The sequence below is a fragment of the Burkholderia sp. WP9 genome (assembly GCF_900104795.1).
Taxonomy (GTDB): Bacteria; Pseudomonadota; Gammaproteobacteria; order Burkholderiales; family Burkholderiaceae; genus Paraburkholderia.
This window is the reverse complement of the sequence record NZ_FNTG01000002.1, coordinates 57,672-113,149: the sequence shown is the minus strand read 5'-3', so window position 1 is coordinate 113,149 and position 55,478 is coordinate 57,672. Positions and strand designations below refer to the sequence as shown.

General features: G+C 61.3%; 58 protein-coding genes (2 of these 58 cut by a window edge). 42 read left to right on the top strand and 16 right to left on the bottom strand.

Going from position 1 to position 55,478, the window contains the following annotated elements; translation table 11 throughout:
- The 4 genes in view from BLW71_RS21850 to BLW71_RS21835 are tightly spaced (at most 56 nt apart) and all read left to right on the top strand, a layout consistent with a single transcriptional unit that may run on beyond the window.
- Window positions 1–78: the final stretch of an ABC transporter substrate-binding protein gene (locus tag BLW71_RS21850; protein WP_091801375.1), read on the top strand. 1,101 nt of this gene lie to the left of the window's left edge; only the last 78 of its 1,179 coding nucleotides appear in the window; its start codon lies off the left edge, out of view; the stop codon is at window positions 76–78.
- A gap of 40 nt (window positions 79–118) precedes the next feature.
- Window positions 119–1,942 (top strand): ABC transporter permease, encoded by a 1,824-nt coding sequence (locus BLW71_RS21845; RefSeq protein ID WP_091801372.1) that lies wholly within the window; start codon window positions 119–121, stop codon window positions 1,940–1,942.
- 11 nt (window positions 1,943–1,953) lie between these two features.
- Window positions 1,954–2,823, top strand: a complete 870-nt coding sequence (locus tag BLW71_RS21840) for an ABC transporter ATP-binding protein (protein ID WP_091801368.1) — start codon at window positions 1,954–1,956, stop codon at window positions 2,821–2,823.
- 56 nt (window positions 2,824–2,879) lie between these two features.
- On the top strand, window positions 2,880–3,620 hold the full coding sequence (locus tag BLW71_RS21835) for an ABC transporter ATP-binding protein (RefSeq protein WP_286162072.1): 741 nt from the start codon (window positions 2,880–2,882) through the stop codon (window positions 3,618–3,620).
- Between the two features lie 172 nt (window positions 3,621–3,792).
- Here the strand turns inward: BLW71_RS21835 and BLW71_RS21830 are convergent, their stop codons facing one another.
- Window positions 3,793–4,605, bottom strand: coding sequence for a VOC family protein (locus BLW71_RS21830; RefSeq protein ID WP_091801362.1), 813 nt, complete (start codon window positions 4,603–4,605; stop codon window positions 3,793–3,795).
- Window positions 4,606–4,910: 305 nt separating this feature from the next.
- Between BLW71_RS21830 and BLW71_RS21825 the strand changes: the two genes are divergently transcribed.
- From BLW71_RS21825 to BLW71_RS21800, 6 genes are all read left to right on the top strand, one after another.
- The gene (locus BLW71_RS21825) at window positions 4,911–5,159 is read left to right on the top strand and encodes a hypothetical protein (protein ID WP_091801359.1); all 249 of its coding nucleotides are present in this window, start codon (window positions 4,911–4,913) and stop codon (window positions 5,157–5,159) included.
- Between the two features lie 205 nt (window positions 5,160–5,364).
- Window positions 5,365–5,832, top strand: coding sequence for a rhodanese-like domain-containing protein (locus tag BLW71_RS21820; RefSeq protein ID WP_091801356.1), 468 nt, complete (start codon window positions 5,365–5,367; stop codon window positions 5,830–5,832).
- A gap of 42 nt (window positions 5,833–5,874) precedes the next feature.
- Window positions 5,875–6,852, top strand: coding sequence for a serine O-acetyltransferase EpsC (epsC, locus tag BLW71_RS21815; RefSeq protein ID WP_091801353.1), 978 nt, complete (start codon window positions 5,875–5,877; stop codon window positions 6,850–6,852).
- On the top strand, window positions 6,849–7,124 hold the full coding sequence (locus BLW71_RS21810) for a helix-turn-helix domain-containing protein (RefSeq protein ID WP_091801351.1): 276 nt from the start codon (window positions 6,849–6,851) through the stop codon (window positions 7,122–7,124). Before epsC ends, BLW71_RS21810 begins: the two co-directional genes overlap by 4 nt.
- A 107-nt stretch (window positions 7,125–7,231) precedes the next feature.
- A complete protein-coding gene (locus BLW71_RS21805) occupies window positions 7,232–8,164 on the top strand; it encodes a family 2A encapsulin nanocompartment shell protein (protein WP_091801348.1) in 933 nt (310 codons plus the stop codon).
- Window positions 8,139–10,229 (top strand): family 2A encapsulin nanocompartment cargo protein cysteine desulfurase, encoded by a 2,091-nt coding sequence (locus BLW71_RS21800; RefSeq protein ID WP_502686833.1) that lies wholly within the window; start codon window positions 8,139–8,141, stop codon window positions 10,227–10,229. Before BLW71_RS21805 ends, BLW71_RS21800 begins: the two co-directional genes overlap by 26 nt.
- Before the next feature lie 158 nt (window positions 10,230–10,387).
- On the opposite strand, the gene BLW71_RS21795 is transcribed toward BLW71_RS21800, so the two are convergent.
- Window positions 10,388–11,743, bottom strand: coding sequence for an LLM class flavin-dependent oxidoreductase (locus BLW71_RS21795; protein WP_091801342.1), 1,356 nt, complete (start codon window positions 11,741–11,743; stop codon window positions 10,388–10,390).
- A gap of 358 nt (window positions 11,744–12,101) precedes the next feature.
- Between BLW71_RS21795 and BLW71_RS21790 the strand changes: the two genes are divergently transcribed.
- The 8 genes from BLW71_RS21790 (at window position 12,102) to ssuD (ending at window position 20,294) form a co-directional block, all read left to right on the top strand.
- Window positions 12,102–12,413, top strand: coding sequence for a hypothetical protein (locus BLW71_RS21790; protein WP_286162071.1), 312 nt, complete (start codon window positions 12,102–12,104; stop codon window positions 12,411–12,413).
- Between the two features lie 199 nt (window positions 12,414–12,612).
- Window positions 12,613–13,431, top strand: a complete 819-nt coding sequence (locus BLW71_RS21785) for an ABC transporter substrate-binding protein (protein ID WP_091801336.1) — start codon at window positions 12,613–12,615, stop codon at window positions 13,429–13,431.
- A 95-nt stretch (window positions 13,432–13,526) separates the two neighbouring features.
- Window positions 13,527–14,267, top strand: a complete 741-nt coding sequence (locus tag BLW71_RS21780; RefSeq protein WP_091801333.1) for an amino acid ABC transporter permease — start codon at window positions 13,527–13,529, stop codon at window positions 14,265–14,267.
- Window positions 14,264–15,007 (top strand): amino acid ABC transporter permease, encoded by a 744-nt coding sequence (locus tag BLW71_RS21775; protein ID WP_091801330.1) that lies wholly within the window; start codon window positions 14,264–14,266, stop codon window positions 15,005–15,007. Before BLW71_RS21780 ends, BLW71_RS21775 begins: the two co-directional genes overlap by 4 nt.
- Window positions 15,008–15,212: 205 nt before the next feature.
- Window positions 15,213–16,463 (top strand): SfnB family sulfur acquisition oxidoreductase, encoded by a 1,251-nt coding sequence (locus BLW71_RS21770; protein ID WP_091801327.1) that lies wholly within the window; start codon window positions 15,213–15,215, stop codon window positions 16,461–16,463.
- Window positions 16,464–16,466: 3 nt separating this feature from the next.
- Window positions 16,467–17,729: an SfnB family sulfur acquisition oxidoreductase gene (locus tag BLW71_RS21765; RefSeq protein ID WP_091801324.1), complete on the top strand. Its 1,263-nt coding sequence runs from the start codon at window positions 16,467–16,469 to the stop codon at window positions 17,727–17,729.
- The gene (locus tag BLW71_RS21760; protein WP_091801321.1) at window positions 17,729–19,099 is read left to right on the top strand and encodes an LLM class flavin-dependent oxidoreductase; all 1,371 of its coding nucleotides are present in this window, start codon (window positions 17,729–17,731) and stop codon (window positions 19,097–19,099) included. The genes BLW71_RS21765 and BLW71_RS21760 overlap by 1 nt, the downstream gene beginning before the upstream one ends.
- A 46-nt stretch (window positions 19,100–19,145) precedes the next feature.
- Window positions 19,146–20,294, top strand: coding sequence for an FMNH2-dependent alkanesulfonate monooxygenase (gene ssuD / locus BLW71_RS21755; RefSeq protein ID WP_091801318.1), 1,149 nt, complete (start codon window positions 19,146–19,148; stop codon window positions 20,292–20,294).
- A 204-nt stretch (window positions 20,295–20,498) separates the two neighbouring features.
- Here the strand turns inward: ssuD and BLW71_RS21750 are convergent, their stop codons facing one another.
- From BLW71_RS21750 to BLW71_RS21735, 4 genes are all read right to left on the bottom strand, one after another.
- Window positions 20,499–22,094, bottom strand: a complete 1,596-nt coding sequence (locus BLW71_RS21750; RefSeq protein ID WP_502686853.1) for an alkaline phosphatase family protein — start codon at window positions 22,092–22,094, stop codon at window positions 20,499–20,501.
- A 415-nt stretch (window positions 22,095–22,509) separates the two neighbouring features.
- On the bottom strand, window positions 22,510–23,868 hold the full coding sequence (locus BLW71_RS21745; RefSeq protein WP_091801316.1) for an ATP-binding protein: 1,359 nt from the start codon (window positions 23,866–23,868) through the stop codon (window positions 22,510–22,512).
- Entirely contained in the window at window positions 23,865–24,527 is a 663-nt protein-coding gene (locus BLW71_RS21740; protein ID WP_091801313.1) for a response regulator, read from the bottom strand. Before BLW71_RS21740 ends, BLW71_RS21745 begins: the two co-directional genes overlap by 4 nt.
- Window positions 24,528–24,734: 207 nt before the next feature.
- Window positions 24,735–25,043, bottom strand: coding sequence for a DUF4148 domain-containing protein (locus BLW71_RS21735; RefSeq protein ID WP_091801311.1), 309 nt, complete (start codon window positions 25,041–25,043; stop codon window positions 24,735–24,737).
- Between the two features lie 298 nt (window positions 25,044–25,341).
- On the opposite strand from BLW71_RS21735, the gene BLW71_RS21730 reads away from it, so the two are divergent.
- The gene (locus BLW71_RS21730; protein WP_091808697.1) at window positions 25,342–26,130 is read left to right on the top strand and encodes a COG4705 family protein; all 789 of its coding nucleotides are present in this window, start codon (window positions 25,342–25,344) and stop codon (window positions 26,128–26,130) included.
- A gap of 155 nt (window positions 26,131–26,285) precedes the next feature.
- On the opposite strand, the gene BLW71_RS21725 is transcribed toward BLW71_RS21730, so the two are convergent.
- From BLW71_RS21725 to BLW71_RS21715, 3 genes are read right to left on the bottom strand one after another with little or no spacing between them, the layout of a single operon-like run.
- A complete protein-coding gene (locus tag BLW71_RS21725) occupies window positions 26,286–27,077 on the bottom strand; it encodes a MipA/OmpV family protein (protein WP_091801308.1) in 792 nt (263 codons plus the stop codon).
- Window positions 27,074–27,955: an alpha/beta hydrolase gene (locus BLW71_RS21720; protein ID WP_091801306.1), complete on the bottom strand. Its 882-nt coding sequence runs from the start codon at window positions 27,953–27,955 to the stop codon at window positions 27,074–27,076. The genes BLW71_RS21725 and BLW71_RS21720 overlap by 4 nt, the downstream gene beginning before the upstream one ends.
- Before the next feature lie 2 nt (window positions 27,956–27,957).
- On the bottom strand, window positions 27,958–28,755 hold the full coding sequence (locus tag BLW71_RS21715) for a DUF4118 domain-containing protein (RefSeq protein ID WP_091808695.1): 798 nt from the start codon (window positions 28,753–28,755) through the stop codon (window positions 27,958–27,960).
- Between the two features lie 216 nt (window positions 28,756–28,971).
- On the opposite strand from BLW71_RS21715, the gene BLW71_RS21710 reads away from it, so the two are divergent.
- Entirely contained in the window at window positions 28,972–29,778 is an 807-nt protein-coding gene (locus BLW71_RS21710) for an alpha/beta hydrolase (RefSeq protein WP_091801303.1), read from the top strand.
- 165 nt (window positions 29,779–29,943) lie between these two features.
- Here the strand turns inward: BLW71_RS21710 and BLW71_RS21705 are convergent, their stop codons facing one another.
- Window positions 29,944–30,621, bottom strand: coding sequence for a type 1 glutamine amidotransferase domain-containing protein (locus BLW71_RS21705; protein ID WP_091801301.1), 678 nt, complete (start codon window positions 30,619–30,621; stop codon window positions 29,944–29,946).
- 225 nt (window positions 30,622–30,846) lie between these two features.
- Here BLW71_RS21705 and BLW71_RS21700 point away from each other — a divergent pair, with 225 nt between their 5' ends.
- The 4 genes from BLW71_RS21700 to BLW71_RS21685 all read left to right on the top strand — a co-directional run bounded on the left by BLW71_RS21700 (window position 30,847) and on the right by BLW71_RS21685 (window position 33,757).
- Window positions 30,847–31,122: a metal/formaldehyde-sensitive transcriptional repressor gene (locus BLW71_RS21700; RefSeq protein WP_091801298.1), complete on the top strand. Its 276-nt coding sequence runs from the start codon at window positions 30,847–30,849 to the stop codon at window positions 31,120–31,122.
- Between the two features lie 8 nt (window positions 31,123–31,130).
- Window positions 31,131–32,414, top strand: coding sequence for a CDF family Co(II)/Ni(II) efflux transporter DmeF (gene dmeF / locus BLW71_RS21695; protein WP_091801295.1), 1,284 nt, complete (start codon window positions 31,131–31,133; stop codon window positions 32,412–32,414).
- A gap of 185 nt (window positions 32,415–32,599) precedes the next feature.
- Entirely contained in the window at window positions 32,600–33,295 is a 696-nt protein-coding gene (locus tag BLW71_RS21690; protein WP_091801292.1) for a glycine zipper 2TM domain-containing protein, read from the top strand.
- A gap of 150 nt (window positions 33,296–33,445) precedes the next feature.
- Complete coding sequence (locus BLW71_RS21685; RefSeq protein WP_091801288.1) at window positions 33,446–33,757, top strand: hypothetical protein; 312 nt, start codon at window positions 33,446–33,448, stop codon at window positions 33,755–33,757.
- 259 nt (window positions 33,758–34,016) lie between these two features.
- On the opposite strand, the gene BLW71_RS21680 is transcribed toward BLW71_RS21685, so the two are convergent.
- Window positions 34,017–34,805: a metallophosphoesterase gene (locus tag BLW71_RS21680; protein WP_091801285.1), complete on the bottom strand. Its 789-nt coding sequence runs from the start codon at window positions 34,803–34,805 to the stop codon at window positions 34,017–34,019.
- 693 nt (window positions 34,806–35,498) lie between these two features.
- Here BLW71_RS21680 and BLW71_RS21670 point away from each other — a divergent pair.
- The 8 genes from BLW71_RS21670 to BLW71_RS21640 all read left to right on the top strand — a co-directional run bounded on the left by BLW71_RS21670 (window position 35,499) and on the right by BLW71_RS21640 (window position 40,720).
- Window positions 35,499–35,723, top strand: coding sequence for a hypothetical protein (locus BLW71_RS21670; RefSeq protein ID WP_286162070.1), 225 nt, complete (start codon window positions 35,499–35,501; stop codon window positions 35,721–35,723).
- A 340-nt stretch (window positions 35,724–36,063) separates the two neighbouring features.
- Window positions 36,064–36,381: an ArsR/SmtB family transcription factor gene (locus tag BLW71_RS21665; RefSeq protein WP_091801279.1), complete on the top strand. Its 318-nt coding sequence runs from the start codon at window positions 36,064–36,066 to the stop codon at window positions 36,379–36,381.
- Between the two features lie 15 nt (window positions 36,382–36,396).
- Complete coding sequence (locus BLW71_RS21660; protein ID WP_091801276.1) at window positions 36,397–36,831, top strand: YeeE/YedE family protein; 435 nt, start codon at window positions 36,397–36,399, stop codon at window positions 36,829–36,831.
- A gap of 113 nt (window positions 36,832–36,944) precedes the next feature.
- Window positions 36,945–38,291 (top strand): IS4 family transposase, encoded by a 1,347-nt coding sequence (locus BLW71_RS21655; protein ID WP_091797797.1) that lies wholly within the window; start codon window positions 36,945–36,947, stop codon window positions 38,289–38,291.
- A 113-nt stretch (window positions 38,292–38,404) separates the two neighbouring features.
- Entirely contained in the window at window positions 38,405–39,379 is a 975-nt protein-coding gene (locus BLW71_RS21650; protein ID WP_091800817.1) for an IS5 family transposase, read from the top strand.
- A 140-nt stretch (window positions 39,380–39,519) separates the two neighbouring features.
- Window positions 39,520–39,948: a YeeE/YedE family protein gene (locus tag BLW71_RS21645; RefSeq protein ID WP_353615893.1), complete on the top strand. Its 429-nt coding sequence runs from the start codon at window positions 39,520–39,522 to the stop codon at window positions 39,946–39,948.
- Window positions 39,949–40,017: 69 nt separating this feature from the next.
- Window positions 40,018–40,161: a hypothetical protein gene (locus tag BLW71_RS41070; RefSeq protein ID WP_286162069.1), complete on the top strand. Its 144-nt coding sequence runs from the start codon at window positions 40,018–40,020 to the stop codon at window positions 40,159–40,161.
- A 37-nt stretch (window positions 40,162–40,198) separates the two neighbouring features.
- On the top strand, window positions 40,199–40,720 hold the full coding sequence (locus BLW71_RS21640; protein WP_091801270.1) for an aspartate carbamoyltransferase: 522 nt from the start codon (window positions 40,199–40,201) through the stop codon (window positions 40,718–40,720).
- A 75-nt stretch (window positions 40,721–40,795) separates the two neighbouring features.
- On the opposite strand, the gene BLW71_RS21635 is transcribed toward BLW71_RS21640, so the two are convergent.
- A complete protein-coding gene (locus BLW71_RS21635; RefSeq protein WP_091801267.1) occupies window positions 40,796–41,143 on the bottom strand; it encodes a carboxymuconolactone decarboxylase family protein in 348 nt (115 codons plus the stop codon).
- A 67-nt stretch (window positions 41,144–41,210) separates the two neighbouring features.
- Window positions 41,211–41,729, bottom strand: a complete 519-nt coding sequence (locus BLW71_RS21630; protein ID WP_091801263.1) for a hypothetical protein — start codon at window positions 41,727–41,729, stop codon at window positions 41,211–41,213.
- An 87-nt stretch (window positions 41,730–41,816) separates the two neighbouring features.
- On the opposite strand from BLW71_RS21630, the gene arsD reads away from it, so the two are divergent.
- From arsD to BLW71_RS21615, 3 genes are all read left to right on the top strand, one after another.
- Complete coding sequence (arsD, locus tag BLW71_RS21625; RefSeq protein ID WP_286162068.1) at window positions 41,817–42,365, top strand: arsenite efflux transporter metallochaperone ArsD; 549 nt, start codon at window positions 41,817–41,819, stop codon at window positions 42,363–42,365.
- A gap of 13 nt (window positions 42,366–42,378) precedes the next feature.
- A complete protein-coding gene (arsA, locus tag BLW71_RS21620; RefSeq protein WP_091801260.1) occupies window positions 42,379–44,154 on the top strand; it encodes an arsenical pump-driving ATPase in 1,776 nt (591 codons plus the stop codon).
- A gap of 211 nt (window positions 44,155–44,365) precedes the next feature.
- The gene (locus BLW71_RS21615; RefSeq protein ID WP_091801257.1) at window positions 44,366–45,331 is read left to right on the top strand and encodes a cation diffusion facilitator family transporter; all 966 of its coding nucleotides are present in this window, start codon (window positions 44,366–44,368) and stop codon (window positions 45,329–45,331) included.
- A gap of 56 nt (window positions 45,332–45,387) precedes the next feature.
- On the opposite strand, the gene BLW71_RS21610 is transcribed toward BLW71_RS21615, so the two are convergent.
- The 3 genes from BLW71_RS21610 to BLW71_RS21600 form a co-directional block, all read right to left on the bottom strand.
- On the bottom strand, window positions 45,388–46,257 hold the full coding sequence (locus BLW71_RS21610) for an ADP-polyphosphate phosphotransferase (protein WP_091801254.1): 870 nt from the start codon (window positions 46,255–46,257) through the stop codon (window positions 45,388–45,390).
- A gap of 108 nt (window positions 46,258–46,365) precedes the next feature.
- Window positions 46,366–46,845, bottom strand: a complete 480-nt coding sequence (locus BLW71_RS21605; RefSeq protein WP_091801251.1) for a CreA family protein — start codon at window positions 46,843–46,845, stop codon at window positions 46,366–46,368.
- A 208-nt stretch (window positions 46,846–47,053) separates the two neighbouring features.
- Complete coding sequence (locus BLW71_RS21600) at window positions 47,054–48,262, bottom strand: MFS transporter (protein WP_091801249.1); 1,209 nt, start codon at window positions 48,260–48,262, stop codon at window positions 47,054–47,056.
- Between the two features lie 724 nt (window positions 48,263–48,986).
- On the opposite strand from BLW71_RS21600, the gene BLW71_RS21595 reads away from it, so the two are divergent.
- The 7 genes from BLW71_RS21595 to BLW71_RS21565 all read left to right on the top strand — a co-directional run.
- Window positions 48,987–50,222: an urea ABC transporter substrate-binding protein gene (locus tag BLW71_RS21595; protein WP_091801246.1), complete on the top strand. Its 1,236-nt coding sequence runs from the start codon at window positions 48,987–48,989 to the stop codon at window positions 50,220–50,222.
- A 66-nt stretch (window positions 50,223–50,288) separates the two neighbouring features.
- A complete protein-coding gene (locus BLW71_RS21590) occupies window positions 50,289–51,158 on the top strand; it encodes an ABC transporter permease subunit (RefSeq protein ID WP_091801243.1) in 870 nt (289 codons plus the stop codon).
- Window positions 51,159–51,176: 18 nt separating this feature from the next.
- The gene (locus tag BLW71_RS21585; RefSeq protein WP_091808688.1) at window positions 51,177–52,238 is read left to right on the top strand and encodes an ABC transporter permease subunit; all 1,062 of its coding nucleotides are present in this window, start codon (window positions 51,177–51,179) and stop codon (window positions 52,236–52,238) included.
- Window positions 52,235–52,945, top strand: coding sequence for an ATP-binding cassette domain-containing protein (locus BLW71_RS21580; RefSeq protein WP_091801240.1), 711 nt, complete (start codon window positions 52,235–52,237; stop codon window positions 52,943–52,945). Before BLW71_RS21585 ends, BLW71_RS21580 begins: the two co-directional genes overlap by 4 nt.
- Complete coding sequence (locus BLW71_RS21575; RefSeq protein ID WP_091801237.1) at window positions 52,942–53,649, top strand: ABC transporter ATP-binding protein; 708 nt, start codon at window positions 52,942–52,944, stop codon at window positions 53,647–53,649. The genes BLW71_RS21580 and BLW71_RS21575 overlap by 4 nt, the downstream gene beginning before the upstream one ends.
- A gap of 13 nt (window positions 53,650–53,662) precedes the next feature.
- Window positions 53,663–54,649 (top strand): acetamidase/formamidase family protein, encoded by a 987-nt coding sequence (locus BLW71_RS21570; RefSeq protein ID WP_091801234.1) that lies wholly within the window; start codon window positions 53,663–53,665, stop codon window positions 54,647–54,649.
- A gap of 80 nt (window positions 54,650–54,729) precedes the next feature.
- Window positions 54,730–55,478, top strand: partial view of a transporter substrate-binding domain-containing protein gene (locus BLW71_RS21565; protein WP_091808686.1) — the 5' portion only. It continues 406 nt past the right edge of the window; 749 of the gene's 1,155 nt are visible here — the first part of the coding sequence; it begins with the start codon at window positions 54,730–54,732; its stop codon lies beyond the right edge, outside the window.

Here is a 55,478-nt window from a genome sequence, read left to right as displayed (position 1 = left end):
GCAAAGAACCTGGATCTGGTCGTCAAGGACGGTAAATTCGCGTTGTGGGACGGCGTGAGCGCCGTGCGCGCGCAATGATCGAAAGCACCATCAATGCGGGCTACGGGACTGACACGCTATGACGGCCTGGTTCGACTACACGATCAACGGATTGATCGTCGGCAATATCTATGCGCTGCTGGCGGTCGGCCTCGCGCTGATCTTCGGCGTCTCGCATCTGATCAATTTCGCGCATGGTTCCGTGTACATGGTCGGCGGCTTCATCGGCTGGCTGTGCCTGACGCGGCTCGGCTTGCCGCTCCCGGTCGCGCTCGTCGCGACCATCGCGGGTTGCGCGCTGCTCGGCATCCTTATCGAACGGATCGGCTTGCGGCCGTTGCAGGGCGCCGCGCGTATCGCGCCGCTGCTGGCCACGATCGGCATCAGTTTCGTGCTCGACCAGCTCGCGCAAATCGTCTTCGGCCCGGATCCGCGTCCGGTGCCGAGCCCGTTGCCGGATTGGACGCTCTCGCTCGGCGGGGCGACGCTCGGTTCGCTCGATCTGCTGATCGCGGCGATCGGCATCGGCGCCGCGGCCGTGCTCTACGTGTTCCTGCGCTTCACGCGGCTCGGCTGGGCTGTGCGCGCCACCGCGCAGGATCGCGACGCCGCGCAGCAGATGGGCGTGAACGTGAATGCCGTGAATCAGGCGGTGTTCGCGATTGCTTGCGGGCTCGGCGGCCTGAGCGGTTTGCTGGTCGGCATGTACTACAACAGCATCGATCCGGCGATGGGCTTTCAGGCTACGCTGAAAGGCGTCGTCGCACTGCTGATCGGCGGGCTGGGCAACGTGCCGGGCGCAATCGCCGGCAGCCTGCTGCTGGGGCTCGTGGAGAGCTATGGCGTCGCGTTGTTTGGCACGAGCTATCGCGACCTGTTCGCGTTCGTGCTGCTGCTGGCCTTTCTAGTATGGCGGCCCAACGGGCTCTTCAGTTCGAGCCGCCGGCTGCCGCCCGAGCCGCTCACGGGCACGTTCCTGTCGAACCGCAAGGCGGTCAGGATTCCGCGCCGCGTGATCGTCGCGGTGGTGGCGCTCGCCTTCGTGCTGCCGTTCGCGACCCCGTCGGCCTATGTGCTTCAGACGCTGACCAACGGCTGGATCTATGGCCTGCTCGCGCTCAGCCTGACACTCGTCGCGGGGACCGTCGGGCAGATTTCGCTGGGCCACGCGGCACTGCTGCTGATCGGCGCTTATGCGTCTGCGCTGCTCTCGGTGAATCTGGGCTGGTCGCCCGCCGTGACGATTCCGCTCGCCGGCCTCATCACCGCGGCTATCGGCACGCTGCTGGTGTATCCGTCTTTCAGGCTGCGCGGACATTACGTGTCGATTGCCACGCTCGGCATCGGCGAGATCATCGGACTGGTGGTGCTGAACTGGGATAGCCTGACGCGCGGGCCGGTCGGCATTACCGGCATTCCGCCGTTGTCGCTGTTCGGCTGGCAGTTGACGGGCGTGCGTGCGGTTTACTGGTTCACGCTTGCGGTACTCGTGCTGCTTGCGCTGCTGCAAGTACGGCTGCTGCGCTCGCATCTGGGCCGCACCTGGCGCGCGATCCGCGAGGACGACGTCGCGGCGCGCGCGTATGGCGTGCGGCCCAACCGCTACAAGGCCATCGCATTCGCGTGCGGTGGATTGGCGGCCGGCATCGGCGGCGGCATTGCGGCGCATCTGTACAGCTACATCAACTATCAGACCTTCGACTCGCAAGTGTCGATCCTTGCGCTGACCATGGTGATCCTCGGCGGCCTGGGCAGCGTGGTTGGCGCGGTGGCGGGGGCGATCGCACTCATCAGCCTGCCCGAACTCTTCCGCTTCGCCGCCGATTACCGGATGCTGATCTACGGCGTGATTCTGCTTCTGCTGGTGCGTTTCAGGCCGCAGGGCCTGTTCGGCGCGGTATGACGGGGACGACCATGACAACTTCTTCCAGTGGTGGTGCGGACATTCTGTTCGACGTGCGGCGCGTGACGCGGCGCTTCGGCGGCCTCGTCGCCGTCGACGAGGTCAACCTGTCGGTTGCGCGCGGCGAATGCGTGAGCGTGATCGGACCGAACGGCGCGGGTAAATCCACGCTGTTCAATCTGCTGACCGGAATCGATACGCCCGACTCCGGCTCGGTGCGCTTCGGCAGCGAAGACGTGACCGGCATGGCGCCGGAACAGCTCGCCGCGCGCGGCGTCGCCCGGACGTTCCAGCATGGGCGGGTGTTCGGCAACCTGAGCGTGCTGGACAATGTGCTGATCGGCGCGCACGCGCGTCTTGCGATGACGCGGCGCGGCTGGCCCGTTGTTGGAGCGTTCGCCGAAGTGCTGCGTGCGCTGGTCGGGCCCGCGGCGCTGCGCCGCGAGGAAGCCGAATTGCGCGACGAAGTGAAGGCGCTGCTTGCGCGCTTCGGCACACGCCTCGCGCCTCGCATCGACGAGCCGGCGCACAGCCTGTCCTACGCGAACCGCCGGCGTGTCGAGATTGCGCGCGCGCTGGCGCTGCGTCCGCGCATTCTCTTGCTCGACGAGCCGACTGCCGGCATGAACGAGTCCGAGACCGCGGAAATGCTCGAACTGATTCTCGAACTGAAACGCGACGGACTCACGATCCTGCTGATCGAACACAAGCTCGACCTGGTGATGCGTCTCTCCGACCGCGTGTTCGTACTCGACGACGGCCGCAAGATCGCGTCCGGTCTGCCGGACGAGGTGCGCAACGATCCCGCGGTGATCGAAGCCTACCTTGGGCATCGTCAAGTTGGCGTGCAGGCCGGCCGCAACGAAACGGCCGCCGCATGACGAGCTCCAGCCTGCATCTCGTGTCATCGAATGATTTACCCACAACTGAACAAGCCATGACAGAGCCGTTGCTGACACTCGACCAGATCGACACGTTCTATGGGCAGATTCAGGTGCACTTCGGCCTGAATCTCAGCATTGGGCGCGGCGAGATCGTGAGCCTGCTGGGGGGCAACGCAAGCGGCAAATCGACGGCGATGAAAGTGATCCTCGGCCTGCACAAACCGCGAAACGGTACGATCAACTTCGACGGCAAGCCGTTGAACGGCCTGCCAACCTCGCAGATCGTGCGGCGCGGGATCGCTTCCGTGCCGGAAGCGCGCCGCCTGTTCGGCGACATGACAGTGCGCGAGAACCTGCTGATGGGCGCCTTCACGCGCAACGACCGCGCCGGTATCGCCGCGGACTATGAACGCATGCTCGACCTGTTCCCCCGCGTGAAAGAGCGCCTGACGCAACGCGCCGGCACGCTCTCGGGCGGTGAGCAGCAGATGCTGGCCATGGCGCGCGCACTGATGAGCCGCCCGGCGCTCGTCTGCATGGACGAGCCGACCATGGGGCTGTCGCCGCTCTATGTCGACAAGGTGCTGGAGCTGATCCAGACCATCAACCGGCAGGGCATTACGTTCTTCATGGTCGAACAGAATGCGAGCCTTGCCTTGCAGATCGCGCATCGCGGCTATGTGTTGCAGACCGGCCGAGTGGTGTTGTCCGGCACCGCAAGCGAACTGCTCGGTGATCAGCGGATTCGCGATGCTTATCTTGGCGGGTCGCTTGCGGCGGAAACGGCATCGTGAACGGGAGGCTATAGCGTTCGCGGCACGGCGCGGGTCGTTGCCGTAGCGTCCGTTGTCCTTTGCGGCGCGACGGTGGCCGGTGGGCGCGATGAACATAGCGGGCGGCCGGAGCGGCAGGCCGTCGGCGATCAGTCGGCGGTCAGTTGACGGCCGACTCTCCGACATTCGGGGATCAGGAACCCGCCACGAGTTCGAGGGTGGCACCGTGTGTGAGTTCGCGCGCGAATTCACGCGGCGAGCCACCTGCATGCGTTTCCAATGCAACGGCGAAGACGCCTTCGCCGCGTGTGGCCAGATAATCCCGAATGTCGGATGCCAGACCTTCAACGGGTTCGTGACGCGGGCGTGACGGGCTGACGAGCGTCAACGTCGTCGTGCCGAGCGGCAGGATCGCGAACCGGATACCGTACCCTGGCAAAGGCGCGCGCTGCACGCTGAATTCACCGAGCAGCGCACGATACCGCGCGAGGCTGGCATCCAGATCGTGCACGGCAAGCGTGATGTTCGCCACGCCGCGCGCGCCGTTGGGGTGATGGCGCACGTCACCTTCGGCGACGCGTAAGCGGCGCGGTGTCAAATCCCCGCACAGAAAGGGCAGGTCGGCGCTGCGCGGCTTGCCGATCTGCCATTCGAGCCGCTCGCCGTCAGGGCGCACGCGTCCGCCGGCAATCGGGCCGTCGTAGAGCAGGCCGCGCCCGTGAGCGGCATCGATCGTTGCCGCGACCGACTGCGGCAGGAGCGCGAAATCGACGAAGCCGTCGCCGACCCGATTACCGGCGTCCCACCAGCGATGTTCCGGTGCGTCCCGCAGAAAGGCGATCAGTTCGAAATAGCTGCCGTCCGCGAAACCGATCAGCGCGTTGTGAGTGGCGCCGTCGGCGTGCGTGCCGCCGCGCTGCACCGTAAAGCCGAGTGCGCTGAAATGAGCGATGGTCTGTTCGAGATCCTGCACGCGGATCACGACGTGGTCGAGTGAAAGGGACATGCCGGCTTGACTCCTCAGGAGGGTGACCGATGAGTATGCGAAGCCGTGGGCAAAAACACTAGCAACGGATTGTCGATTGCATAGTGCGGTGCGTGGATAGTCGCGCCAAGCATTGCCGAGCCACTTTATCCGCGCGCACCGGGCGACTGAACCGATTTTTTCTCGCAACCTTATTCCGTCATCCGCACGCCCGGCGTCATTTGCGTTTGATACGTTCCACGAAAACCAATCCACAAAACCTTGTTTGCGCTTCGTTTTGCTGGCCGTTAGATTCGTTCGTATGGCAACGAATCGACGGAGGCCGTATGGCCACGCTTTCAGCGACATTTTTCCAGGTCGGACTTCGACATCCCATTCGCGCCCTGAAAAAGCAGTTCGCAAGGCGCGCGCCGATTACGTTTGATCAATCGGCCGGCGAAAGGCCTGTTCCCAATGACGGTGCCCAATCGCAGGAGCGGCTCGAACGCATCGCCACCTACGCACGCTCCGGGTACTTCCATATGGAATACACCGCCGGCATGTTCGTCGTGCCGCTGGAAATACCGCCGGATTGAGGCGACTGCGGACAGCAGGCCGGCGCGGAGCATCGGCAATCCCGAGCGGGAGCGACCAAACCGATGCTTCTTTAGAAATCACAATTAATTGGTTCGGCTTCGGCCTTCGATCTTTCATAGTGTCTCCTGATGGCTATAGACGGTTGCTTTCACCGTTGGCCCTGAACCGGCGCGTAAGCATGCGCGCGATATCGAAGGAGACGTCATGACGCTTGAACTCGTAGAACGACCCACCCACGCGCTGCTCGAAGCCGCTCGATCCCGCGCCGCCGAAGCCGGCCTGTCCTACGCCGGTGGCGTGTCGCCGCAGGATGCATGGGCACTCGTGCAGGCCGGCAACGCTGTCTTGGTGGACGTGCGCACCACCGAAGAACGCAAATTTGTCGGGCTCGTGCCCGACAGTTTGCATGTCGCGTGGGCGACCGGTACGAGTCTGACGCGCAATCCGCGTTTTGTGCGTGAGCTGGAAGCGAAGACGGGCAAAGATGCCGTCGTGCTGCTGCTGTGCCGTAGCGGCAACCGTTCCGCGCTGGCCGCGGAAGCCGCCGCGAAGGCCGGCTTCACGCAGGTTTTCAATGTACTGGAAGGTTTTGAGGGAGAGCTGGACGACGCGCAACGGCGCGGCGCCAGCAATGGATGGCGTTTTCACGGGCTGCCGTGGATTCAGGACTGAAAAGCCTGATCGCTCACGCTGCACTTTAGGGGAGTCACCACTGTGGCTGTGTTTGATGTCGATGAGATTGTCGAGGCGCTTCAGACAGTCCGCCAGCAATGGCGCGAAGTGCAGAAACGCTCGCTCGAACCGGGCGGGCGCGAATTGCCGGGGCGCGAAGCGCTCGCGGAGATCATCGATACGCTCAAGGGCGTGCTGTTTCCGATGCGCCTGGGTCCGCTCGATCTGCGTCAGGAAAGCGAAAACTTCTATGTCGGGCACGCGCTCGATGCCGCGCTGCATGCGCTGTTGAGCCAGGCGCGGCTGGAGCTGCATTACCGCAGCCGGCATCATCCGCCGCCAGCCGCAACGATCGAGGCTCAGGCGGGCATTGCGGTGCGCGCGTTTGCCGCGCGCTTGCCGGCGATTCGCAGCCTGCTCGACAGCGACGTGCTGGCGGCGTTTCACGGGGACCCCGCAGCCGGTAGCGTGGATGAAGTGCTGCTGTGTTACCCCGGCGTGCTCGCGATGATCCATCACCGGCTGGCGCACGAGCTATATGGGCTGGGTTTGCCGCTGCTGGCGCGCATTGTCGCCGAACTCGCGCATGCGCAAACCGGCATCGACATCCATCCTGGTGCCAAGATCGGCGCGGGGTTTTTCATCGATCACGGCACGGGCGTGGTGATTGGCGAGACAGCCGTGATCGGCGAGCGCGTGCGGCTCTATCAGGCCGTCACGCTGGGCGCGAAGCGTTTTCCACGCGATGCGCAAGGGCATCTGGAAAAGGGCCATGCGCGCCATCCGATCGTCGAGGACGACGTGGTGATCTACGCGGGCGCGACCATTCTCGGCCGCGTCACACTGGGCCGGGGTTCGGTGATCGGCGGCAATGTCTGGCTCACGCAGGATGTCGCGCCGGGCTCGCACGTGACGCAGGCCGTGTCGCGCAACGAGGGCACCGCCGCCGCCGCGAATGGCGAGCGCACGCCGCGCGGTCTTGCAGACGCGCTTCCTGTCGCGGCGGGAGCCGCACGATGAGCGGACTCGTCAGGGAGTTCGGCGCCGCGGTGCGGCGTCTGCGTGAGACACGCGGCTGGTCTCAGGAGCAACTCGCCGAATACGCCGGACTCAACCGCTCGTATGTCGGCGAGGTTGAACGCGGCTCGGCCATCGCGTCGATCGTCACGGTCGACAAGCTTGCCCGCGCATTCCAGGTGCCGATCGAGCACCTGCTCACCCTGTCTTCCGAAGCCTCGGGCATTGCCGTGCTCGCGCGCTCTGCGTTCGTCGATCCGCCGTCCGTGAGGTAGATCAACGTTTGCCGTCTATAGCATGTTGAAGCGCAGGGGTGGCCTCCCGATAATCGCCTTCGCTCATAAGCTTTCCCGTTTTTCTTCTATCAATCCCGGAGCTTCAGATGACAGCAACAGTGGGCGGCCTGACGGCGCTCGGCGATAACGCAGCACGGCAACTAGCCAATGCCACCAAAACCGTTCCGCAACTGGCCACGATCACGCCGCGTTGGCTCACCCATCTGCTGCAATGGCTGCCGGTCGAGGCAGGCATTTATCGCCTGAATCAGGTGAAGAATCCCGAAGCCGTGGTGGCCGCCTGCACCGCGCGTGAAGATGAAAGCATCCTGCCGCGCACCTTCGTGCCCTACGAAGAGCAACCGCGCGAGTACTTCCTGAATGCCGTCAGCACGGTCCTCGACGTGCACACGCGGATCTCGGATCTCTACAGCAGCCCGCACGATCAGATCAAGGAACAACTGCGCCTCACGATCGAGACGATCAAGGAATTGCAGGAAAGCCAGCTGATCAACAATCCGGACTACGGCCTGCTCGCCAACGTGGCGGAAGAGCAGCGCGTGTTTCCGCTGACCGGCGCGCCGACGCCCGACGACCTCGACGAACTGCTGACCAAGGTCTGGAAAGAACCGGCGTTCTTCCTGACGCATCCGCTCGCGATCGCCGCGTTCGGCCGCGAATGCACGCGCCGTGGCGTGCCGCCGCCGACGGTCAGCCTGTTCGGCTCGCAGTTCCTGACGTGGCGCGGTATTCCGCTGATTCCGTCGGACAAGGTACCGGTGGCCGACGGCAAGACCAAGATTCTGCTGCTGCGCGTGGGCGACAAGCGCCAGGGCGTGGTCGGTCTGTTCCAGCCGGGCGTGGCCGGCGAGCAGGGGCCGGGTCTGTCGGTGCGCTTCATGGGCATCAACAATCACGCGATCGCGTCGTATCTGATCTCGCTCTATTGCTCGCTCGCCGTGCATTCGCCGGACGCGCTGGCAGTTCTCGATGACGTGGAGATCGGCAAGTACCATGACTACCCAGACACCTACAAGTAAGCCCATGGATAGCGTCCTGCCGCACGATGTGCCGAGCGGTCCGCCCGGGGGCTTGCCTGCGGGTTTGCCTGACCCTGCCACGTTGGCGTCGCTGGCGAATGCGTTCTTTTCGGCGTTGCCGGGCAACCCGCCGCAGTCAGGCGCGACGCCAGGGCTCGCCGGCACGCTGCCGTTCACGGCGCCGGTGACCAGCGAGATCAGCAATCCTGCGCCGGCGGGTTCGCCGCTCGCGGGTCCCGGCGGCACGGGCACCGGCGTGCCGGGTGCAGCGTTGCCGCAGGGGCATGTGCCCGGCGCCAACCTGTTGCCCTCGTCGCCGACGCATGTGCTGTCGATGGGTAATCGCGCGCCCGCATTGGCGCCGCATGCGACGGCGCAGAACGGCTTGCCGGACAGCGTGGTGACCATTGCGCCCGCACTCGATCCGCGCTTTGGCGGCTCCGCGCTGGGTGTGCCGGAGGGACACGGCGCGCAGCGTCCGTCCGCGGGTGGCGCTTCGCCGGTGACACCCGCATCGCCGGTTTCGCCGGCGTCCGCCTCGCCGTTTTATTTTCTCGGCGAATCGGGTCAACCTCGCGCCGCGTCAGCTGCGTCGCCGGATATCGTCGTGCCGGTCTGGAACGAGGTGAGTGCGCAATCGTTCGGTCTGCCCGGTGTCGATGAGCCGCTTGCCGAGCAACGTTTCCCGTATGACCGTCCGGCAGCATCGCATGCCGCGCCATCGTCCACGCCCGCGGAACACACGGGCGGGTCGCACTACTTCCTGAATCTGAACGAGCCGTCGCGCGTTCCAGGGCAGGCAGCCGGCGCGTCGCAAGGTGTGCCGCATGCGGGGCCGTCCGCTCATCCGCCGTTCGACGTGAATGCGATTCGCCGCGATTTCCCGATTCTGCAGGAGCGTGTGAACGGCCGTCAGCTGGTGTGGTTCGACAATGCCGCGACCACGCACAAACCGCAGGCGGTGATCGACCGGCTGGCGTATTTTTATGCGCATGAGAACTCGAACATCCATCGGGCGGCTCATGCGTTGGCCGGCCGCGCCACCGACGCATACGAAGCCGCGCGCAGCAAGGTGCAGCGTTTCATCGGTGCGGCGTCGCCGGAGGAAATCATCTTCGTGCGCGGCACTACCGAGGCGATCAACCTGGTCGCGAAGACGTGGGGCGTGAAGCATGTGGGCGAGGGTGACGAGATCATCGTCTCGCACCTCGAGCATCACGCCAATATCGTGCCTTGGCAGCAGCTTGCCGCGCAAACCGGTGCGAAGCTGCGCGTGATTCCGGTCGACGATAGCGGCCAGGTATTGCTCGACGAATACCGGCGGCTGCTCAATGACCGCACTAAAATCGTCTCCGTCACGCAGGTGTCGAATGCGCTCGGGACGGTGGTGCCGGTCAGGGAGATCGTCGAGCTCGCGCATCGGGCCGGCGCGAAGGCGCTGGTCGATGGGGCGCAGTCGGTGTCGCATATGCGGGTGGATGTGCAGGCGATCGACGCGGACTTCTTCGTGTTCTCGGGTCACAAGGTGTTCGGTCCGACCGGCATCGGCGTGGTCTACGGCAAGCGCGCGATTCTGGAGGACATGCCGCCGTGGCAGGGTGGCGGCAACATGATCGCCGACGTCACGTTCGAGCGCACGGTGTTCCAGCCGCCGCCGAATCGTTTCGAAGCCGGCACGGGCAATATCGCCGATGCAGTGGGTCTGGGCGCGGCGATCGACTACGTTCAACGCGTCGGCATCGAGAATATCGCGCGCTACGAGCACGATCTGCTCGCGTATGCGACGAGCGTGCTGCAACCGGTGCCCGGTGTGCGCTTGATCGGCACTGCGCGCGACAAGGCCAGTGTGTTGTCCTTCGTGCTGAAAGGCTACGAGACCGAGGAAGTCGGGCAGGCGCTCAACGAAGAGGGCATTGCCGTGCGCTCGGGGCATCACTGTGCACAGCCGATCTTGCGACGCTTTGGCGTCGAGGCGACCGTGCGGCCATCTCTCGCGTTCTATAACACCTGCGATGAAGTCGATGCGCTGGTGTCTGTAGTGCGACGGTTGTCTTCGCGACGCTGAATACAGGCGGTGGCCGGCTACGGCTGCCGCCTTTTTACCGAATGAATCCGGTCAGTGGTAACGCTTGCGTTTGCCGCTTTCTCAATCTGCCGCGTGAAGTGCCACTGGCACCACTCCCACTTCTGCGCGACACGCCGTATGACGGCTCGGTTGAGCGTTCAAACGGTCGCTGCCGCTTCCCGTGTTTCGAGGTGGCGGCTCACGGGCCGCTGCAAACCGAAGTGCTCACGCAACGTACGGCCTTCATACTCGGTGCGGAAAATGCCGCGCTGTTGCAATAGCGGCACCACGCCGTCCGCGAAATCCTGCAAGCCGCCCGGCAAAACATCCGGCATCAGGTTGAATCCATCGGCGGCGCCGCCTTTGAACCAGTGTTCGATATCGTCGGCGATCTGTTCCGGTGTGCCGACAATGACACGGTGCCCGCCACCGCCGGCCAGCGCGCGGATCAACTGGCGCGCCGTGTAGCCATTCGCACGAGCTTGCGCGAGCGTGGCATGGAAGAACGTGTGATTGCCGTTGCCGCCACCGGGCAGTGAAAGATCGTCCGGCAGACGCTCGTCGAGTTTCAACCGCTCGACGCTCACACCCAATATGCCCGCCAGACGCGTGAGGCTGTAAGTCCACGGAATCAGATCCACCAGTTCATCGCGACGCCGCAAGGCTTGCGCCTCGGTTGCGCCGATGATGGTGGTGAGGCCGGGCAGCACGCGGATCGCGTCGTTGCCGCGCCCCAATGCCGCGGCGCGCGACTTGAGCTCGCGAGCATAAGAAGCCGCTTCGTCGAACGACTGTGACGCGGAGAAGACCGCTTCCGCATGACGGGACGCAAGCTCGCGTCCATCCACCGAGCCGCCGGCCTGGATCAGCACCGGGTGGCCCTGAGCACTGCGCGGCAGATTGAACGGGCCATCCACGCTGAAATATTTGCCGCGATGGTCGATGCGATGCACCTTCGCCGCGTCGACGAAACGGCCATCTACCTTGTCGCCGATAAAGGCGTCGTCTTCCCAGCTATCCCACAGCGCCTTCACGACCTCCGTGAATTCGGCGGCGCGTTCGTAGCGCTCGGCATGATTGGGCACCGCTTCGCGGCCGAAGTTGCGCGCCGAACCGAGATCGGCGGTCGTCACGATGTTCCAGCCCGCGCGCCCCGCGCTGAGATGATCGAGCGTGGCAAAGCGCCGCGCGATGTTATACGGCTCGTTGTAGCTCGTCGACGCCGTGCCGATCACACCGATATGCGTCGTGGCCGCAGCAATGCCGGCGAGCAGCACGGTCGGCTCCAGCGCCGTGATCGGCCGGAAGTCGATCTGATCGGCGATCGATGCATTGTCGGCAAGAAACACAGCGTCGAACTTGGCCGCCTCGGCGATCTGCGCAACGCGAACATAGTGAGCGATATCGATGAACGCGCGAGGGTCCGCGTCTTCGGTACGCCAGGCGGAAGGCACGAAGCCCGAGTGGAGAATGTTGACGTTCAGATGGAGCTGGCGCGGCGGGTCGTTTCTCATGGGGCTGGTCGAATGCGGGAAGGGCCAGCAACGAAGGAGCAAAGGCATCTGGCCGACTCTTCAATTGTCGATTGGCTGTGCATTCGAGACCACTAACGATTTCTGGCATCGATATGTCGGCAACGACTAAGGTTCGCCGCCATGCAAGACCAGCATGATGCCGCGCAGCGTTCGGGCCGCCACCGTGATTTGCGATGTGCCGCTCGCTTCATAACCATATCGGAACTCGGTCTTTCCAAATTCGTGCCAACACTGCCATGCTTTGACTCAGGCCGTGCGCGGTGTCAGCGCGCGGCGTCTATTTCATAACCGCAGTGACCCACCTTTATCGAGTATGGATCCGTTGATCGAGAGTCTGATGCTGAAAATGAGGCACAGCCGCGTCTATACGGCTGTGACTTTCGCCCGTTTGTTCGGCGTATCGGAGAAAGCGGTCGAAGCCGCGCTCGCCACGCTGATCGCCAGCGGCAAGGTGCGCACGTGCATCAACGCGCGGCGCGATGTCGGCTACTGTTTGTCGGGCGCGACGCCGGTCTGCGCGTCGCCGCTTGAGCCCGATGTAACCACTGTCGCCACGCCGCCTTTGACCCGCCGCGTGGACGGCGCGCTGGCGGGCTACGACAGGCAACTCGATGCGCACCGCTCGCTCGCCATGCTCGTGCGCCGCTGAGTCGTCCGACTTATCTGTTCACGACACCTGTTCGCGATCTCGGCCATAGACGCCAGGGGTTATCAGCAACGCTGCTTAGCACCTGAAAATTGCTTGGTTTGTGCCGTCCGCGAGCGTTGTTAGAGTCCACTTCTCACGCTAAGGGCACGCGCCGTTCGACCTCGCGCGCGGCCCATTAAAACAACAGGAAACCACCGTTATGAATCTCAGAGTGCTTGGCGCAGTGATCGCCGGAAGTCTGCTTGTCATGTCCGCTGCCGCGCATGCGGATCGTCTCGACGACATCAAGAAAGCGGGCGTATTGCGCGTGGCCGCTTTCGATAGCAATCCGCCGTTCGGTTTCGTCGATCCAAAGAGCAATCAGATCGTCGGGCTCGACGTCGACTATGCGCGAGCGCTCGCCACGCGCCTCGGCGTCAAGCTCGAGATCCAGCCGACCAATCCGGCCAACCGCATTGCTTTCCTGAAGTCGGGCAAGGTGGATCTGGTGTTTGCGAACTTTACGATTACCGACGATCGCAAGAAGGAGGTGGATTTCAGCACCCCCTATTTTGCGTCCGGCACGCAATTCATTGCGAAGAAGGGCACGCTTACCTCGCCGCAACAATTGAACGGTTTGCGGATCGGCGCGGACAAAGGCACGACCAATGAGCAGCAGGTGCGTGCGCAATTCCCGAGCGCCACGATCATTGCTTATGACGACACGCCGTTCGCCTTCGCCGCGCTGCGCACGGGCAACGTGCAGGCAATCACGCAAGACGGACCGAAGCTCGTCGCGTTGCTCGCGAAGGTGCCGGACAAGGCGAACTACGAGATCCCGCCGTTCACGATCTCCAACGACTACGAAGGCGTGGGCGTGCCGAAGGGCGAGACGCGCCTGCTGAATGTCGTCAACGACACGCTGAAGGATCTCGAAGCCAAGGGCACGGCCGGCACGATCTACGACACCTGGTTCGGCCCGAAGAGCGCCGCGCCGTTGCCGCGCCTGTTCAGGATCGGCGATCCGCAGAAGAGCTGACGCGCCTCGCTTCACAGCCGCCTCCACATGGCCCGGTCACCGCCCGAAACGCGTGACCGGGCCTTCTTGCTGATACCGGACCGCGTTTTTCCCGCATGCATTTCTTGAATTTCTGGCTGGACCCGCGCTATCTCGGCTGGCTCGCCCACGGTTTTCTCATCACGCTGATCCTGTCGGCGTGCGTGAGCGTGTGCGCGACGCTGCTCGGATTCGGGCTGGCAATGGCCCATATCGCGCAACATCGCACGGTCGCTGCTGCGGCAAAAGGCTATGTACTCGTGTTTCGCAACTCTCCTCTGCTGGTGCAATTGCTGTTCTGGTACTTCGGCGCGGCGACGCTGCTGCCTCAAGCCTGGATGACGTGGCTCAACACGCCGCATGTGTTGAGCGCCGGGCCCTTTGCCGTGCACTGGCCGAGCTTCGAACTGTTCGCCGGCTGGCTGGGCCTGACCTGCTACAGCACAGCCTTTATCGCGGAGGAGTTTCGCGCCGGCATCCGCGGCGTGGGCATCGCGCAATACCAGGCGGGCGCCGCATTGGGCATGACGCGTTATGCGACCTTGCGGCACGTCGTTCTTCCGCAAGCGGTGCGTATCGCCACGCCGCCGCTCGCGGGGCAATACATGAATATCGTGAAGAACTCGTCGCTGACCATGGCGATCGGCGTGGCCGAACTGTCTTATATGTCGCGTCAGGTGGACACGGAGAGCTTCCGCACCTTCCAGGCCTTCGGGACTGCAACCGTGCTGTATATCGGCACCATCGCGTTGATCGAAACGGCCTTGGTGATCTGGCAACACACTGGCGTACGTGCGTTGCAGCGAGGGCGGGCATGACGGCGCTCGAGTGGCTGCCGACGCTGCGTTATCTGCTGCTCGGCGCGTTCCCCAATGGGCCACTGGGCGGCGCCGCGCTGACGGTCGTGCTCTCGGTGGTGTCGGCGTTGCTGTCCGCGGCGGTGGGACTGGCGGGCGGCGTGGCGCTCTCGCTGACACGCGGCGGTGTGCATCTGCTGCTGGTCGCAATCGTCGCGTTCTTCAGGGCGATTCCGGTATTGATGCTGATCTTCTGGACTTTCTTCCTGATGCCGATCCTGCTGCATATCGACGTGCCGGGACTGGTCGCGGTGGTGTGCGCGCTGTCGCTGATCAGCGGCGCGTATCTGTCGCATGCCGTGCATGCGGGCATCGTGTCGGTCGGTGTGGGTCAGCAACAGGCGGCGCTGTCGCTCGGGCTCACGCGCTGGCAGGCGTTGCGTCACGTGGTGCTGCCGCAGGCGGTGCGCATCATGATGCCGTCGTTCGTCAATCAGTGGGTGTCGCTGGTCAAGGACACCTCGCTGGCGTATATCGTCGGCGTGCCGGAATTCACGTTCCTTGCCAATCAGGTCAACAGCCGCCTGATGATTTACCCCGCACAGATTTTCGTGTTCGTCGGCATCGTTTATCTGCTGCTGTGCTCCGCGTTGCAATGGATCGCTCACCGCATCCTGCTGCACACACCGTCCGCTCACGCCACTACGCGATCGAATGAGGAACCTGTTACATCATTGCCGCTCGGTGGACTACGCGAATGAAGAAACCGCAAGGCAGCCGGGCAGGCCGTCACCGCAAATCGGAACGCGTGATAAGCAATTGCCAATTCGATAGTAGGCGTGACGCGCAGGTACTGGTCCAATAGACGATTAGCCCTTCCGTGGCGAGTCGGACCCGTACTGCTGCCAATGGCAACAGGCCGAAACGCCGCAAGCGGACGGGTCTCAACTGTCTGTATGAGCCATCATGTCCAGTCCCACATCCAGCCCTGTCGCGTCGCGACTGCCGGCGCGTCCCGATCCGGCGCGCGTCACGCGGATCGCTGACGACGCACAGGCGCTCGCCGCATCCCGCACCCTCGCCGACGTTTTCGCGTCGGGCGCCGCCGAACGTGACCGCAATCGCGTGCTGCCATGGGCCGAACTGGATCTATGGTCGCAAAGCGGTCTCGGCGCCATCACCGTGCCGCGCGAATATGGCGGTGCGGATGTGTCGTTCGCGACGCTGGCCGAAGTCTTCGTGAACCTCTGCGCGGCCGATCCCGCGTTAGGGCAGATTCCGCAGAACCAGTTCGGCGTGCTGGGCGTGCTGCGCGAAGTCGGCAGCCCGGCGCAGAAAGAGCGTCTGTACGGCGAAGTGCTGGCCGGCCGGCGGCTTGGTAATGCCGGCCCGGAACGTCGCTCGGCGGCGGCCGCGACGGTCCTGCAGGGTTCGACGCGCCTGCGCGCGACGCCCGACGGCTTGCGCCTCGACGGCAAGCGTTTCTATTCGACCGGCGCGTTGTTCGCGCACCGCGTCCCGACGCGCGCGACCGACGACGAAGGACGCGCCGTGCAGGTCTGGGTGCCGCGCGATGCGCCGGGCCTGACGGTGGTGGACGACTGGAGCGCCATCGGCCAGCGCACAACGGCGAGCGGCACCGTCACCTTCGACGCGGTGCCCGTCGATCCGCAGGACGTCTTGCCGATCTGGCAACTGGCCGACCGCCCGGGTCTGTCCGGCCCGACGTCGCAACTGATTCAGGCGGCGATCGACCAGGGTATCGCACAGGCCGCCGTTGCCGACGCGCTCGCCTTCGTGCGCGAACGCGCGCGGCCGTGGGTCGATTCCGGCCTCGAGCACGCAACCGACGACCCGTACATCATCGCCGATGTCGGCCGTCTGGAGATCGACCTGCATGCCGCGCATGAAGTGCTGGTGGAAACCGGCCGCACGCTCGACGCGATCGCGACCCGGCCGATCGATGCCGAAGCCAGCGCGCGCGCCTCCGTCGCCGTTGCCGAGGCCAAGGTGTTGACCACACGCATCGCGCTGGAGGCTAGTGAAAAGCTGTTCGAACTGGCCGGCTCCGCGTCGACCCGTGCGCTACACAACCTCGACCGGCATTGGCGCAATGCCCGCACTCATACGCTGCATGACCCGGTGCGCTGGAAGCTGCATCTGCTCGGCAACTATCACCTGAATCAGGTGCTTCCCGCGCGGCATTCGTGGAATTGAAACATGACCATTGACCTTTCTTCCACGGTTGGCGACAGCGCCGCGCCGGCCGTGCTGCCTCGCGAACTGCGTTCGCTGCCCACTCCCGAGCTGATCGGCGACGACGCGCAGGCGCGTCTCGTCGCGCGCCGTCTGGCCGAGGCATTCGCGTCCGAAGCCGCGCTGCGCGATCGCGAACGGCGGCTTCCGTGGGCCGAGCTCGACGCCTTCGTGGCGAGTGGCCTGTGGGGCATCACCGTACCGCGCGAATTCGGCGGCGCGGGCGTGAGCAACGGTACGCTCGCCGAAGTCACCGCAACGATCGCCGCAGCCGACGGCTCGCTCGGCCAGATCCCGCAGAACCATTTCTATGCGCTCGAGGTGCTGCGCGTTGGCGGCAGCCTGGAGCAACAGCGCTTTTTCTACGGACGGGTGCTCGCGGGCGAGCGTTTTGGCAATGCGCTCGCGGAAATCGGCCACAAGGATTTCAAACGACGCACACGGCTCACGCGAGAGGCGGCCGGCTGGTATGTCGACGGCCGGAAGTTCTATTGCACGGGCGCGCTCTACGCACATTGGATCCCCACGCTGGTCGTCGCCGAAGAGCAGGGCCGCGACGTCACTTATCTGGCGTTCGTGCCGCGCGGCACACCGGGCGTTACCGTAACCGACGACTGGGATGGCTTCGGCCAGCGTGTCACCGGCAGCGGGTCGGTGCAGTTCGATCATGTGCACGTCGAGCCCGAATGGGTCGTGCCGTTTCAGGCGTCGTTCGAGCGCGCCACGACGATCGGGCCGCTCGCGCAGATCATTCATGCGGCAATCGATCTCGGTCAGGCGCGCGGCGCGTTCGAAGCCGCGTTGAAATTCGTGCGCGAGCGCTCGCGACCGTGGATCGACGCGAAGGTCGAACGGGCCGCCGACGATCCGCTGACCATTGCGCAGTTCGGCGACCTCTCAGTGCGGTTGCGCGCGGCAGAAGCGTTGCTGCGCCGCGCGGGACGTTTCGTCGATGCTGCGCAGGCGCAGCCCACCGAGCAGTCGGTCGCGCAGGCGTCGATCGCTGTGGCCGAGGCGCGCGCGCTCACCACGACCGTGTCGCTGGATGCCGGGTCGCGCCTGTTCGAACTCGCCGGCACCGCCGCGACGCTCGACGGTCTCGGCCTCGACCGTTTCTGGCGCAACGCGCGCACTCACACGTTGCACGACCCGGTGCGCTGGAAGTATCACGCCGTGGGCAACTACTACCTCAACGACAAGCTGCCGCCGCGGCATGGAGCCTTGTGATGGCGAAGAAACAGATCCTGCTCAACGCGTTCAACATGAACTGCGTGGGTCATATCAACCACGGCCTGTGGACGCATCCGCGCGACCGTTCGAGCGACTACCGTCTGCTGCCGTATTGGACCAACCTCGCGCGCACGCTGGAGCGCGGCCTGTTCGACGGGCTCTTTCTCGCCGACATCGTCGGCGTCTACGATGTTTATCAACGCAACGTGGACGTGACGTTGCGCGAATCGATCCAGTTGCCCGTCAACGATCCCACGCTGCTGGTGTCGGCAATGGCCGCCGTGACCGAGCATCTTGGGTTCGGCGTGACGGTCAATCTCACCTACGAGCAGCCCTATCTTCTCGCGCGCCGGTTTTCGACGCTCGATCATCTGACGCAAGGCCGGGTCGGCTGGAATATCGTCACGGGCTACCTCGACAGCGCGGCGCGCGCCATGGGACTCAGCGAGCAACTGCCGCACGACGAGCGCTACGACCGGGCGGACGAATACCTGGAGATTCTCTACAAGCTGTGGGAAGGCAGTTGGGAGCAGGGCGCGGTGCTGCGCGACAAGGCGGGACGCGTGTATGCGGACCCGGCGAAGGTTCATCAGGTGCGGCATGCGGGCAAGTACTACAACGTGGAGGGGTATCACCTCGCGGAACCGTCGCCGCAGCGCACGCCGGTGCTCTTCCAGGCCGGCAGTTCCGGGCGCGGCCAGCGGTTCGCCGCGCGTCACGCCGAATGCGTGTTCATCTCGCCGCCGAACCGGCAGGCCGCGCGCGAAACCGTGCGCACGTTGCGCGAGCAACTGGTGCAGGCCGGCCGCCGTCCGGAGGACGTGAAGGTGTTCGTCGGCGCCGCGGTGGTTGCGGGCGCAACCGAGCAGCAGGCCCGCGAGAAATATGCCGACTATCGGCAATATGCGAGCCGCGAAGCCGGGCTCGCGCACTTCGCGGCAAGCACGGGTATCGACTATGCGCAATACGATCTCGACGCGCCAGTGGACTACGCGCCCGGCAACGCGATCGAATCGGCCACGCGAACAGCCAAACAGCACGGCTGGACACGCCGCAAGTTGCTGGAGATGTTCGAACTAGGCGGCCGCTATCCGGCCATTGTCGGCAGCGCCGCGCAGGTTGCCGACGAACTGCAGGCGTGGATCGAGGAAACGGGCGTCGACGGCTTTAACCTGAGCCGCACGGTGGTGCCCGAAAGCTACGAGGATTTTATCGATCTGGTCGTGCCGGAATTACAGAATCGCGGCCTGTACAAGACCGCCTATACCGACGGCGCGCTGCGCCACAAGCTGTTCGGGGAGGGCGACCAGTTGCCGGCCCGGCACGCGGCGGCGAGCTTCCGGCAGCATGCCGCGGAGGCGGTATGAAACCGCACACGGTCCGCCTCGCACAACGTTTGTCACAGGAGCACGCATGAGTCTCGATATTTTCTGGTTTTTGCCGACCTCGGGCGATACACGCTATCTCGGCAAGTCCGATTTTGGCCGGCCGCCGACCAACGAATATATGCGTCAGATCGCGGTCACGGCCGAGAATCTCGGCTATGACGGCTTGCTGATTCCGACCGGCAGCAGTTGTCAGGATCCGTGGGTCACCGCCGCCAGTCTCGTGCCGGTGACGCAGCGCATCAAGCTTCTGGTCGCGTTGCGCACCTCGATCAGCGGCCCGACTGCCGCCGCGCGCCAGGCCGCGACGCTCGACCAGGCGTTGCATGGACGCCTGCTGCTGAACGTGGTGCCGGGCGGCGACGCCACCGAACTCGCCGCCGACGGCGTGTTTCTCCCCCACGACGAGCGCTATGCGGCCGCCGACGAATTCCTCACCGTCTGGCGCGATCTGCTCGCCGGCAAGACGGTGGACTTCAAGGGCAAATACGTTCACGTGGAGCAGGCGCGCAACTTTCATCCGCCGGTGCAGCAGCCGGCGCCGGCGCTGTATTTCGGCGGGTCGTCGCCGGCCGCGCATGAACTCGCGGCCAAGCATGTGGATGCGTATCTGACGTGGGGCGAGCCGCCTGCCGCCGTCGCCGAAAAATTCGCCGATGTGCAGCGGCGTGCCGCCGCCCATGGCCGCAAGCTGCGTCTCGGGGTGCGTCTGCATGTGATCGTGCGCGAGACCAACGAAGAGGCATGGGCCGAAGCCGAGCGCCTCATCAGCAAGCTCGACGACGAAGACATCCGCCGCGCGCAGGAGAACTATGCGCGCATGGATTCGGTTGGACAACGCCGGATGGCGGAGTTGCATGGCGGACGCCGCGACAAGCTGGAGATCAGCCCCAACTTGTGGGCCGGTGTGGGTTTGGTGCGCGGCGGCGCGGGCACGGCGCTGGTCGGCGATGCAAAGACGGTCGCCGCACGGTTGCAGGAGTATGTCGACGCGGGCGCGGATAGTTTTGTGCTGTCCGGCTATCCGCATCTCGAGGAGTCGATCCGTTTCGCGGAGCTTGTGTTCCCGTTGTTGCCCGGCAAGAGGCCGGTCACGTTGCGCGATCAGGTGCTGACGGGCGGGGCGTTTGATGTGCGTGCGGGTGAGGGCAGCGGTCGGCCGAAGGCGCAGGCGTAAAGCGGCCAGGCACTGGCTAGCGATAGATCGCTGCGCCGCTCGACAACATGTTTGCGAACATGTCGTCGAGCGCCCAACTCGGCTAACCGGGAGCGACGCCCCTCATGACGCTCCCGGCTGTGCGAGCACCGAACGCCGTTGGATATCCTGAAGCATCGCACTATTGAAGTGCCGTGCTTTCAGCCACGGAGCACGGCCATTCGCCTAGAAGTGCTCGCGATCGAATTCCGGCAATGCACGCGTTCCTTCAAAAGCAACCGAATGCAGCAGTTCTGGCTTCAGATCGAGCAAACGCAGAATCGTGGGCGCAACCTGGGTGGTCAGTACATGTTCGCCGTTCATCTGCCCAGTGCGTTGGGCGTGGGGCACATAGATCACAAGACCGAGATGGCTGTCGTCGGGAGCGTTGCCGCCGTGCTCTTCGTCCTTTGCCGTACTCGAGGTATAGATCACACCCGGGTTCGGCTGGACGACGATGTCAGGCGTGCGTCCGCCGGCAGGGTCCCCAAATCGGCCGGTCAATTGCGGGCCGTAGAGAATGTATGCCTGCGGACCGTCTGCGCAAATACCGGGAGCGTTGCAACCGAGGTTGCCTTTGAGGGTCTTCACGACGGCAGACAGTTGGCTTTGATCGCGCAACCAGATCAGTCCGACGTCATCGGTCTGGACGAAACCCGTTCCGACCAGGCCCGTTCCGTCGTTGAGGTTGCCGCTCTTCGTAGCGTTCTGCCCGAAGTTGCCGTTCGGATCCAGATAGTTGCTTGTTTCAAGCAGTTTCGACAGCGTGTCGCCGTTCTTGATCAGCTTCGAATGATCGGTCGGTGACTGCCCATGCTTGGCCGTAACGATGATCGCCGTCGACGAATAGAGATTACGCTGCTTCAGTTCGGTCACGATGCGACCCAGAGCGTTGTCAAGATAAGCAATCGCATTGCTGACCTGCGGCCCCGGCGTGAAGCTCGCATCCAGATAGCCGCCGCCATGCGCGACCGTCGCCTTCTGTGCGACGCTCAAAGTCTGGAAGTTGGTGCCAAACAGTGTGGGCACATCGGCGCTGGATTGACCTGTGGAGTCTTTGCCGTCGATCTCATTGATCAGCGACTGCACATGCAAATTGTCGAACTGTTCCGTGTGCGTGTAGACGTCGGTGTAGTTCGTATTGGTGGCCGGATCGATCGAGTTGATCTCGGTGCGCGAGAGATCGTCCACGCCCGTGCCTGACGGCCCGTTCAGCCAGTCGTAGCCCCATGCATGTTTGTCTGCCCAGGCGGTGCGCGCGCCTTTCACGTTGCGTTTAACTAGTTCGAAGATCGTATTGGTCTTCACATAGTTATGCGGATAGACGGGCGCACAGACACCATTGACCAACGTATGCGGGATAGCCTGCGGATTGAACGCGCCGCCACCGTCGAGATGCGTTAGTGCGCCGCCGTTCTCGCCGTCGATGCCAGTCGTTTCGTCGAATACGACATTCCAGCCTTGCTTGCCGGTGCAATTGCTATCGGACGGCGCGAAGAGCGTGCGGTCGTAGGATACGTCGTAGAAGAGGCCGGCGGATTTGGGCGAGCCCCCGGTGACGAGCGCCGCGAGACCCGGGAACGAATCCGACAGGCCCGGAGTGTGCGCATTGGTGTAGGTCGTACCGGACTTGGCGAGCAGCGCAAGATTCGGGCATGCATTCGAACCGATGCAGCGTGCGACGTCCTGTTCATGCAGACCGTCGAAGCTGATCAGCAACACATGCTTCACTGACTCGTGCTCGTGCTCGTGTTCATGCTGATCGGCCGCCGCCGCGCCCATTGAGTACAGCCCGGCGAGCAGGGCAACGCCCACGCCAAGGCCGATCTGCTTGCGTTTCCCTATGCGCATCGTCTTCATTTCCCGTCCTTTTTTCAGGTTGCCACGAAACATTTGGTAATCCGGGAATGAATGTGCAGGGCAATTGAGTCGTCAGGATGAATGGGCGCTTTCGATTCCATAACCAGCAAGCGGCTAATGGTATGGACTGGAAAAAAACAGCAATCAGCAATTGCCTTAAGGTTTCCTTAAGGATTGAGTGGTGGGTTGAAAAGTTGAGCTGAATCGCTAACGTTGACCGGAACGTTGTCGCGAGTATTTGAACGTCTTGCACGCCTCGAATCCCGTCGTGATCAGACAGTGTTTGGCAATTGTGTCCGAACGGAGGCGAAGGGTTCCTCGTACGTCGAAGGTGGGGCTAACGTGCCGCTGCGTTGGACCCGCCAGGTCTGATAAATCCGCGGACTGACACCGTGAGACCAGCTGCATCAACGTTGTTAGCCAATTTGAGCGTCAACTGCTGTCGCTGCGCAATACGGGCCGCAATGGCGAGTCCGAGCCCGCTGCCCGTCCCCTTGGTATGCTCACCGCGATAGAAGCGGTCGAGCACACGCTCCAACTCTCGCTCGGGAATGCCGGGTCCGGTGTCCACCACGTCGAAGCCGAGACGCTCCCCTGTGAGGCAGAGTACGACGTCGACCCTGCCGCCTTGCGGCGTGTAGCGGATCGCATTGTCGATCAGGTTATTCAGCAGCACGCTCACCCCATGCGGATCAGCCAGCACATCGCACGGATTGTCTTGCGTCACGGGATGCCGGAACTCCAGGCCCAAATCAATCTGCTTCTGTTCCGCCAGCAGGGAGAAATCGCTGACTGCCTGCTCGCCGATTTTCCTCAAGCTGACCGATACGCCTTCGTTTGCCGGATTCGCATCCTCCCTTGCAAGCGTCAAAAGCTGTTGAACGAGGCGGATGATGCGATTGAGCCGTGTGTCGATCCGCTCGATCGTCTGGCCATCGTCTTTCAAGGTGCCGTTGTTCGACGCTGCCTGCAACTGCAGTTTCAGCGCGGCAAGCGGCGAGCGCAGTTCGTGCGCGGCATCCGCAATGAAAGTGCGCTGCGCCTGTGAGGCGGCGTTCAGACGCTGCAGCAGGTCGTTCAATGCATCGACGAGCGGCCGGATTTCGACCGGCACCTGGCCGTCAAGACGCAATGGTTCGAGCGAATCGAGCGAGCGCGTTGCCAGTGAGCGCGATAAGCCGCCAATCGGCGCGAGACCTCTCGCCACGACGAACAGCACGAGTACGATGGTCACAGGCATGAGCAGGCCGAGCGGCCACAAGGTATGGAGCGCGAGGTGGAGCGCCAGCGCTTCTCGTACGGAGACGGGTTGCGCAACCTGGATAAAGCGGTCCGGCTGCTGCAAGCCCAGGACGCGCCAGTGAGCCTCGCCCCGTTCGATGGTGCGAATACCCGCGGGCAGTCGCGCCAGAACCGGCGACAAGCGGGAGTGGTAGACGAGCGAGCCCCCTTTGTCCCATATCTCGATCAGAATCCGGTCGTCCGAAATACCTTCGAACTCCGAGCCTTGCCGCTCGACTGTCTCCGCCGTTTCGAGATTCGATGGCAAGGACAGGGCAACGGTACGCAGTTCGTAGTCGAACAGTTCATTGGCTTCTTCGCGGGCCGTATGAAAGATCCCGAATGCCGCAATTCCGGAGGCGGCGGCGAGGCCGCAGATCAGCCAGCCGAGTAGCCAGCGGCGAATCGACGTCATTCATGCCTCTTCAATCGATAGCCAACGCCACGCACCGTCACGATCTGTTCTGCGCCGATCTTGCGCCGCAGGCTGTGCACGTGCACTTCGATTGTGTTGCTTCCCACTTCATCGCCCCATCCATACAACTTGTCTTCGAGTTCGGACCGGGTGAAGACGCGCGCGGGCTCTTCGATCAGCGCCTGCAGCAGCGCGAACTCCCGCGGCACGAGCGCTACCGGTGCGCTGTTCTTCCTCACTTCGTGAGCGGCGGGGTCAAGCGTCAGTTCACCATGGGAATAGATCGGCTGTTTCTGGCCGGTTCGTCGTCGCAGCAACGCCCGCGCTCTTGCTGCCAGTTCATCCAGATCGAAGGGCTTGATGAGGTAGTCGTCGGCTCCGGCGTCGAGGCCGCGAATGCGCTCGTTCACGGAGTCGCGTGCTGTCAGGATGATGACGGGCGCCTGACCACCTTGTTTGCGGTAGCTATTGAGCAGATCGATGCCGTCTTTTTTAGGCAGGCCGAGATCCAGCAGGACAAGGTCGTACACGCCGTTGCCAAGCGACAACTCGGCGGCCCGGCCGTCTTGCGCCCAGTCGATTGCATACCCTTCGCGCCCCATCGATTCGAGCACGGTTTCCGCAATCATTTCATCGTCTTCTACCAGAAGCAGACGCATCGGCGCTCCTTGCGTTGTTCACCATCCGACATTGTCGCGCATCCGGAATTAACGTTTCCTTAAGCAATTGTTAAGCGTTCGGTCAATATTATCTGCCTTTCGAGAGCAAGCGGATCGAAGCGCTCATGCACGCCGGCGCATTCTTGGGCAAACGAAAGCGCTGCGGAACGGCGCGATGCGCCGGTCGACAGACGACGCATGGACAGTCTAGTGGTGAGTGAAAAGCCCGGCATCCGCGCCAGACGACGCAACATGAGAGCGCGGCGTCCGAGATTCTGACGATCCGCCCGTTTGCGTGCCGTAACCAGTCGCACCGGCTGTTTGGCGCGGGCTCGCGTATTGCTGAGAAGCCGGATAGTCCATTTTGGATTGATGCAGGGTGTGGTCTCGCTCGGCTTCGGCTGTTTGCGCTCGCACCTCGGCGCGCGTGAGTGGACCATTGGTCGCCTGCGCGAAGCTGGCGACAGGCAGCGAAGCGGTGATGGCAAGGATGCAGATGGAGAGGATGCGTTTCATAGTGCGTTTTCCTTGGGAATCTGAATGAATATTCCTGACCTTCGCGCTTCGAGTCCTGCGCGCCGATCTGGAGCATCACGTCGAGGGCCCTTGTGACGTGCATCATCAGAGTACGTGTTGAACCTTAGGTGACGCTTATCCGGCTTCCGTGCGGATTGAATACGCGCGAACGGCTCGGTTAAGCGGGTGTTAACCTGACTGATGCAATCTGTCTGCCACGTCTTCGGCGCCGCTGGTGCGAGGCGCAGGCGCTTGCGGGCGCAACGATCGATTGAAGTGCAAAGAAAGAGGAATGAACATGAAAGGAAGCACTGCGAGCTTTGCCAGCCAGGCTGTCAGCAAGGTTCCCGAGGTAACGATCGGATTCTGGGCGATCAAGGTGGCCGCGACGACGCTGGGGGAAACCGGCGGAGATTGGGTATCCATGTCGCTGAATCTTGGTTATCTGGTTGGCTCTTCGATCTTCCTCGTGTTATTCGTCGCCCTCGTTTCCGCCCAGGTCAAGGCAAGAGATTTCCATCGCTTCCTGTACTGGGCGACGATTGTCGCCACGACCACGTTGGGTACGACAATGGCGGACTTCGCCGATAGATCGCTAGGCATCGGCTATCCCGGCGGCACTACGCTAGTCGTTGCGCTATTGATCGGCAGTCTGGCCATATGGTATCGGTCGGAGGGGACGGTCTCGGTCGAGAGCATCGTCACCGCCAGGGCTGAATGGTTTTACTGGATTACGATCCTGTTTTCACAAACGCTCGGCACGGCGCTCGGGGACTGGGTAGCGGGTGAAGACCGCGGCGGGCTCGGTATCGGATACGAATATGGCGCAATGCTCTTTGGAGCGGGCCTGATTGTCGTAGCCGCACTTTACTTCTGGACGCGTGTATCGCGCACGGCGCTGTTCTGGTCAGCGTTTATTCTGACCCGGCCACTCGGCGCGACGTTGGGGGACTTCCTCGATAAACCGGTGGCGCAGGGCGGACTGCAGGTGAGTCGGCTGTATGCGTCGGGTATCCTGCTTACTTTCATGGTGGCGTGTATCGTGCTGATTCCGCAGCGGCCAACCAGGAGGGAGCCGGCAGCCTGATCATGCGCGCTATCGGATGGCATGGAAAACCATGCAGTTCCATCAGGACGTAGTGAAGGCAACTCATTCCGAATGCACAGATAGCCGGCCCGTCCGGCTTCTTTGAGCGCCATTGTTCATTCCGTCCAGTGAGACTGCGCGAATGAGTTTCGCTGCTAGAAGCGGTAAAGGACCGACGCCATCCCGTTGAGGTCGAGCCGGCGCTCGGTGATCGGACTGCCGGCGGCGTAACGCTCGAGGCGTCCCACAACGGCAGCAACGTTCGCCGACCAGTGCGGACTGATCTTGTACGTGGCATTCACGTTGAAGTGAGCATCGCGCAAACCGGAACCGGTATCGTAGTGCGGTAATCCCGATGCCGCGCTTTCCTGCTGCGTGACGCCAAACATCGTTTGGGTATAGGTCGCGTTGGCCCACGTGAGGCCCGGGCCCATTGAAATGAGCCAGTTGCCGATCGGCGCCGATACGAACAGATCGGCCATCGCCGTCAGACCTTGCCCCGTTCCCGCGATGTCCTGGTAGGCCGCCACCGCGCCGGTGAACGCCCACCACGTGTAATCGCCGAAGATCCGCAGCTTCGGTCCATAGTGCACGTCGGGCAAGCCTTTGAGCCGCGCATCGTCGGACGATGATCTCGACTGGAAGTCGAAACTCACCGACATGCCGAGGTGATAGTTCTCCGCGTGCATCACGTTGACGCCGAGCACATCCGGACCCTGCGAGAAAAAGCGGTCCTTCCATGAAATGTCCTGCACGGGGAAGGGAAGCACTTGCAACTGTGAGGAGCCGGGGAACTTCGGGAACACGTACATGCCCGGCCCGACCGAGATTTTCCAGTCGCTGTCCGCCTGCGGTTCATCGGCGTGCGCGATGCCCGTCGTACAACACGCGCTTACCGCTGCGAGCGCCAGGCAGCGGCGTCGGAAAGATGCGATATGGAGCTTCATGCTTTCCTCGCCACGGCGGCCAACTGTCTCAGGCGTCGAGCGAGCGCCCGTGATACGACAGGCGTCGGATTGTTGCAGGACGCCGACGTTGCGGCGCTTTCGCGCATGAATAGCGCGCATTCCCGCGCGACTACCTCGCGCTCGTTGTCAGAGGTGATCATATGGTACGAGTCGTCGAGCCAGATGGTGCGAAGAAACGACGCGCCGACGTTCGCCACGACATACTGTGCATTGTGTGGACTGGACGTCTCGTCGTCGATCGCATGAATGATGAGGCAGTCGGTGCTGATGCTCTTCAGCTTCTCGCGTACCCAGTTCGCAAGCCGGCTCGCTTCGTGAAGCGCGGGCATCGCAATGGATGCGGGTCCCACTTCGCTGATTTCACCTCTTTGCATCACGCGCGCAATTTTCGAGCGTAACGCCTCGTTGCGCAGACCGTAGGGTTCGTGCTCGCGATAGCGATAGCGCGAGCGCAACGGCGTGTAGTAGACGTAGTCGAGTAGAAATCGATACCAGGGAATCGCCCAGCCGTCGTAACTGAGTGTGATCGACAACAGCAGCAACGCGCGCGCGATCGGGCGCTGTTGAGTGACGGCGGCGGCCAGCGTCGCGCCCATGGAAAGTCCGCATACCGAAACGTGCCGGTATTGCGCGGCAAGCGCGTCGAATTCGGCGACGGCAGCGCTGATCCACTGTTCCATCGGCGCATGTCCCGTGCCGGCACTGTAGCCATGAAGCTCCGGCGTGTGAGTCACGAAGCCTTCTTCGGCAAGCGCGCGCGCAAGGAAGCGCAATTCCGCGGGAGAACTCGACAGGCCGTGTAAAAGCAGGACAGCGTGATCGTTGCCCTGAGCGGAGGGAAATGGAGAGGGCTTCATGGTCAGTCTTCCGCCCGAAGGATCAGAAACTCGCCGGACGGCGTAATGAAGCGTTCGCACATACATTCGACCGCGCGCCAACCGTGTCCTCTCGATAGAAAACGCATGCGGTGATGGCCCGGCATCAGGCGGTCGTTCACACGCGCGAGATCATCCCGATGCACTTCCGAATGCCGGGTGCCGTAGGCGATGCCCGTTCGAAACGATTCGTCGTCGATGACGCCGTCGGCCGTGGAAGTCGCCGCCGCCGCAACAAAACTGCTAGGCGGCGCGCTCGTTGCCGGATCGACTGCCTTGATGAGAATAAGTGATCGGTTGTGCTGGGCGATGTGATGCAGCATGCGATGCATTTCATCCGTGGCGCGACGCGCCAGCAGGCGTTCGTTATCGCCGCGCAGCAGCATTTCATAGCGCGACTGCGCGACAGACGCCAGAAGTTCGGCGCGATACTGCGCGCGTTTCAAACGCTCGACCAGCGTGATGACAACAATCGTGATCAGCGGATACGAGACCAGCAGGCGGATATCCGACGCGTCGATGACGTCCAGGCGTCCATACGGCGGGACAAACAGGTAATCCGCGAGACAGAGTCCCGCCAGCATCACGCTGAATGCGGGCGCGAGACCACAATAGTATTCCACGAGCACGGCGGCGATGAGAAAGGCGGTGCCCGGCATGATCGGACCAAGCAGCGGGTGCAGTACTGATCGGATGGCAGCGGCGGTAAAAAGTGCCGTAGCTGCAATAATCCACCGTCTGCGGCCTCGCGGCGCCCAGCGGCGAGAGTTTTTGACTTTCATTTTGTTATATACGGCGAGGTGACATTGACCCATGAAACAGTGATTGTGCCAGACACTTTTGTGACATATCCGGCGATATCAGGCAAAGTTTGGACTGGGCCGTGTTTTCCCGAATGCAATGGCAGCAAACTGACCAATGGGAATTAGCGCATCGATCCGGCGTTTGTCCTTATATCGGCCCCGAAACTAGTAAAGCCGCTTCGCACGAGACAAAGCATGCGCGTGCTTACCTATGCCCTATGGATCGCTGTCGCCGCCTATCTGGGCGCGGCGCTGACGCTGTATCTGATGCAGGACCGCATGCTGCTTCCATCCACCCCGGACGCGGCGGATCTGCGCACGGTCGTGAACGCGGGTAACCACATTGACGCGTGGAAAGCGCAAGGCGCGTACGCGGGTTACGTCGTCACGCCGACGGAGCACGTACCGCGCGGTACGTTCATCGTCTATCACGGCAACGAGGAGTCGGCGGAGACCAAGCTGCCGCTCGCTAATGTATTCGTACGCGCCGGGTTTCGGGTCGTCATTGCCGAGTATCCAGGGCACGGCAAGCGGGGAGGTGAGCGCACCATGCAAGCGGCGACGGTTGCTTCCCGTGAAGCTTTGGCATCCGTGCTCTCGCAATGGCGCGGTCCAGTCTATCTAGTGGGCGAGTCGCTCGGCGCGGGCATGGCATCGCAAGTTGTCAAGGGCAACGAGTCGGCGATCGCGGGCGTCGTGCTTATTACGCCGTGGGACTCGCTTGCGAATGTGGCCGCTGAAAAGTATCCGGCTTTCCCGGTGCGGTGGCTGCTGCACGACCGCTTTGATTCGATCGCCGCCGTATCGCGTTACGAGGGGCCGCTGGTCATCATCGGGGCGCAGCGAGACGAGTTGATTCCGGTCGCGCATGCACGACGTTTCGCGATCGAGCACGATCATGCCCGGCTCATGCTGTTGCCCAACGCCGATCACGACGACTGGTTCGGCGCCATGACGCCGCAGGACTGGGGGCGGGTTCTGCAATGGCTTAAGGCCGCATGAAGCGAAGCCTGAACGCAAGGGCTGGGTCTTCGCGTTGATGAGGCCTGTTGTGCCGCACACGCGCAGCGGTTTAACTGGCCGAATCCGCGAGGAAAGTCACCCGCCCTCCTGCGAGACCACAGAGTCGACACCGCACTGCTCGGGTGTCGACTACTGCGCCGCATTTCAGCCCAGCATCTTTATGACTGCCTTTGCACTCGCCTCCGACGAGCCAGGGTTCTGCCCCGTCACCAACTGTCCGTCGACCACCACGTGGCTCGCCCAATCCGGTCCTTTACTGTAATGCGCGCCAAGCTTTTGCAGTTCCGACTCGACAAGAAACGGAACCACGTCGACAAGCCCGACTGCAGCCTCCTCTGAATTGGAAAAGCCGGTGACCTTTTTCCCGTTCACGAGCGGCTTTCCGTCGGTGCCCTTCACGTGCCGAAGGACGCCAGGCGCATGGCAGACAAACGCAACCGGTTTTCCCGCTGTTTGAAATGCTTCAATCAACGATATCGATTTCGAGTCCTCGGCAAGATCCCACAGCGGGCCGTGGCCGCCGGGATAGAAGACCGCGTCGTATTCCGCTTCATCAGCCTCCGACAGCGGATGCGTATGAGCGAGCAGTGCCTGCGCCTCCTTGTCAGCGCGAAAGCGTTTCGTTGACTCGGTTTGCGCGTCTGGTTCGTCACTTTTTGGATCAAGAGGCGGTTGGCCTCCCTTGACCGACGCTAGCGTAATTTCTGCTCCCGCGTCCTTGAATACATAAAAGGGTGAGGCAAATTCTTCGAGCCAGAATCCGGTCTTCTTTTCTGTGTTACCAAGTTGATCGTGGGACGTCAAAACCATCAGGATTTTCATCACAACCTCCAATGTTGAGCAGCTGAATTGTCAGCGAGACGTGCTTCACTCGGACCACGGTTGTGGGCAAAGGTTGCGAGGTCGCAGAAATCGGCCTTCGAATACGAGCAAGGCGGTATTAGGCGAAATTCGCAAGGCTGGTTTGATGAAACCGACAGATACCCCCACCCCCTATGTTAAACTCAAGTCTATTTTTCGCCCTGAACGGGTGTCTGGGGAGCCGCGGTGAGTCATACGGTCCATGAAAAACAGAAACTTCTTAACCGGGTTCGCCGTATCAAGGGGCAGGTTGAAGCCATTGAGCGGGCACTCGAGGAAGAGCATGGCTGCTCCGATGTTCTGCAGCGAATTACGAGTTGCCGCGGAGCGATGAATGGCCTGCTTGCCGTCGTACTGGAGGACCATATCCGCAATCATCTCGTCGATGCAGAAAGCGCGGATGAGCCTGATGTCAGCGCGACCGAACAGCTCATCGAAGTTGTTCACAGCTATTTCAAGTAAAGTCAAAAATGAGTGATTTCAACGATGCCGCGTTCGGTGCGGGGCATGACCACATCTTTCTGGGTTCAGCCCATGAGCAGAACGAACGCAGGACCTGGGCGGTGATTGCGCTGTGCTCGGCCATGATGGTCGCGGAAATCGTCGGTGGCAGTTTGTTCGGGTCGCTTGCGCTCGTCGCCGATGGCCTCCACATGTCGACGCACGCGGGTGCGATGCTGATTGCCGCACTGGCTTATACGTACGCGCGCAAACATGCCACGGATTCCCGCTTCGTATTCGGTACCGGCAAGTTGGGCGACCTGGCGGGATTTACTAGTGCCATCGTGCTGGCAATGATTGCCTTGCTGATTGGCTACGAGGCAGTGTCACGCTTCCTTTCGCCGGTGCCCATCCATTTCGGTGAGGCTATTCCTATCGCGGTCGTCGGCCTGCTGGTCAACCTCGCGAGTGTCTGGCTTCTTGGCGGCGACCATCACGGTCATAGCCATGCTCACAGCCACGGGCACGGTCATGAGCATGGCCACGACGACCATGCGCACGAAGACGACGCACAGAAGGTCTTCACCGCGTCCGGCGTGTTTGACGTGTCTATCTTCGAAGACGGTGTGCCTCCAGTCTTTCGGGTTGCGCCTGCCACTGCGGGTTCGCAGTTGGAAGCGGCCGGGGGAACCATTACAACCGTACGACCTGACGGATCGCGACAGGTGTTTGATTTAGTAGAGCGGGGTGGGTATCTGGAGTCGAAAGACCCCATTCCGGAGCCGCACGCATTTAAAGCTGTGGTGCGGATGGCGGGCGGCGAGTACGAGGTCGAATTCGAAGAACATGTGCATCACGACGAGGTGGATCATGCGGCCATTCGGGACCACAACATGCGGTCTGCCTACATCCACGTGATAGCAGATGCAGCGGTCTCGGTGCTGGCCATTGTCGGCCTCCTGCTGGCGCGCGCATTCGGATGGCTTTGGATGGACCCGCTCGCCGGTGTCATTGGAGCACTGGTGATTGCGAACTGGTCCTACGGACTGATGCGTGACACAGGCGCGATTCTGCTCGACATCAACCCCGACCGACGGATGGCGGACAACGTCCGCCAGGTGATCGAAGACTCGGGTGACAAGGTCATTGACCTGCACGTGTGGCGACTCGGCCCCGGCCATATGAGCGCTGTGGTGTCCGTTGCGACCAATGAACTGCATCGCGATTCGCGCTTCTATCACGCGGTCCTCAAGCGTTTCAAGGGCCTCTCGCATGTCACGGTTGAAGTACAACCTGCACAAGCGGCTGCCTGAACAATGGTAGTCAAGTTTGGTGCCATAGCCTGAGGCGCTGGTCGCTACAGCGTCGGTTTTTCGATGAAACCCCGAGCCGACCAGTCGACGCGAAATGCTACAAGTGCTTACAAATCTTGCCGGCGTTGCGTCCACCAATTTGCCGGCTCCCGCGTTCTTGCTGACATACGTCAACGGAGCGCACTATGAACACCAATCTGACTTCCAATCCGCCGCAACGCAGTCGTATTCACCCCCTGGTTGCCGGTGCGGCTGTGGCCGTCATCCTGGCCAGTGCCACAGGCATCGCTGCGATGACCGGCATTCTGCCGACGTCACGCGCCACGACCGCGCCTTCGACGGCGGCAGCACCTGTGGCCGCGCAAATCGCCAGCGCCCCGGCGACGTCGCCGCAACCGGTCGCGGAGCAGCGCGTCACGCATGAGCAGACGTCAACGCAACCAGGCGTCCATCATCATCGTAGCGCGGCGCTCGAGCAGGCTCCGAGATATGGGAACAACGACGCCTATCAAAACTCGGCACAGCCCGCAGCGAGGCCGGTCGCCGTCGACCCGAATGCCGGCGAAGTCGTGGCCATTAACACAGTTCAGGAACCCGAATCAACGACGGGTCTTGGAGCCGTAGGCGGAGCTGTCGCCGGCGGTCTGTTGGGAAACCAGGTTGGAGGAGGGCGCGGTCGCGTGCTGGCAACGATTGCAGGAGCGGTTGGCGGCGGATTGGCGGGCAACGGCATCGAGCATGCGGTGCGCAAGGCGACGAACTACCAGGTGCAGGTGAGAATGCAGGACGGCAGCTACCGGAATTTCAATTACTCGACGCAGCCTTCGGTCCAGGTGGGTGAGCGCGTCCATGTTTCCGGAGACTCGCTAAGCGTGTCGTAATCATGGTTGTAACCGGCAGTTTTCGCAGCGGGTTACTGCCGGTTACAGAACTGACAATTCGGACGCACCTGCGTCCGCGCGCCTCTCTAAAATCCGCGTTGTTCGCCATTGCCTGGTATTCGCCAGAAGCCGGCGATACAGGAGATCTCCATGAAACGCGTTACCCTTTTTCTGGCGGCGGGACTCTGCGCCGCGTGCGCATCCAGCGCGGCTCTCGCACATGCGGATATCGGCGTGTTTCTCGGTGTGCCGGGTCCCGTCTATGCCGCACCTCCCCCGGTCGTCTATGAGGCTCCGCCGCCAGTGGTCTATGAAGCACCGCCGCCAGTGGTCTACGCGCCGGCACCAGTCTATGGCTATGGATACCGCTATGAAGGGGGTTACGGCGACGAACGCAGGTGGCATGATCACGGCCGCCACCGCGGATGGGAGCATCATCACCGCGGCGACGATGACGATTGATCTGGCGGTGGCTACGCGCACGATGCGCGACTGAACGCTCGCGAAAATAGTGCGAAGCGCGTCACCTTGGAGGGTCATCCTTTGGACGTGACATCAACCGCCTTCGAACCACTCCAGATGGCGAGAAAGTGCTGCCTTTAAAGGCGGTTGGCAAGTCGGGACTCAGTCGGTTCCATGATCAGATGCCCTGTACCGTCGTCATATCGATAAGCGAAGGCGGTTGCTGCCAAGCCGGCGCCGCTGCCGCAGTCGCGGTGAATCATAATTCCACCACCTTGGTCGAGCAAAACGCCGGATTTTCCCACGTAAGGTCACTGTATGACCTGGCGTTGCCGAGGTTGGCCGGATATCCACGCGGATTCGCAACGACTCGCGACGCACCGTGGTGGTAATCAAACGAATCGTGCACGTGGCCGTGAATCCATAAATTCGCCTGGCCAAGCAGGTTGCGTAGATCGCTGAGAAAGCCAGGATTGATTGGGTGATCCAGAAAGCGCGGGTGAATCGAATCGGGTGAAACGCCGTGATGAGTCACCACGACTGTCTTTCCTGGAAACGGGATGCTCAATTGGCGCGTCAGCCAGTCGACCGCGCCTTTGTGTTCGATAAAAGCGTGTTCCGGGCTGAAGCGTTCGGTATCAGTAAGCCAGATCGCCGAATGGTCCGACATGTGGGCGCGTGCGTAATCCATACTCGAATCACGCGTGCTGTAGAGCTCGTAGTCGGTCCACAGGCAGGCTCCGAGAAACCGTACGCCGCCGATAACGACAGATTGACGCTCAAGATATCTGACCTGTGTGCCAGCCGACCTGACTCGAAGCGCCTCTACGACCGAAGCATAAGGTAATCCAAATGCTTCATGATTCCCCGAAACATAGACAACCGGCACCGGCCAGTGCTCAAAGTAGTCGACAGCGTGCGTGCCACAATGAACATCGCCAGCAAGGACAAGAACATCCGCGTCGGTTGCGACTTGAAGCGGTAAGTCATCGAAGCCTCTGTTTTCGAGGACGTCCAGATGGAGGTCCGATGCAATCTGTACACGCATTTAATTCAGAGAAAGCATTTTGTCCGCGGCTCATCGATCGACACGTAAAACATTTCCGGAACAGTCATTCAGAATGCCGCTACGCAGATGGATTCAGCGCCGTTGACGATTGATGGTGGTCGAACGGAGATATCCCTCCCCGCAACAAGCCGGGCCGCTTCGAGCGAAAACTCCGATTACCTATGGACGAAAGGTATCTCTCGCCACGCCAGCGAGCTTAATGTGAAGAATGACTAGCGGCCGTTGCGGGCATGTCAGCGAAATCAATGCTCGATGTGAGGACGTGCCTGTGAAGGTCACATCATTACGCCCAAGGCCAACACGAAACGCTCTTCGCGCCAGACGCTTGATCACCAGGAGCGCGCCCAGTATCAGGGCGACTGCCGACAGCCGAAACAAGGATGTCACGAATAGCTTTTCAGGGGCATGCGCCACGAGTCGCGCCACCAGTCGGACCGCGAAAATTTAGATACCGGTTTCATCGAGATGAATCGAATTGCGCTGAATCTAGCATATCGACCTGAAGGAAAACTTAAGCACCCGAAAAATGAAGAATGGATCGCGCCGGGCTATTATCCGATTGACTTTTCGATTCCCGAATATTTCTTTCAATAGATATCAAGTAACAAATCATGGCGCCGTTATCTGCATCGAGCACGAATGGTCGTGCTCACATTCGTCTTCAGGTGAACCATGACAATTTCCTCCATCGCGAATCCTCAGATCAGCGCGCAATATCCGACGCCGCAAAAGGCGGCCAAGGGTGGTGAAGCTGGTGAAGTCGGTGCCGACCTCGACGGTGACGCTGATGACGGCGGCCGAAAGGCTAGCCCGGCGGTTGCAGCACCATCGAGCCCCGCGCCGAGTGTCAACTCCAGCGGTCAGACGGTAGGCACGCTCATCAACATAAAGGCCTGACGGCGTCAGCGCGGTCGACATGGGCGGCGCGGGGACATGATCGACCAGTGGGCGCCTGCGATGAATGGCGCACGACTTGGCGAGGCCATCAGGAGCGTCGACCTGCCTGCCCGTGTCATGCCAAAGCAAAAATTTACGACCCGTTGACGCGACTGAGGAAAGCGGCGAGGTGATCAGCGACATGGTTGCCGTTCACATTCCGATGAAGAACTCTCCGTCTTCACGAAACAGTTGGTCGAACTGTGCGCTGCATCCCGACCATCCTGAGATAGCGATCATTATTCTCACAAATAATATATAGTTGGATATATTATCAAGGTGCAAATTATAGGAAGGTGAGATGAGGAAGAAGTCCGCCCCAATCGATCTGTCGGTAATGCAGGCATCGGCGGAGAAAGCCTGTGGTCTCCTGAAGGTGCTGGCCAATCCCGACCGGTTGCTGTTGATGTGCCAGTTGTCCCAAGGCGAGTTGTGCGTGAGTGACCTGGAAGAGCAGTTAGGCATACGTCAGCCCACACTCTCACAGCAACTTGGGGTGCTTCGGGATAACGAGCTCGTTGAGACGCGGCGGGAGGGAAAGAGCATCTTTTATTCCATCGCGAGCAAGGAAGCGATTGCGGTCATGACCGTGCTGTACGACCAGTTTTGCGCCCAATGAAGGTGAGGAGAGGTCATGTCGATTGATATCGCGAGTTTTACGCCGGGCCTGTCATTGACTGGCGGTCTGGTGATCGGCGCCGCGGCTGCCGTGCTTGTTTTATTCAACGGACGTATAGCTGGCATCAGCGGCATCCTCGGTGGGCTGCTTGGCGCGCCACACAAAGATGCCGGCTGGCGGGTCGCTTTTCTTACCGGGTTGATTGGAGCACCGGTGCTGGCAAGCCTGCTTGGAAACCCGGTAGCGCCTGATATCCAGGCCGGGTGGACCGAAATACTCATTGCGGGTTTTCTCGTCGGCATAGGCACGCGTTACGCGAGCGGTTGCACGAGCGGCCATGGTGTCTGCGGCATCTCGCGCGGCTCTATCCGTTCGCTGGTCGCGACGGCAACATTCATGGCAAGCGGTTTTATGACCGTGTTCGTGACAAGGCATCTGCTTGGAGGTTGAAATCATCTCTTTATACACAACTCGACACTTGCGGCAAGGATGGTGGAGTAAAAAATTAGCCGCAAGGGGGTTGTTAACTGTGCGGATTTCGCGTTTACTCTCGGATTTTCAGCATGAAGATCCGAGACGACGCAGGAGCATGGGTGGACGAGGAATTTGAGACGCTGGATCTGGGTGATCCACGGCGAGACCGGCGCGCGAAGGAGCTGGTCAAACGGTTCGCCAGCCGACCCACGGCTAGCATTCCGGGCGCGTGCGAAGGCTGGTCAGAGACGATCGCTGCATATCGCTTTTTGGGCAATGAGCACATCGACTGGCGCGACATGATGCAGCCGCATTGGGACCGTACCACGGCACGCATGGGGCAGTTGCCGGTGGTGCTGTGCATTGCCGATACGACAGAGCTGAACTTTAACGGTCAGGATATCGAAGGGGCTGGCCCGCTCTGTTATGAAGCACAGGTGGGCATGTATCTTCACGCGACCTATGCGGTGACACCGGATCGGGAGCCGCTGGGTGTGATGAACGCATGGATGTGGGCGCGCGAACCACGCGATGCAAACGGCAAGCGTGGGGGCGTTAAGGAAAGTGCGCGGTGGATCGAAAGCTATGAGATCGTGGCCGAACAGGCACGGGCCCTGCCTGACACGCGGCTGGTGTATGTGGCCGATCGTGAAGGCGACATCGCCGCGCTCATGCAGCGTGCGCAGGAACTGGGTGAACCGGCGGACTGGCTGATGCGCTCGCAACACAATCGCGCGCTCAAGGGCGAAGCAAGTTTGTGGGAGACGGTGCACGCCAGCAGGGTACTCGGCCACATCAGCTTCGTGCTGCCCGGGCGCAGCGGCCAGAAGGCGCGTGAAGTGAGGCAGGAACTGCGTAGCCAGCGCGTCACGCTGCCCGGGCGTGCCGGTGTCAAGCTCACCTGCGTCGAGGCGTATGAAGTGGATGCGCCAGCGGGTGTGAAGCCCGTTATCTGGCGTCTTGTGACCAACCGCGAAGCAGGTGATGCGCATGCCCTCATCGAACTCGTTGACTGGTACCGCGCGAGGTGGGAAATAGAAATGTTCTTCAACGTCCTGAAGAACGCCTGCGGGGTCGAGGCACTGCAACTCTCACAGATGGAGCGGGTAGAAAAGGCGCTCGTGCTGTACATGGTCGTATCGTGGCGTATCGCGCGGCTCATGCGTGTGGGCAGGACCTGTCCGGAGTTGGACGCGTCGCTGTTCTTTGCGGCTGACGAGATACACGGCGCCCATGTGCTCTGTAAGAAAGCGCGTCCCAAAAAACCGCCGACGCTCAACCAGATGATACGGATGGTCGGCTCACTGGGCGGATTTCTCGGGCGCAAGAACGACGGCGAACCAGGCGCGAAGACGCTATGGATTGGCATGCAGCGAGTTATGGATGCTGTGATCACCATACAGATCTTGCGCGACGGCTATGACACTTCTGTATAACGAGATGGGTTGAAATGGGTTTGCTCGCTGCTTTAAGGCAAAGCTGAATAAGTCCACCGTTCATGACGGTCACGCGTTATAGCGTGAGCATGCAACGGCGAAAGCGAAAAATGATGAATCAACTGACACTGGCGATGGCTGTCGATCAATGCGCGGGGTTCGGGGCGCAGCGCAAACCAACGCGACGTGAAGCGTTTCTTGATGAGATGAACAGGATCGTGCCTTGGGCGCAACTGTGCGCAGTGGTCGAGCCGTTCTATCCGAAACGTGGCAATGGCCGCCCGCCGATCGTGCTGGAGCGCATGCTGCGGATTCACTTTGTGCAGCACTGGTTCAACCTTGCGGACCTTGCGTGCGAAGAGGCGCTGTACGACAGTCTCAGCCTGCGCCGTTTCGTTGGGATCGACCTTGGCAGCGAAACGGTTCCGGACGCGACCACGCTGCTCAAATTCCGGCATCTGCTGGAAGAGCACAAGCTGGGCGAGCGGATCTTCGCGGAAGTGGGTCAGGTGCTGCAGGCGCGGGGAGCAAAGCTCAAGAGCGGCACGATTGTCGATGCCACACTGATCGGTGCACCCTCGTCGACGAAGAACAAGGACAAGGCGCGTGACCCCGAAATGCATCAGACACGCAAAGGCAAGCAGTGGCATTTCGGCATGAAGCTCCATATCGGCGTGGACAGTCAGAGCGGGCTTGCTCATAGCGCAGTCGTAACGGCGGCGAACGTGCATGACAAGTATCCGCTGCCACAGTTGCTGCACGGTGAGGAGCAACGCGTGTACGGCGACAGCGCATACGCGAGTCAGAAAGCGCTGATCCATGGCAAGGCACCGAAGGCGCGCGACTTCACCAACAAGCGCACGCGCCGCAAGGGCATCGTCGACGAGGTGGCGCGCCGCAAGAATCGCAACAAGTCGAAGATCCGTGCCCGGGTCGAGCATGTGTTCGCGGTCGTGAAGCGGTTGTGGGGCTTCACGAAGGTTCGCTATCGCGGTCTGGCGAAGAACGCCAATCGCGCCTTCGTTGCACTCGCGCTGGCCAATCTGTACATGTGGCGAGGTCGCGCGACGGCACAGGTGCGCCCGTAAAGGGCCAAAGACGGGCAAATAGCCCGCGCAGAGCCCCTCGAGGGGCGTAACGTGACACGGAATGCCCGCTTTTACGGCCGTCATTCGCGATCTCGAAAGATTACACATGCCTTGGTCGCAACCTGTCGTGTTTACGCGGCTTGATCAGCGCAGCCTTAATTTCCGGCCTTCTGTTTGGAGTCGGCCTGATGGTGTCCGGCATGGCTAATCCGGCGAAGGTGCTGGGATTTCTCGATATTGCGGGACGATGGGATCCCTCTCTTGCATTCGTGATGGCCGGCGCGATAGCCATCGGCTCTATCGCGTTCCTGTTTGCAAAAGGCCGCAAGAAATCCCTGCTGGGGCTGCCCATGCAGATTCCGGCCAATACCAACGTGACGTTGAGACTTGTGCTGGGAAGTGCGGTATTCGGCATCGGCTGGGGGCTCGCGGGATTTTGCCCGGGACCCGCGCTGGTCGCACTGGGCGCTGGCTTTCCGAAAGCATGGGGTTTTGTGGCCGCAATGCTTGGTGGCATGGCCGTGTTCGAGTTCGTCGAACGCGCGAAATTGAGTCGGCAGCAGGGCTGACACGCTGCGCACGGATTGGTGAGCCGTTCGCGCAATTCCCGCGCTTATAGGGGCAGAGGAATGGACCGCATGGCTGCAGTCAGTATGCTACCGGGAGCTGTTGTCGGCCTGATTCTGGCGCTGACGGATGCTGGCGACGCTATCGTGGCAGTACCCATGCTGCTCTTTGTTCTTGACATGATTGTGGCCGGCACGAGAGGGGATTGGGTGTAATCGGCTATCACTGTCTACTACGCAGGAATCTCATTCAATGAAACCGGGCACATTATTTACTACGCTTATCGTGATGGCAGGCCTGGGCGCGGCGGTTGAATCGTTCGCGGCGGACGCTGAACGTCAGGCCGAGGTCGCGCAGCGAGGTGCGGAGGTCATGCCGTTCAGCCTCAAGGCCACAACTCACATCTTCACCAAATCGGACGATGGGGGGAGCCAGCAGGTAATTGCGAAAAACCAGTCTGATAGCCGCCAAATTCGGCTGATTCGCAAGCATCTTCGTGAAATCCAGACGCAGTTTCAGCGTGGTGACTTTTCGGCGCCCGCCCGGACCCACGGAGCCGACATGCCCGGGTTGGCGCAACTCAGGGCGGCAAAGCCTGGCCAGATATCCATTGCGTACAAGGACATTAGAGGTGGAGGCGAGCTCACCTATCGCAGCGATGACCCGAATCTGGTGTCGTCACTTCACACATGGTTCGACGCGCAGCTGTCGGACCACGGTGCTGATGCGATGGATGGGCATATGCATCATCATGCGGACATGGCGCCGCAGTAAGTCGCACGCTACGACGCTTTGTCGGAGAACTGGGTAGCGCGACAGAAACCGGCAGAAATCCGGCTACGTTGATAGTCAGGGCGAAAGCTCCTCAAAGGCTCTCAACGCATGGGTGGCATACATCATTGATGGGCCGCCTCCCATATAGACCGCAGTGCCGAGCACGTCTTCCAGCTCGGCCCTTGTCGTGCCCAGCTTCACCAGCGACTGGACGTGAAAGCCGATGCAGTCGTCACAACGACAGGCAATCGCAATCCCTAACGCGACCAGCTCCCGCGTCTTTCGGTTCAGTGCCCCGTCTTTTGTCCCGGCCGCAGCGAGTTGGCCGAATGCGGTCATCAAGTCAGGCTGCGACGCGCGCATCGCTCGCATCTGAACCGATACCGCGCCTGTCAGGTCTTTGTAGCTGGAGATACCGCTCATGTCCGCTCCTGTAGTTGGCGGGCTTTTATGGCTGCGAGGTCGGCCGTAATCCATTGTTCAGCCATGTCTACTTTGTACTGGCGGGCGGTGGCCCGCCCCGGTATTGCTGCTGCAACATCATGTTGTTCATCATCTCCTGCTGCATCTGCAGGTATTGGTCAGTCATGTATTGACGCTGCCGCAGTTGCTCGGGTGTCAGGCGCGAGTAGTAGCCGCCCATATGCGCCCAGCCTCCCATCATTCCGGGCCCGGCGCCCCCCATCATTCCCGGGCCCATTCCATGACCCATCATCCCCGGCCCCCACATTCCGTGCATGATTGTCATCGCACTTTGCATTGTGGCCCAGTGCTGTTCTAGCAGCTTCTGGCGTTCCTGAGGGTCTTGAGTTTTGCGAATCTGGTCCATCTGCGCCTGCATTGTCTTCATTTGCTCCTGGAGCTGGGCGAGATTCTTATCGAACTCCACAGCACCCGGAGGCTGCGTTTTTGAAGTGCTGTGCGGTGCGTCTGTGTCTTTGGATGCAGCTTGCAGGACCGGGGATGTCAACGCGATACCGGCGGCCATCGCAACAAAGAGCTTCTTCATATCTCCCCCTTGTAGATGTGCCACGTGACGACAGGGCATGTGTTGTCATCGTGCATTACAAGGGTATATGTCAGGGCCGACCTTCCCTTGACGCTCGTCAATGAGGCAGCTGGAGTCGATTCGCAAATGGTCGGATTCTCCATGTGTGAAAAATGCCGCTCCATCGTCTGCGACTTGACCGAGGTCAATGACGCCTCCTTCGGAGGGACGAGCATGACGCAGTGGAGGCGGCCGCGGTCTGGCCGACAGGCGGAATTCGTGGGAGCAATGATGAGCAAACTTGATGTGTTCGAACCGGCTATGTGCTGCGCGACCGGCGTCTGCGGCGTGGACGTAGACCCGGCGCTGGTTCAGTTCAGCGCCGACCTTCAGTGGCTGGCTGAACATGGTGTCGAAGTCGTTCGGCACGGCCTCGGACACGATGCGGCAGCCTTTGCGGCAAATCCTGAGGTGATACGGGAACTGCATGCGGGTATGGACCGTCTGCCCATTGCAACGGTGGATGGCCGGATCATCTCCGTCGGGGTGTATCCGTCACTTGCCCAACTGATTCAGAAACTGGGGCTCAAGATTCCCGCCGCCGAAAAGCCGCACATCAAGGCCGGAGCCTGCGCTTGCAAGCCCGGCGAATGTTAACCGGCACACCGATATGACACTTCCTGCCGTTACAACTCGCCATCTCTTTTTCACCGGCAAGGGCGGCGTCGGCAAAACGTCGCTCGCCTGCGCAACGGCGCTGCAACTGGCTGAAAAGGGTAAGGCCGTGCTGCTTGTCAGCACCGACCCGGCTTCGAATCTCGACGAGGTGCTCGAGACTCAACTCTGTGGGCAGCCGACCCCGGTCAACGGGTTCCCCAACCTCCATGCGTTGAATATCGACCCCGAGCTCGCTGCGGCTGCCTACCGCGAGCGAATGGTTGCTCCCTATCGAGGCGTGTTGCCCGATGCGGCAATTCGCAGCATGGAGGAGCAGTTTTCTGGTGGCTGCACGGTCGAGATAGCGGCATTCGATGCGTTTGCCGAACTGCTGGGCGGTAGTATCACCGCGAAGGCGTATGACCACGTCATCTTCGACACTGCCCCGACAGGGCACACCTTGCGTTTGCTCACGCTGCCGTCGGCCTGGAGTAACTTCCTGTCGACTAACACAACCGGCAATTCGTGCTTGGGCCCGTTGGCAGGCCTCGAGCAAAACAGGCAACTATACGCCGCCGCCGTTGCCCAATTGACCGATCACGACCGCACTACCGTGGTCCTCGTGGCGAGGCCGGAGGCGTCCGCATTCCGTGAGGCGGAGCGAACCCGTGTCGAACTGGCCGACCTGGGGGTTCGAAACCTGGTGCTCGCGGTCAATGGTGTCTTCAAGGCGGTCTCTTCTGACGATGACATTGCTTGTGCGATGGAAGAACAGCAGGCTGCAGCCGTCAAGGCAATGCCACCGGGTCTCGCCGTACTTCCGCGAAGCGAAACGGGTTTTATTCCCAAGGGACTGGCTGGACTGGCCGCGTTAGACGCGTATTTGCACCCGGCGCGGATTGCCACGCCCAGCGTCGATGTCCGTCCTGGCGTGGAATTGCCTGGCGGACTTCTGCCGCTCATTGACGAGCTCGAGAAGGCGGGGCATGGCCTTGTCATGACGATGGGCAAGGGCGGCGTCGGCAAGACGACCGTGGCTGCGGCGATAGCGCTTGAACTGGCGCAGCGCGGCCATGCAGTCCTGCTTTCCACCACAGACCCGGCCGCGCACGTAGCATGGACGCTCCAGGAATCCCTTCCAGGCCTGAGTGTGAGTCGCATCGACCCGGAACTGGAGGTTAGCCGCTATCGCGCTGAGGTCCTCGCCAAGGCCGGGACTCAACTCGATGCGCAAGGGAAGGCGATGCTTGAGGAAGACCTGCGGTCGCCGTGCACCGAGGAGATAGCGGTTTTTCGCGCATTCGCGCGCACGGTGGATGAGGCCCGGAACGCTTTCGTGATACTCGACACGGCTCCAACCGGACACACCATTCTGCTCATGGATTCAGCAGAGGCCTATCATCGCGAAGTCATGCGTACGCAAGGCGATATGCCCGAAGCGGTTCGTCAGCTTCTGCCGCGGCTTAGAGACCCGCAGTTCACGCACGTGCTTATCGTGACGCTCGCCGAAGCGACGCCAGTTCATGAAGCAGAACGACTGCAAGCCGACCTGCGTCGGGCACAGATCGAGCCATACGCCTGGGTCATTGACCAGAGTCTGCTCGCAAGCGGAACCCACGATCCGGCCCTCGCCGAGCGCGGGCGCTACGAAATGCCATTCATCGCGCGCGTTATGGAGCAGGATTCGATTCGGGCCGCTTTGTTGCCGTGGCAGGCGCGTCCACCCGTCGGGCTACGAGGGTTGGAAGAGTTGGTCCGCGGCCACCAGATAGAGCAGAAAAGCGCCTAGCGAGGGCGCGCCGTGCGTGCGCAAAGCGAGCGTGGTAGCGTTCCGCACTCGTACCTATGGCGGGACGAATTGCTCTGCATCGTGGACTGGTTTTTGTGGACGCGGCCAGCCGGACATCGCAGTCGAACTCCAAAAAACAACTGCCAAAACTCTGGCGGTCAAACAAGGTGGGCGTTCATCTCACCCGACATCCCACTGCGACAGGCATGAAATGAAACAGGACACATCCCCGATTTTTCCGGAAGACGAGACCGTAGATGCCTCCGCCAGCGCCGCGGCGGCGTCTCGCAGCACGTGGGTCAGCGTCGCGGTGAATCTCGCCCTGAGCATCGGGCAGGTGATCACGGGCATCCTGTCCCGCTCGCAGGGATTGATCGCCGACGGAATTCATTCGCTGTCGGATCTGATCGCTGATTTCGTCGTGTTGCTGGCCAGTCACCACAGCAGGAAGCCAGTCGACGCGAACCATCCATACGGTCATCAACGTTTCGAGACTGGCGCATCGCTTGCGCTCGCATTGATTCTGCTGCTGGTCGGCGGTGGGATGCTCTGGTCCGCGGTCCTGAAACTCGAACGTCCCGAGACGATCCAGTCCGTGCATCTCGCGGCGCTCTGGGTCGCACTTGCCGCTCTCGTCGCGAAGGAAAGCCTGTTTCGCTACATGCTTGCGGCTGCGACGCGCGTGAAATCGAGCATGCTGGTCGCCAACGCATGGCACGCGCGCTCGGACGCGGCTTCTTCTCTCGTTGTCGCACTGGGCATTGTCGGTAACCTTGCCGGCTATCCGTTGCTGGATCCGGTCGCCGCGCTGATCGTCGGCGGCATGGTGGTGAAGATGGGCGGGTCCTTCGGCTGGGATGCATTGCACGACCTGATGGACAGGGCGGCCGATGCCGCGGAGGTGCAGGCCATCACTGAAACGCTGCGCGCGACGCCGGGCATACTCGGCGTACATGATCTGCGCACGCGCAAGATGGGGGACATGATCCTCGTTGATGTGCATCTGGAGATCGATGCCGATTTGTCGGTCGAGCAGGGGCACGACATCGCAGTCGCGGCGCGTGCTTGCGTGATGGCGCGCCACCGCGTGCTCAACGTGATGACCCATGTCGATCCGCGGCGTCTGGGCGTCACCGCGCCCATGACTTCGACGCATCGAGGCGACACGGCGATATAGCGGCGAGCGACGTCGAGCGTCGATTTCAAGTCTCGACTTCGCTCATTTCCCATTCCTTATTTTTCAAGCTCCGCGCGAATTGACTGCAATTCCTTTCTACGTTCGGCGTTCGCCTTTGGATAGGTCATTTCGAGTTCCTCAAGCGTCTCAAGTACGACTCTCGACACGATCAGCCTCGCGTTCTCCTTGTCGTCAGCTGGCACGATGTACCAGGGAGCGCGTTGGGTGCTCGTTGCATTGAAGCATTCCTCATAGGCCTTCATATACTGTTTCCAGTACTTCCGCTCCTCGACATCCGCAACACTGAATTTCCAGTTTTTCTCAGGGTCGTCGATACGCTGCAGAAAGCGTTTGCGCTGCTCTTCCTTGGAGATGTGAAGGTAAAACTTGACGATTCGCGTGCCATTTCCGCAGAGGTGCAACTCCAGATCCTGGATTGAACGATAGCGGTCATGCCACACGGTCTTCTCATCAAGCAGTGCATCTGGAAGGCCCTCGTTATGAAGAATCTCGGGATGGACGCGTGCGATCAACACTTCCTCGTAGTACGACCGGTTGAAGATGCCGATTCGACCGCGCTCTGGCAGATCGCGGGTGGTGCGCCACAGAAAGTCATGCTGCAACTCAGTGGCGCTGGGATGTTTGAAGCTGAATACCTGGCATCCCTGCGGGTTCACGCCAGACATGACATGCTTGATGGCGCCGTCCTTACCGGCCGCGTCCATCGCCTGGAAGATCAGCAAAATCGCATACCGATTGCTCGCATAAAGCAACTGCTGTAAAGCACTCAGGCGGCCGACATGCTCACCAAGCAATTGCTGATAGTGATCTCGTGACTTGTACACGGGATCCACTTTTGTCGGCCATTTTTCGAGCTTGACTCTTCCACCTTCCGGGACACGAAACTCTCGCGAGTTGATCTCCATGTTGATCCTCGTAACCGCTCAATTCCATTGAAATTGTAGCCAGGGGACGCTGGCGTCATTACGGCAGTCGTGGCCGCGAGACAGGGGATAGAAGGCGCGATAGCTTATCTATCTGGTGGGCATCCGGGGGCCTGGCGGCAACCTGATCACGTAGATGCGGCCCGGCAGATCCCCTGCAACCTCGCTTTCAGAGTAGGTGAAGTAGACAAGTGAGTGCCGCTCGGTGTCCAGCACGCGGATGATATGGAGCGAGTCGAAACTTGGGTCTGTTTCGGTCGTGAATACCTGCGCTTGCCTGGGAACAGCTTCGGCAACCCGGATGTTGCCTGTCTGATGGCAGGATGCCGTCAGATCAGCCCCATGACTGATCCGTCCACTTCCCAGCGCGCCATCGGAATTCGACTCTGACACATAGCATGTCACGCCTTTCACGAGAGGATCGTCGTAAGCCGAAATGGCGATGTGAGAACCATATCGCTGGCTATGTGTTTCAATCGTCGCCAGCTCTTTGGCTATCACTGCAGTGGTAGACGAAAATATCAGTAGTGCGCCCAGAATGCTTGCCCGCCCTGAAACCAGCTTGATCATCATCCACCTCCGGGTATTCGGTAGTCAGATCGCCGATCGCGCAACGTCGCAGCGATGGATAGCTGATTCAGGCTATTTCACCGGGAATTCAGCTACTTGACGCAGGTCAACGCCTGCGCGTTCACCTGGCGCCATTCTGAAAGTGGGTACCTGGTACGGATGGGGCGCTTGTCGGCACCGGACTGAACATTTTTTGTCCAGTGTCAGTTCATGTTTCATCCCAAGGAGAATGCGTCATGACAAAGAGCGCAATCAGCGTCGCGATACAGAATCCCGCTCCCGCATAAAATGTTGCGCTTGCTCCCAACCTGTCCCAGAGCTCACCGGCCACGAGGCTTGCCACAAGAGTCGCCAATCCACCAGTGAGATTGAAGAAACCAAACGCTGTCCCTTTCAGATCGGGCGGCGCAGCTTTCGCAACCATGGTCGCCAGCAAACCTTGCGTGAGGCCCAGATGCAAGCCCCACAGAGCGACGCCGGTTAGCACGACTGGCCAGTGACTTCCGTGCGCAAGCACGACATCCGACAGAATCAGTACGACGAGACCAATGGCCAGTAGTCGGGTGTGGCTCATGGAGTCGGCTAGCTTGCCAAAGGGGTAAGCTGACGCTGAATACACCAGGTTCATAACTACCATGACGAGTGGTACTAGCGCCACGGGTATACCCCCTTGCATCGCGCGCAGGACGAGAAATGCTTCGCTGAACCGAGCAATCGCGAAAACCGCGCCGACAAATACCACCCACCAGTACGACCCGCTCAGCTTCTTCAGGTTTTCGAGTTTCAACGGATTGACGCGCGTCGCGCTTGACCGATGCGTAGGTTCCCTAACGCCAATCACAAGCAATCCGACTGCGACGATGCCGGGAATGACCGCCACCCAGAACACCATGCGGAAGTCGTTTGCCCAAAGCACCATCAAGCCGGCGGCGAGCAACGGACCCAAAAACGCGCCGACAGTGTCCAGCGACTGGCGAAGGCCATACGCAGCGCCGCGCAGGTGCGGGGGAGTGATATCGGCCACGAGCGCATCGCGCGGCGCGCCTCGCACGCCTTTGCCGATTCGGTCTGCCACTCGCGCTGTCAGGACAATTCCCGCTGTCGGTGCTAGTGCAAATAGCGGCTTACTCAGCGCGCCCATGCCGTAACCAATGACAGCGAGCCATTTCCGGTTGCCAAGGTAGTCGCTTAGCGCGCCGGAAAAGATTTTTACGATGGGCGAGGTCGCTTCGGCGACGCCTTCAATGAGGCCAACCATCACGGCGCTTGCCCCTAGACTCGTCACCAGGAACATCGGAAGGAGGCTGTGGATCATCTCCGACGAGATGTCCATGAACATGCTGACGAAGCCGAGCAACCAGATACCTTTGGGAATCTGACTGAGTGTGCGGGGGCGAGGCTTGATGTCGCTTTGCATTTTTCTCGATTCTGGAATTCACGGTTTCGACGTCGATACGGTTGCACGTCACCTTATCGACGAAGTTGTGGGAGCAATTAATTGGTCCACAGCTGTGCGGCGCCGAAATTGCGTGCAACGTACCTTTTTGCCAGAAGACTTCGCGCCGATCGTGTCTGCGAACCCTCTGGGACCCTATTTACGCCAATACCGTGCAGGCGATCCGCTATACGGTTGCCGTTCATATCGCGATGATAGCCGCAACCATGATTCCCGGTCTTGACCAGGTTCTCTCGCAAACGGACACCCGGCCGCGTATCCAGGCGTCCCTTCAGTGTCGAAAGTGCCCATTCGTCGACGCCGGCTGCAGACGTTTGCAACCGCTGTCAGCGAATAGTTGAGGAAGAAAGCAGGCGGCGCCATCCGTAACAGCATCATTTAATGTCGGTCAGTCGGACAACGCCGCTAACTCCACCACGCTTCACCAATCGGAGAACCCGGTATCGACTTGCCCCCGCCCAGCCCCCTCTCGCAAGGCCCCTCAAAATTTTTGACTGCAGTTGACAAATAAAAATATGGCGTTTTAGACTCAAGTCACTCCCTCGAGGCCCGACAAAGATGTCCGCCCGAGGACCCGGCACAGAAGCCCCCTGACGAACGCGCCGTTCGTCAGGGGGCTTTTTTTGTGCCCGTTTTTTTCCTTGTTCCAGCGCTCACGTCTGGCGCCCATCTCTGGAGAACCCGCATGTTGCTGAAGCTGTCGGGCTGGATGCGTCTCGCCCTTACCGCAGGACTCGCACTGACTTCGCTCGCTTCGAGCGCCGCTGATCCCGTAAAGATCGGCTTGCTCGAAGACGCCTCGGGGAATTTCGCACTGGCCACGATTCCCAAGATTCACGCCACGGAACTCGCCGTCGACGAGATCAACGCGAAGGGCGGCATTCTCGGCCGCCCGGTGAAGCTGATCGCTTACGACACACAGTCGGACAACACCAAGTTTCAGGAACTGGCCCGACGGCTCGTGCAGACCGACAAGCCGGATGTAATTTTCGGCGCGTTCTCCAGCGCATCGCGCGAGGCGATCCGCCCGATCATGGACCGCGCGCATCAGCTCTACTGGTACGACAATCAGTACGAAGGCGGCGTCTGCGATTCGAACACCTTCGTTACCGGCGCGGTGCCCGAGCAACAATTTTCGACGCTCATTCCGTGGATGATGCAGAAGTACGGCAAGAAGGTATACACCATCGCGGCCGACTACAACTTCGGGCAGATTTCGGCGGAGTGGGTACGCAACATCGTCAAGGAAAACGGCGGCACGATGGTCGGCGAGGAGTTCATTCCTCTGTCGGTATCGCAGTTCGGCCAGACCATTCAGAACATCCAGAAGGCGAAGCCCGACTTCGTGGTCACACTGCTGGTCGGCGCGAATCAGTCTTCGTACTACGAGCAGCAGGCGTCGGCGCATCTGAATCTGCCGATGGCGAGTTCGGTGAACGTCGGTCAGGCCTATGAGCACAAGCGCTTCAAACCGCCTGCGCTGAAGGACATGTACGTGACGGCGAACTACGTCGAAGAGGTCGATTCGCCCGCCAGCAACGACTTCAAGAAGCGCTTCCACGCGAAGTTTCCGAATGAGCCGTACATCAACCAGGAAGCAGCAAACGCCTACGACGCCCTCTACCTCTACAAGGCCGCGGTCGAAAAGGCGAAGTCGACGAATCAGGACGCGGTACGCAAAGCGCTCGAAAGCGGCGACATCTGCACGACCGGCGCGCAAGGCAAGGTCTGCATCGATCCGAAGAGCCATCACGCGAGTCACACGATTTATCTGGTGCACGTGAAAGAGGACCACTCGGTCGAGATTCCGAAGGTCTGGGAAGACGTGCAGCCCTACTGGCTCGGCAAGGTCGGCTGCGATCTGCCGAACCGGCCGGATCATCGTCAATACACGCCGTCGAACCTGCCCAAGAAGTCCTGATCCGAAGCCGGCGCGCGGGAAAAGCAGCATGCTCGCGCGCACCGGCCTCCTGAACGTGGAGCACGTATGGCCACTTTGTCGGTTCTCTATTCGCTCATCTATCAGTTCGGCGACAACTTCGCCTATCTGGTGCTCGCGGCGCTCGGACTCGCGGTAATTTTCGGCATGATGGGGGTCATCAATCTCGCGCATGGCGAGTTCATCATGTGCGGCGCGTACGTGACCATCATCTCGGCGAAGCACGGTGCGCCGCTGCCGCTCGCGATGCTGTCCGGCGCGCTTACGGCGGCGCTCGCGGGCGTCATCATCGAACGGCTGGTGATTCGCCATCTCTATGACCGTCTGTTCGACTCCGTCGTGGCAACATGGGCAATCAGCCTGATCGTGCAGCAGACCATGCTGCTGGTCGCAGGTCCGTCGATCGAAGGGATCGGCACGCCGTTCGGCTCGTTTTCGCTTGGCGAGTATTCGTTCTCGACGTATCGTGCCGTGCTGCCCGGTATCGCGCTCGCCATCCTGTTCGGCCTCTACCTGCTGTTCTTCAAAACCAATTACGGCGTCTGCGCGCGCGCCACGATCCAGAACGCGAATATCGCGCAATGCCTCGGTCTGCGCACCGACCGGCTCTATACGCTGACCTTCGCGCTGGGCGCGGGCCTTGCGGGCCTCACCGGCGCGCTCTACGCGCCGACCATGACGGCGGTGCCGACCATGGGCAGCAATTTCATCGTGCAGGCCTTCGTGTCGGTAGTGGTTGGTGGTGCCAACGTGATCGCGGGCACCACACCGGCGGCCGGCGTGCTCGCGATCATCCAGACCGCGCTGACGGCGTCCTACGGGCAGCTGTTCGGACAAATCGGTCTGCTGGTGACCGTTATCGTCGTGATCCGGCTGATGCCGCAAGGGCTCGGCAATCTCTTCACCCGCTTGCGCTAGGAGGCAGACGTGACGCAAATGAAAGGGCCTTCGACCAGCGCCGCAACGCGCGCGTTGCATACGGTGCCGTGGCTCGTGGCGCTATGTCTGCCGCTCGTGGTCGATGCGAACACCAGCGGCAATCTCGCCTACTGTCTGCTGTGGGCGTTCAGCGCGCTCGGGCTCGCCGCGATGTGGGGCTACGGCGGCATCCTGTCGTTCGGGCAGACCGCGTTCTTTGGGTTGTCGGGCTACACCTACGGTATCTTCACGCTCAACTATGGCGACACGTGGTTCGAGTCGTGGCTCGGGCTCGGCGCGGGCATCGTGGTGAGCATCGTCGTCGCTGCGTTGATCGGCTACATGATTTTCTATGGGCGCATCAAGGGCGTGTTCATCGGCATCGTCACGTTGTCGGTGACGCTCGTGCTCGAAACCTTCATGTCGCAGACAGCAGGGCCGCAATGGGCGATCGGCGAGGCGCGGCTGAACGGCTACAACGGCATGGGCGGCATGCCGCAATTGACCATTCCGTGGCCGGGCGGCCCGCTCACGCTGGAGAACGTGAGCTTCTACTACCTCGTGCTGCTTCTGCTGATCGCGGTCTACGCGATCATGCGCAGGCTGCTCGACGGCACCTTCGGTTTGACCCTCATCGCTATCCGGGAGAATCCGCAGCGCGCGGAGATGCTCGGCGTCGATATCCGCCGTCATCAACTGATGGTGTTCGTGCTCGGTTGCGCGCTGGGCGGATTGTCGGGTGCGTTGTACACGATCTGGGGTTCCTACATCACGCCGTCGACAATGGGCCTCACCGCTGCCGCGATGCCGGTGATCTGGGTCGCAACGTCGGGAAGAAAGAGCATTGGAGGAACGATCATCGGCACCGCCTTGCTCGTGTGGCTCTCGCAGAATCTCGCGGTATATGGCAGCCAGTACGCGCTGATCCTGCTCGGTGCGATTCTGCTGATCGTCGTGCTGGCCGCGCCAGAAGGTCTGCTGCCGTTTGTCGCGCGGCATCTGGGGCGTCTGTCGAGCCGCACGGGCGGCGCTTCGCGCCACGCCGGCGCATGTCTGAAGCGAGAGGAGGGCAAATCATGACCACGCTGCTCGAAACGCGCGGGCTCAAGAAGCATTTTGGCGGCGCGCATGTGATCAATGGCATCGACTTCCGTATCGAGGCGAACGAGATTCGCTGCGTGATCGGGCCGAACGGCGCGGGCAAGAGCACGTTCTTCAAGCTCATCACGGGCGAGCATCGTCCTTCCGAAGGCAGCGTGATGTTTCTCGGTAAGGACATGAGCCATGTGCTTCCACACGAGCGCATCCGGATGGGCATGAGTATCAAGTTCCAGATTCCCGGCGTGTTTCCCGATCTGAGCGTGCGTCAGCATTTGCAACTGTCGCTGCATCGCGCGAAGGACGACCGGCCCGAGAGTCTCGACGAACTGCTGCGGCGCTTCATGCTGGAGAACGAAGAGCACATGCTCGCGCGCAACCTGTCGCACGGCAAGAAGCAATGGCTCGAAATCGCGATGGCCGTGTCGTTGCGGCCGAAGCTGCTGTTTCTCGATGAGCCGGTGGCGGGCATGTCGGTGGAAGAGACGCATGCAACCGGCGAACTCATCAAGCGGCTGTCGGCAGGCGGCCTCACGATGATGGTGGTCGAGCACGACATGACGTTTGTCAAGCAGATCGCCTCGCGCGTCACGGTGCTGCACGGCGGCAGTCTGCTCGCCGACGGGCCACTCGACGAGATCCTCGCGCGCGACGACGTCGCGGAAGTCTATCTGGGGAAGAAGAAATGAGCGCGTTGCTGGAGGTGTCGAACGTCGAAGCGGGATATGGCGGCGGACGTGTGCTCAACGGCGTGTCGTTCGGCGTCGGGCGAGGCGAGGTGCTGGCCCTCATCGGGCGCAACGGGGTCGGCAAGACGACGTTGATGCGCGCGCTGATTGGTCTTGTCAGGCTCGATGCCGGCGAAATCAGACTCGAAGGCAATGCGATCGGCCACGACAAGCCGTATGCCCGGGCGCAGAGCGGTATGGGCTATGTGCCGCAAGGGCGCGAGATATTCGGCGCGCTGACCGTTGCCGAGAATCTGCAGGTCGGCGCGCAGGCGAATCGGGCGCGCGCCGCGGGCATGAAAGAGAAAGTCGTCGGCTATTTTCCGATTTTGAAGAAACGCTATACGCAGAAGGCGGGAACCATGAGCGGGGGCGAACAGCAGCAGCTGGCGATTGCCCGCGCCCTGATCAGCGCGCCGAAGGTGCTGTTGCTCGACGAGCCGTCCGAAGGCATTCAACCTTCCATCGTCGATCTGATCGGCGACACGCTGCAGCATATCGCGCACGACACGGGTATCGGCGTGGTGCTGGTCGAACAGGATATGGGCATGGTCGAGCGTATCGCGAATCGCTGCTGTGTGATGGACAAGGGCCGTATCGTCGAGACATTGAGCCCCGAACAACTCGGCGACGAACAATTGATTCGCCAGTATCTGGCACTGTGACGGAGAGCGGAACATGAAATGGCTTGAAGACTCGATCATGATGAAGCGCGGTGTCGGCGCCGATCGCGAGCCGGTGGAGCATCATCTCACCGAGGAGATGCAAAAGACCTATCACTACACGATCGGCCCTTATTCGCAGCCTGTTCTGCACGTCAAGCCGGGGGATCGCGTGGTGGTGGAAACGCGCGACGCCTTCGAAGGCAAGATCAGGGAAGAGACCGACAAGCCCTCGCAGGTGCTACAGGTGCCTTTTCTCAATCCGCAGAATGGGCCGATCATGATCGAAGGCGCGGAGAAGGGCGACGTGGTCGCGGTATATATCGAGAAGATGGCGCCGCGCGGCGACGATCCGCACGGCTTCTGCTGCATGATCCCGAACTTCGGCGCGCTGACCGGCACGGATTACACGGCGCTGCTCAACGAGCCGTTGCCGGAAATCGTACGTAAGATAAAGATCGACGAAGAGAACGTGTACTGGAGCAAACGCAATACGCTGCCGTACAAACCGCATATCGGCACGCTGAGTCTTTCTCCCGAAATCGATTCGATCAATTCGCTCACGCCCGACAATCACGGTGGCAATATGGACGTGCCTGACATGGGGCCGGGCAGCATCACGTATCTGCCGGTGCGCTCTCCGGGCGGGCGGCTATTCATCGGCGACGCGCACGCCTGTCAGGGCGACGGCGAAGTGTGCGGCACGGCCGTCGAGTATCAGAGCACGACGACCGTGCGCGTCGATCTCATCAAGAAGTGGCAGATCGACTGGCCGCGCCTGGAAAACGAGGACGCGCTGATGAGCATCGGCAGCGCGCGGCCGCTGGAGGACGCAACGCGCATCGCCTATCGCGAACTCGTGCTGTGGATGGCGGCGGAGTATGGCTTTGACAAGTGGGATGCGTACATGATGCTGAGCCAGGTCGGCAAGGTACGTCTCGGTAATTTTGTCGACCCAAAATATACGGTCGGCGCGATGGTCGCCAAGCACTACCTGAAGTAACGTATCAACCGGAAGAATCGAAGTAAGACGACCAAAGCGCGGAGCTTATGCGCCGCGCGCATCCGAGAGCACGTCAAGAAATGGCATTATCCGATCCCATCCGTGTGGGCCTGCTTAGCTCGACGACCGGCTCGACCGCGTTGCTCGAACAGTCTCAATGGCGCGGCGCGTGCCTCGCCGTCGAGGAGATCAACGCGCGCGGCGGCATAGGCGGACGCGAACTCGTCGCGCTTCACTACGATCCCGGCTCCGATCCGGCCGCGTTTCGGGAACTGGCGGAGCGGCTTATCGTGAAGGACGGCGTCAATACCATTTTCGGCGGCTATACGTCGACCAGCCGCAAGGCGATGCTGCCCGTCGTCGAGAAGCACAACCGGCTGCTGATCTACGCGCAGATGTACGAAGGTTTCGAGTATTCGGACAACATCATCTACAGCGGCGCGTCGCCCAACCAGAACGGTGTGCAACTCGCCGACTTCATGACGGAGACGTTCGGCGCGCGCGTGTACTTTGTCGGTTCGAGCTATGTCTATCCGTACGAATGCAACCGGACGATGCAGGAATTGCTGCTGCAGCATCCCGAAGGCGCGATCCTCGGCGAGCGCTATCTGTCGCTCGATGCCACGCGCGACCAGTTCGACCAGGTGGTCGCGGATATCGGGCGGAAGTCGCCGGACTGGATCTTCTGCACGGTGATCGGAGAGACGGTGCCTTATCTCTACGAGGCTTATGCGCGCGCGGACCTCGATCCGGCCAGCATGCCGATCGGCAGCCTCAACACCTCCGAGACCGAGATTCACGCAATGGAACGCGGCATCGCGACAGGGCA

Bases quoted from the DNA above. Each gene is read 5' to 3' on its own strand.
- BLW71_RS21720 (WP_091801306.1), bottom strand. From the start codon at position 27,955: ATGAAGCCCTCTCCATTTCCCTCCGCTCAGGGCAACGATCACGCTGTC.
- BLW71_RS21705 (WP_091801301.1), bottom strand. From the start codon at position 30,621: ATGAAAATCCTGATGGTTTTGACGTCCCACGATCAACTTGGTAACACA.
- BLW71_RS21585 (WP_091808688.1), top strand. From the start codon at position 51,177: ATGAAAGGGCCTTCGACCAGCGCCGCAACGCGCGCGTTGCATACGGTG.
- BLW71_RS21775 (WP_091801330.1), top strand. From the start codon at position 14,264: ATGACGGCGCTCGAGTGGCTGCCGACGCTGCGTTATCTGCTGCTCGGC.
- BLW71_RS21780 (WP_091801333.1), top strand. From the start codon at position 13,527: ATGCATTTCTTGAATTTCTGGCTGGACCCGCGCTATCTCGGCTGGCTC.
- BLW71_RS21660 (WP_091801276.1), top strand. From the start codon at position 36,397: ATGTCGATTGATATCGCGAGTTTTACGCCGGGCCTGTCATTGACTGGC.
- BLW71_RS21795 (WP_091801342.1), bottom strand. From the start codon at position 11,743: ATGAGAAACGACCCGCCGCGCCAGCTCCATCTGAACGTCAACATTCTC.
- BLW71_RS21765 (WP_091801324.1), top strand. From the start codon at position 16,467: ATGACCATTGACCTTTCTTCCACGGTTGGCGACAGCGCCGCGCCGGCC.
- BLW71_RS21685 (WP_091801288.1), top strand. From the start codon at position 33,446: ATGAAACGCGTTACCCTTTTTCTGGCGGCGGGACTCTGCGCCGCGTGC.
- BLW71_RS21615 (WP_091801257.1), top strand. From the start codon at position 44,366: ATGAAACAGGACACATCCCCGATTTTTCCGGAAGACGAGACCGTAGAT.
- BLW71_RS21825 (WP_091801359.1), top strand. From the start codon at position 4,911: ATGGCCACGCTTTCAGCGACATTTTTCCAGGTCGGACTTCGACATCCC.
- BLW71_RS21840 (WP_091801368.1), top strand. From the start codon at position 1,954: ATGACAACTTCTTCCAGTGGTGGTGCGGACATTCTGTTCGACGTGCGG.
- BLW71_RS21735 (WP_091801311.1), bottom strand. From the start codon at position 25,043: ATGAAACGCATCCTCTCCATCTGCATCCTTGCCATCACCGCTTCGCTG.
- BLW71_RS21750 (WP_502686853.1), bottom strand. From the start codon at position 22,094: ATGGGCGCGGCGGCGGCCGATCAGCATGAACACGAGCACGAGCACGAG.
- BLW71_RS21605 (WP_091801251.1), bottom strand. From the start codon at position 46,845: ATGATCAAGCTGGTTTCAGGGCGGGCAAGCATTCTGGGCGCACTACTG.
- ssuD (WP_091801318.1), top strand. From the start codon at position 19,146: ATGAGTCTCGATATTTTCTGGTTTTTGCCGACCTCGGGCGATACACGC.
- BLW71_RS21830 (WP_091801362.1), bottom strand. From the start codon at position 4,605: ATGTCCCTTTCACTCGACCACGTCGTGATCCGCGTGCAGGATCTCGAA.
- BLW71_RS21630 (WP_091801263.1), bottom strand. From the start codon at position 41,729: ATGAAGAAGCTCTTTGTTGCGATGGCCGCCGGTATCGCGTTGACATCC.
- BLW71_RS21845 (WP_091801372.1), top strand. From the start codon at position 119: ATGACGGCCTGGTTCGACTACACGATCAACGGATTGATCGTCGGCAAT.
- BLW71_RS21610 (WP_091801254.1), bottom strand. From the start codon at position 46,257: ATGGAGATCAACTCGCGAGAGTTTCGTGTCCCGGAAGGTGGAAGAGTC.
- BLW71_RS21635 (WP_091801267.1), bottom strand. From the start codon at position 41,143: ATGAGCGGTATCTCCAGCTACAAAGACCTGACAGGCGCGGTATCGGTT.
- BLW71_RS21595 (WP_091801246.1), top strand. From the start codon at position 48,987: ATGTTGCTGAAGCTGTCGGGCTGGATGCGTCTCGCCCTTACCGCAGGA.
- BLW71_RS21745 (WP_091801316.1), bottom strand. From the start codon at position 23,868: ATGACGTCGATTCGCCGCTGGCTACTCGGCTGGCTGATCTGCGGCCTC.
- BLW71_RS21600 (WP_091801249.1), bottom strand. From the start codon at position 48,262: ATGCAAAGCGACATCAAGCCTCGCCCCCGCACACTCAGTCAGATTCCC.
- BLW71_RS21665 (WP_091801279.1), top strand. From the start codon at position 36,064: ATGAGGAAGAAGTCCGCCCCAATCGATCTGTCGGTAATGCAGGCATCG.
- BLW71_RS21730 (WP_091808697.1), top strand. From the start codon at position 25,342: ATGAAAGGAAGCACTGCGAGCTTTGCCAGCCAGGCTGTCAGCAAGGTT.
- BLW71_RS21580 (WP_091801240.1), top strand. From the start codon at position 52,235: ATGACCACGCTGCTCGAAACGCGCGGGCTCAAGAAGCATTTTGGCGGC.
- BLW71_RS21790 (WP_286162071.1), top strand. From the start codon at position 12,102: ATGCTGAAAATGAGGCACAGCCGCGTCTATACGGCTGTGACTTTCGCC.
- BLW71_RS21710 (WP_091801303.1), top strand. From the start codon at position 28,972: ATGCGCGTGCTTACCTATGCCCTATGGATCGCTGTCGCCGCCTATCTG.
- BLW71_RS21835 (WP_286162072.1), top strand. From the start codon at position 2,880: ATGACAGAGCCGTTGCTGACACTCGACCAGATCGACACGTTCTATGGG.
- BLW71_RS21760 (WP_091801321.1), top strand. From the start codon at position 17,729: ATGGCGAAGAAACAGATCCTGCTCAACGCGTTCAACATGAACTGCGTG.
- BLW71_RS21740 (WP_091801313.1), bottom strand. From the start codon at position 24,527: ATGCGTCTGCTTCTGGTAGAAGACGATGAAATGATTGCGGAAACCGTG.
- BLW71_RS21590 (WP_091801243.1), top strand. From the start codon at position 50,289: ATGGCCACTTTGTCGGTTCTCTATTCGCTCATCTATCAGTTCGGCGAC.
- BLW71_RS21770 (WP_091801327.1), top strand. From the start codon at position 15,213: ATGTCCAGTCCCACATCCAGCCCTGTCGCGTCGCGACTGCCGGCGCGT.
- BLW71_RS21805 (WP_091801348.1), top strand. From the start codon at position 7,232: ATGACAGCAACAGTGGGCGGCCTGACGGCGCTCGGCGATAACGCAGCA.
- BLW71_RS21670 (WP_286162070.1), top strand. From the start codon at position 35,499: ATGACAATTTCCTCCATCGCGAATCCTCAGATCAGCGCGCAATATCCG.
- BLW71_RS21725 (WP_091801308.1), bottom strand. From the start codon at position 27,077: ATGAAGCTCCATATCGCATCTTTCCGACGCCGCTGCCTGGCGCTCGCA.
- BLW71_RS21570 (WP_091801234.1), top strand. From the start codon at position 53,663: ATGAAATGGCTTGAAGACTCGATCATGATGAAGCGCGGTGTCGGCGCC.
- BLW71_RS41070 (WP_286162069.1), top strand. From the start codon at position 40,018: ATGGCTGCAGTCAGTATGCTACCGGGAGCTGTTGTCGGCCTGATTCTG.
- BLW71_RS21715 (WP_091808695.1), bottom strand. From the start codon at position 28,755: ATGAAAGTCAAAAACTCTCGCCGCTGGGCGCCGCGAGGCCGCAGACGG.
- BLW71_RS21810 (WP_091801351.1), top strand. From the start codon at position 6,849: ATGAGCGGACTCGTCAGGGAGTTCGGCGCCGCGGTGCGGCGTCTGCGT.
- BLW71_RS21680 (WP_091801285.1), bottom strand. From the start codon at position 34,805: ATGCGTGTACAGATTGCATCGGACCTCCATCTGGACGTCCTCGAAAAC.
- arsA (WP_091801260.1), top strand. From the start codon at position 42,379: ATGACACTTCCTGCCGTTACAACTCGCCATCTCTTTTTCACCGGCAAG.
- BLW71_RS21655 (WP_091797797.1), top strand. From the start codon at position 36,945: ATGAAGATCCGAGACGACGCAGGAGCATGGGTGGACGAGGAATTTGAG.
- BLW71_RS21690 (WP_091801292.1), top strand. From the start codon at position 32,600: ATGAACACCAATCTGACTTCCAATCCGCCGCAACGCAGTCGTATTCAC.
- dmeF (WP_091801295.1), top strand. From the start codon at position 31,131: ATGAGTGATTTCAACGATGCCGCGTTCGGTGCGGGGCATGACCACATC.
- BLW71_RS21800 (WP_502686833.1), top strand. From the start codon at position 8,139: ATGACTACCCAGACACCTACAAGTAAGCCCATGGATAGCGTCCTGCCG.
- BLW71_RS21785 (WP_091801336.1), top strand. From the start codon at position 12,613: ATGAATCTCAGAGTGCTTGGCGCAGTGATCGCCGGAAGTCTGCTTGTC.
- BLW71_RS21640 (WP_091801270.1), top strand. From the start codon at position 40,199: ATGAAACCGGGCACATTATTTACTACGCTTATCGTGATGGCAGGCCTG.
- BLW71_RS21820 (WP_091801356.1), top strand. From the start codon at position 5,365: ATGACGCTTGAACTCGTAGAACGACCCACCCACGCGCTGCTCGAAGCC.
- BLW71_RS21650 (WP_091800817.1), top strand. From the start codon at position 38,405: ATGAATCAACTGACACTGGCGATGGCTGTCGATCAATGCGCGGGGTTC.
- BLW71_RS21575 (WP_091801237.1), top strand. From the start codon at position 52,942: ATGAGCGCGTTGCTGGAGGTGTCGAACGTCGAAGCGGGATATGGCGGC.